The organism is Corynebacterium sp. UD i78 (assembly GCF_056280545.1).
Map to the genome: position 1 here is coordinate 2,000,739 of NZ_JBWCED010000001.1, position 56,699 is coordinate 2,057,437.

General features: G+C 67.1%; 56 protein-coding genes, 4 tRNA genes and 1 pseudogene (2 of these 61 cut by a window edge). 20 read left to right on the forward strand and 41 right to left on the reverse strand.

Annotation, left to right across the window (positions count from 1 at the left end):
* Both ACZ9GM_RS09405 and ACZ9GM_RS09410 read left to right on the forward strand, forming a co-directional pair.
* On the forward strand, positions 1–1,334 hold the final stretch of the coding sequence (locus tag ACZ9GM_RS09405) for a condensation domain-containing protein (protein ID WP_476037710.1). The gene continues 5,377 nt to the left of window position 1, outside the view; the window shows 1,334 of its 6,711 coding nt (coding positions 5,378–6,711); its start codon lies off the left edge, out of view; its stop codon occupies positions 1,332–1,334.
* On the forward strand, positions 1,331–2,968 hold the full coding sequence (locus ACZ9GM_RS09410) for a (2,3-dihydroxybenzoyl)adenylate synthase (protein ID WP_291474148.1): 1,638 nt from the start codon (positions 1,331–1,333) through the stop codon (positions 2,966–2,968). Before ACZ9GM_RS09405 ends, ACZ9GM_RS09410 begins: the two co-directional genes overlap by 4 nt.
* A 231-nt stretch (positions 2,969–3,199) precedes the next feature.
* Here the strand turns inward: ACZ9GM_RS09410 and rpsQ are convergent, their stop codons facing one another.
* From rpsQ to rpsJ, 11 genes and pseudogenes are all read right to left on the reverse strand, one after another.
* Positions 3,200–3,481, reverse strand: coding sequence for a 30S ribosomal protein S17 (rpsQ, locus tag ACZ9GM_RS09415; RefSeq protein WP_291474149.1), 282 nt, complete (start codon positions 3,479–3,481; stop codon positions 3,200–3,202).
* Positions 3,478–3,711 (reverse strand): 50S ribosomal protein L29, encoded by a 234-nt coding sequence (gene rpmC / locus ACZ9GM_RS09420; protein WP_291474150.1) that lies wholly within the window; start codon positions 3,709–3,711, stop codon positions 3,478–3,480. The genes rpsQ and rpmC overlap by 4 nt, the downstream gene beginning before the upstream one ends.
* Positions 3,711–4,127 carry a 50S ribosomal protein L16 gene (rplP, locus tag ACZ9GM_RS09425; protein WP_014010887.1) on the reverse strand — a complete coding sequence of 139 codons (417 nt, stop codon included), beginning with the start codon at positions 4,125–4,127 and terminating at the stop codon, positions 3,711–3,713. Before rplP ends, rpmC begins: the two co-directional genes overlap by 1 nt.
* 3 nt (positions 4,128–4,130) lie before the next feature.
* A complete protein-coding gene (gene rpsC / locus ACZ9GM_RS09430) occupies positions 4,131–4,880 on the reverse strand; it encodes a 30S ribosomal protein S3 (RefSeq protein WP_476037711.1) in 750 nt (249 codons plus the stop codon).
* Entirely contained in the window at positions 4,880–5,242 is a 363-nt protein-coding gene (gene rplV / locus ACZ9GM_RS09435) for a 50S ribosomal protein L22 (protein ID WP_291473526.1), read from the reverse strand. The genes rpsC and rplV overlap by 1 nt, the downstream gene beginning before the upstream one ends.
* Positions 5,243–5,244: 2 nt before the next feature.
* Positions 5,245–5,523: a 30S ribosomal protein S19 gene (gene rpsS, locus ACZ9GM_RS09440; protein ID WP_066584351.1), complete on the reverse strand. Its 279-nt coding sequence runs from the start codon at positions 5,521–5,523 to the stop codon at positions 5,245–5,247.
* Positions 5,524–5,538: 15 nt separating this feature from the next.
* On the reverse strand, positions 5,539–6,381 hold the full coding sequence (gene rplB, locus ACZ9GM_RS09445; protein WP_291473525.1) for a 50S ribosomal protein L2: 843 nt from the start codon (positions 6,379–6,381) through the stop codon (positions 5,539–5,541).
* Between the two features lie 36 nt (positions 6,382–6,417).
* Positions 6,418–6,720: a 50S ribosomal protein L23 gene (rplW, locus tag ACZ9GM_RS09450; RefSeq protein WP_014010892.1), complete on the reverse strand. Its 303-nt coding sequence runs from the start codon at positions 6,718–6,720 to the stop codon at positions 6,418–6,420.
* Positions 6,717–7,367, reverse strand: a complete 651-nt coding sequence (gene rplD / locus ACZ9GM_RS09455) for a 50S ribosomal protein L4 (protein ID WP_291473524.1) — start codon at positions 7,365–7,367, stop codon at positions 6,717–6,719. The genes rplW and rplD overlap by 4 nt, the downstream gene beginning before the upstream one ends.
* Complete coding sequence (gene rplC, locus ACZ9GM_RS09460) at positions 7,364–8,020, reverse strand: 50S ribosomal protein L3 (protein ID WP_291473523.1); 657 nt, start codon at positions 8,018–8,020, stop codon at positions 7,364–7,366. Before rplC ends, rplD begins: the two co-directional genes overlap by 4 nt.
* Positions 8,021–8,060: 40 nt before the next feature.
* Positions 8,061–8,367: pseudogene (gene rpsJ, locus ACZ9GM_RS09465) on the reverse strand (30S ribosomal protein S10).
* A 668-nt stretch (positions 8,368–9,035) separates the two neighbouring features.
* Here rpsJ and ACZ9GM_RS09470 point away from each other — a divergent pair.
* The 6 genes from ACZ9GM_RS09470 to ACZ9GM_RS09495 are packed head-to-tail and all read left to right on the forward strand — an operon-like array spanning position 9,036 to position 12,315.
* Positions 9,036–9,545 (forward strand): Asp23/Gls24 family envelope stress response protein, encoded by a 510-nt coding sequence (locus tag ACZ9GM_RS09470; protein ID WP_291473522.1) that lies wholly within the window; start codon positions 9,036–9,038, stop codon positions 9,543–9,545.
* Between the two features lie 17 nt (positions 9,546–9,562).
* Complete coding sequence (locus ACZ9GM_RS09475; RefSeq protein WP_291473521.1) at positions 9,563–10,039, forward strand: hypothetical protein; 477 nt, start codon at positions 9,563–9,565, stop codon at positions 10,037–10,039.
* Positions 10,036–10,224 (forward strand): hypothetical protein, encoded by a 189-nt coding sequence (locus ACZ9GM_RS09480; protein WP_291473520.1) that lies wholly within the window; start codon positions 10,036–10,038, stop codon positions 10,222–10,224. The genes ACZ9GM_RS09475 and ACZ9GM_RS09480 overlap by 4 nt, the downstream gene beginning before the upstream one ends.
* 6 nt (positions 10,225–10,230) lie before the next feature.
* The gene (locus tag ACZ9GM_RS09485; protein WP_291473519.1) at positions 10,231–11,181 is read left to right on the forward strand and encodes an Asp23/Gls24 family envelope stress response protein; all 951 of its coding nucleotides are present in this window, start codon (positions 10,231–10,233) and stop codon (positions 11,179–11,181) included.
* Between the two features lie 4 nt (positions 11,182–11,185).
* Positions 11,186–11,755, forward strand: coding sequence for a hypothetical protein (locus tag ACZ9GM_RS09490; protein WP_476037712.1), 570 nt, complete (start codon positions 11,186–11,188; stop codon positions 11,753–11,755).
* Positions 11,752–12,315 carry an Asp23/Gls24 family envelope stress response protein gene (locus ACZ9GM_RS09495; RefSeq protein WP_291473517.1) on the forward strand — a complete coding sequence of 188 codons (564 nt, stop codon included), beginning with the start codon at positions 11,752–11,754 and terminating at the stop codon, positions 12,313–12,315. Before ACZ9GM_RS09490 ends, ACZ9GM_RS09495 begins: the two co-directional genes overlap by 4 nt.
* Before the next feature lie 278 nt (positions 12,316–12,593).
* Here ACZ9GM_RS09495 and tuf read toward each other — a convergent pair whose 3' ends face one another.
* The 9 genes from tuf to rplJ all read right to left on the reverse strand — a co-directional run bounded on the left by tuf (position 12,594) and on the right by rplJ (position 27,842).
* Positions 12,594–13,784 (reverse strand): elongation factor Tu, encoded by a 1,191-nt coding sequence (tuf, locus tag ACZ9GM_RS09500; protein WP_288630564.1) that lies wholly within the window; start codon positions 13,782–13,784, stop codon positions 12,594–12,596.
* Positions 13,785–14,149: 365 nt separating this feature from the next.
* Positions 14,150–16,276, reverse strand: a complete 2,127-nt coding sequence (gene fusA / locus ACZ9GM_RS09505) for an elongation factor G (RefSeq protein ID WP_291473516.1) — start codon at positions 16,274–16,276, stop codon at positions 14,150–14,152.
* Positions 16,277–16,300: 24 nt separating this feature from the next.
* Positions 16,301–16,771 (reverse strand): 30S ribosomal protein S7, encoded by a 471-nt coding sequence (gene rpsG, locus ACZ9GM_RS09510; protein ID WP_014010903.1) that lies wholly within the window; start codon positions 16,769–16,771, stop codon positions 16,301–16,303.
* A 3-nt stretch (positions 16,772–16,774) separates the two neighbouring features.
* The gene (rpsL, locus tag ACZ9GM_RS09515) at positions 16,775–17,146 is read right to left on the reverse strand and encodes a 30S ribosomal protein S12 (RefSeq protein WP_014010904.1); all 372 of its coding nucleotides are present in this window, start codon (positions 17,144–17,146) and stop codon (positions 16,775–16,777) included.
* Between the two features lie 713 nt (positions 17,147–17,859).
* Positions 17,860–21,831 carry a DNA-directed RNA polymerase subunit beta' gene (locus ACZ9GM_RS09520; protein ID WP_476037713.1) on the reverse strand — a complete coding sequence of 1,324 codons (3,972 nt, stop codon included), beginning with the start codon at positions 21,829–21,831 and terminating at the stop codon, positions 17,860–17,862.
* Positions 21,832–21,899: 68 nt separating this feature from the next.
* Positions 21,900–25,409, reverse strand: a complete 3,510-nt coding sequence (gene rpoB / locus ACZ9GM_RS09525; protein ID WP_291473514.1) for a DNA-directed RNA polymerase subunit beta — start codon at positions 25,407–25,409, stop codon at positions 21,900–21,902.
* A 326-nt stretch (positions 25,410–25,735) separates the two neighbouring features.
* The gene (gene pgfA, locus ACZ9GM_RS09530; RefSeq protein WP_291473148.1) at positions 25,736–26,740 is read right to left on the reverse strand and encodes a cell envelope lipid trafficking protein PgfA; all 1,005 of its coding nucleotides are present in this window, start codon (positions 26,738–26,740) and stop codon (positions 25,736–25,738) included.
* Positions 26,741–26,858: 118 nt separating this feature from the next.
* Positions 26,859–27,242 carry a 50S ribosomal protein L7/L12 gene (rplL, locus tag ACZ9GM_RS09535; protein ID WP_014010909.1) on the reverse strand — a complete coding sequence of 128 codons (384 nt, stop codon included), beginning with the start codon at positions 27,240–27,242 and terminating at the stop codon, positions 26,859–26,861.
* 81 nt (positions 27,243–27,323) lie between these two features.
* Positions 27,324–27,842, reverse strand: a complete 519-nt coding sequence (gene rplJ / locus ACZ9GM_RS09540; protein ID WP_288630546.1) for a 50S ribosomal protein L10 — start codon at positions 27,840–27,842, stop codon at positions 27,324–27,326.
* Between the two features lie 365 nt (positions 27,843–28,207).
* On the opposite strand from rplJ, the gene ACZ9GM_RS09545 reads away from it, so the two are divergent.
* The gene (locus tag ACZ9GM_RS09545) at positions 28,208–29,155 is read left to right on the forward strand and encodes an esterase/lipase family protein (RefSeq protein WP_476037714.1); all 948 of its coding nucleotides are present in this window, start codon (positions 28,208–28,210) and stop codon (positions 29,153–29,155) included.
* A 123-nt stretch (positions 29,156–29,278) separates the two neighbouring features.
* Here the strand turns inward: ACZ9GM_RS09545 and rplA are convergent, their stop codons facing one another.
* From rplA to ACZ9GM_RS09590, 9 genes are all read right to left on the reverse strand, one after another.
* Positions 29,279–29,983, reverse strand: coding sequence for a 50S ribosomal protein L1 (rplA, locus tag ACZ9GM_RS09550; protein ID WP_291473150.1), 705 nt, complete (start codon positions 29,981–29,983; stop codon positions 29,279–29,281).
* Positions 29,984–30,112: 129 nt separating this feature from the next.
* Positions 30,113–30,553, reverse strand: coding sequence for a 50S ribosomal protein L11 (gene rplK / locus ACZ9GM_RS09555; RefSeq protein ID WP_014010913.1), 441 nt, complete (start codon positions 30,551–30,553; stop codon positions 30,113–30,115).
* A gap of 164 nt (positions 30,554–30,717) precedes the next feature.
* Positions 30,718–31,548, reverse strand: coding sequence for a transcription termination/antitermination protein NusG (nusG, locus tag ACZ9GM_RS09560; protein WP_291473151.1), 831 nt, complete (start codon positions 31,546–31,548; stop codon positions 30,718–30,720).
* Between the two features lie 126 nt (positions 31,549–31,674).
* Positions 31,675–31,989 (reverse strand): preprotein translocase subunit SecE, encoded by a 315-nt coding sequence (secE, locus tag ACZ9GM_RS09565; RefSeq protein ID WP_291473152.1) that lies wholly within the window; start codon positions 31,987–31,989, stop codon positions 31,675–31,677.
* Between the two features lie 82 nt (positions 31,990–32,071).
* Positions 32,072–32,144 (reverse strand) — tRNA-Trp (locus tag ACZ9GM_RS09570).
* A gap of 161 nt (positions 32,145–32,305) precedes the next feature.
* A tRNA-Met gene (locus tag ACZ9GM_RS09575) sits at positions 32,306–32,382 on the reverse strand.
* A gap of 29 nt (positions 32,383–32,411) precedes the next feature.
* A tRNA-Thr gene (locus tag ACZ9GM_RS09580) sits at positions 32,412–32,487 on the reverse strand.
* A 371-nt stretch (positions 32,488–32,858) separates the two neighbouring features.
* Positions 32,859–32,940 (reverse strand) — tRNA-Tyr (locus tag ACZ9GM_RS09585).
* Positions 32,941–33,049: 109 nt separating this feature from the next.
* Positions 33,050–34,066 carry a polyprenyl synthetase family protein gene (locus tag ACZ9GM_RS09590; RefSeq protein ID WP_291473153.1) on the reverse strand — a complete coding sequence of 339 codons (1,017 nt, stop codon included), beginning with the start codon at positions 34,064–34,066 and terminating at the stop codon, positions 33,050–33,052.
* Positions 34,067–34,235: 169 nt separating this feature from the next.
* Between ACZ9GM_RS09590 and ACZ9GM_RS09595 the strand changes: the two genes are divergently transcribed.
* Positions 34,236–35,600 carry a geranylgeranyl reductase family protein gene (locus tag ACZ9GM_RS09595; protein ID WP_291473154.1) on the forward strand — a complete coding sequence of 455 codons (1,365 nt, stop codon included), beginning with the start codon at positions 34,236–34,238 and terminating at the stop codon, positions 35,598–35,600.
* Between the two features lie 15 nt (positions 35,601–35,615).
* On the opposite strand, the gene ACZ9GM_RS09600 is transcribed toward ACZ9GM_RS09595, so the two are convergent.
* From ACZ9GM_RS09600 to ACZ9GM_RS09625, 6 genes are all read right to left on the reverse strand, one after another.
* Complete coding sequence (locus ACZ9GM_RS09600; RefSeq protein WP_476037715.1) at positions 35,616–36,311, reverse strand: demethylmenaquinone methyltransferase; 696 nt, start codon at positions 36,309–36,311, stop codon at positions 35,616–35,618.
* 21 nt (positions 36,312–36,332) lie between these two features.
* Positions 36,333–37,496, reverse strand: coding sequence for a glycosyltransferase family 4 protein (locus ACZ9GM_RS09605; protein WP_476038338.1), 1,164 nt, complete (start codon positions 37,494–37,496; stop codon positions 36,333–36,335).
* A 14-nt stretch (positions 37,497–37,510) separates the two neighbouring features.
* A complete protein-coding gene (locus ACZ9GM_RS09610; protein ID WP_291473157.1) occupies positions 37,511–38,032 on the reverse strand; it encodes a DUF3592 domain-containing protein in 522 nt (173 codons plus the stop codon).
* Complete coding sequence (menD, locus tag ACZ9GM_RS09615) at positions 38,025–40,001, reverse strand: 2-succinyl-5-enolpyruvyl-6-hydroxy-3-cyclohexene-1-carboxylic-acid synthase (protein ID WP_367273296.1); 1,977 nt, start codon at positions 39,999–40,001, stop codon at positions 38,025–38,027. Before menD ends, ACZ9GM_RS09610 begins: the two co-directional genes overlap by 8 nt.
* Before the next feature lie 159 nt (positions 40,002–40,160).
* Positions 40,161–42,584, reverse strand: coding sequence for an ATP-binding cassette domain-containing protein (locus ACZ9GM_RS09620; RefSeq protein WP_476037716.1), 2,424 nt, complete (start codon positions 42,582–42,584; stop codon positions 40,161–40,163).
* Between the two features lie 250 nt (positions 42,585–42,834).
* Complete coding sequence (locus tag ACZ9GM_RS09625; RefSeq protein ID WP_291473159.1) at positions 42,835–43,920, reverse strand: o-succinylbenzoate synthase; 1,086 nt, start codon at positions 43,918–43,920, stop codon at positions 42,835–42,837.
* A gap of 22 nt (positions 43,921–43,942) precedes the next feature.
* Here ACZ9GM_RS09625 and ACZ9GM_RS09630 point away from each other — a divergent pair, with 22 nt between their 5' ends.
* The 7 genes from ACZ9GM_RS09630 (at position 43,943) to ACZ9GM_RS09660 (ending at position 49,954) form a co-directional block, all read left to right on the forward strand.
* Positions 43,943–44,893, forward strand: coding sequence for a 1,4-dihydroxy-2-naphthoyl-CoA synthase (locus ACZ9GM_RS09630; RefSeq protein WP_291473160.1), 951 nt, complete (start codon positions 43,943–43,945; stop codon positions 44,891–44,893).
* A gap of 452 nt (positions 44,894–45,345) precedes the next feature.
* On the forward strand, positions 45,346–46,659 hold the full coding sequence (locus ACZ9GM_RS09635) for an inorganic phosphate transporter (protein WP_476037717.1): 1,314 nt from the start codon (positions 45,346–45,348) through the stop codon (positions 46,657–46,659).
* Positions 46,660–46,662: 3 nt separating this feature from the next.
* Positions 46,663–46,947, forward strand: a complete 285-nt coding sequence (locus tag ACZ9GM_RS09640; protein WP_476037718.1) for a hypothetical protein — start codon at positions 46,663–46,665, stop codon at positions 46,945–46,947.
* Between the two features lie 241 nt (positions 46,948–47,188).
* Positions 47,189–47,455 (forward strand): hypothetical protein, encoded by a 267-nt coding sequence (locus tag ACZ9GM_RS09645; RefSeq protein WP_291473163.1) that lies wholly within the window; start codon positions 47,189–47,191, stop codon positions 47,453–47,455.
* Between the two features lie 13 nt (positions 47,456–47,468).
* Positions 47,469–48,722 carry an AMP-binding protein gene (locus ACZ9GM_RS09650; protein WP_476037719.1) on the forward strand — a complete coding sequence of 418 codons (1,254 nt, stop codon included), beginning with the start codon at positions 47,469–47,471 and terminating at the stop codon, positions 48,720–48,722.
* 14 nt (positions 48,723–48,736) lie between these two features.
* On the forward strand, positions 48,737–49,663 hold the full coding sequence (locus ACZ9GM_RS09655; protein WP_476037720.1) for a 1,4-dihydroxy-2-naphthoate polyprenyltransferase: 927 nt from the start codon (positions 48,737–48,739) through the stop codon (positions 49,661–49,663).
* A gap of 165 nt (positions 49,664–49,828) precedes the next feature.
* A complete protein-coding gene (locus ACZ9GM_RS09660) occupies positions 49,829–49,954 on the forward strand; it encodes a hypothetical protein (protein WP_476037721.1) in 126 nt (41 codons plus the stop codon).
* Between the two features lie 7 nt (positions 49,955–49,961).
* Here the strand turns inward: ACZ9GM_RS09660 and ACZ9GM_RS09665 are convergent, their stop codons facing one another.
* Complete coding sequence (locus ACZ9GM_RS09665; RefSeq protein WP_476038339.1) at positions 49,962–50,288, reverse strand: DUF4229 domain-containing protein; 327 nt, start codon at positions 50,286–50,288, stop codon at positions 49,962–49,964.
* Positions 50,289–50,462: 174 nt separating this feature from the next.
* Here ACZ9GM_RS09665 and ACZ9GM_RS09670 point away from each other — a divergent pair, with 174 nt between their 5' ends.
* Positions 50,463–50,948 (forward strand): hypothetical protein, encoded by a 486-nt coding sequence (locus tag ACZ9GM_RS09670; RefSeq protein WP_476037722.1) that lies wholly within the window; start codon positions 50,463–50,465, stop codon positions 50,946–50,948.
* Between the two features lie 85 nt (positions 50,949–51,033).
* Here ACZ9GM_RS09670 and rfbA read toward each other — a convergent pair whose 3' ends face one another.
* Positions 51,034–51,909 carry a glucose-1-phosphate thymidylyltransferase RfbA gene (rfbA, locus tag ACZ9GM_RS09675; protein ID WP_291473168.1) on the reverse strand — a complete coding sequence of 292 codons (876 nt, stop codon included), beginning with the start codon at positions 51,907–51,909 and terminating at the stop codon, positions 51,034–51,036.
* The gene (locus tag ACZ9GM_RS09680) at positions 51,909–52,595 is read right to left on the reverse strand and encodes a dTDP-4-dehydrorhamnose 3,5-epimerase family protein (RefSeq protein ID WP_476037723.1); all 687 of its coding nucleotides are present in this window, start codon (positions 52,593–52,595) and stop codon (positions 51,909–51,911) included. The genes rfbA and ACZ9GM_RS09680 overlap by 1 nt, the downstream gene beginning before the upstream one ends.
* Positions 52,596–52,732: 137 nt before the next feature.
* Between ACZ9GM_RS09680 and ACZ9GM_RS09685 the strand changes: the two genes are divergently transcribed.
* Both ACZ9GM_RS09685 and ACZ9GM_RS09690 read left to right on the forward strand, forming a co-directional pair.
* On the forward strand, positions 52,733–53,887 hold the full coding sequence (locus ACZ9GM_RS09685; protein ID WP_476037724.1) for a flavin reductase family protein: 1,155 nt from the start codon (positions 52,733–52,735) through the stop codon (positions 53,885–53,887).
* Positions 53,888–53,923: 36 nt separating this feature from the next.
* Positions 53,924–55,189, forward strand: a complete 1,266-nt coding sequence (locus tag ACZ9GM_RS09690; RefSeq protein WP_476037725.1) for a fatty acid desaturase family protein — start codon at positions 53,924–53,926, stop codon at positions 55,187–55,189.
* Positions 55,190–55,225: 36 nt separating this feature from the next.
* Here ACZ9GM_RS09690 and ACZ9GM_RS09695 read toward each other — a convergent pair whose 3' ends face one another.
* The 3 genes from ACZ9GM_RS09695 to rfbB all read right to left on the reverse strand — a co-directional run.
* Complete coding sequence (locus tag ACZ9GM_RS09695) at positions 55,226–55,657, reverse strand: hypothetical protein (RefSeq protein WP_291473172.1); 432 nt, start codon at positions 55,655–55,657, stop codon at positions 55,226–55,228.
* A gap of 11 nt (positions 55,658–55,668) precedes the next feature.
* Complete coding sequence (locus tag ACZ9GM_RS09700; protein ID WP_476037726.1) at positions 55,669–55,944, reverse strand: hypothetical protein; 276 nt, start codon at positions 55,942–55,944, stop codon at positions 55,669–55,671.
* Between the two features lie 328 nt (positions 55,945–56,272).
* Positions 56,273–56,699: the 3' end of a dTDP-glucose 4,6-dehydratase gene (gene rfbB / locus ACZ9GM_RS09705; protein ID WP_476037727.1), read on the reverse strand. It continues 659 nt past the right edge of the window; only the last 427 of its 1,086 coding nucleotides appear in the window; its start codon lies beyond the right edge, outside the window; its stop codon occupies positions 56,273–56,275.

Below are 56,699 nucleotides of genomic sequence, written 5' to 3' on the forward strand. Positions count from 1 at the left end.
CCCTCACCGGCGACCGGATCGGTGTAGCGGAGGTGCACGTCGACGGCATGACCAGCTTCCCACTGTCCTGTGTCGCACCGCCGACCGACCCGGGCGAGCCGATGCGCGTCGTCCTCGCGCACCGCCCCGACCTGGTGGACGCCGCCTTCGTCACCCTCGCGCGCGACACCCTCACCCGGGTCCTCGACGCCCTGGTCGGGGATCCGACCGTGGACGAGGTGCTGAGCGGACTGCCCCGTTGGGAGGGCACCTGCACCGGAAAAGGCGCCACGCCGGTCGCCCAGGCTGCTCAGCCCGCTCAGACCGCTGCACCGGCTGAACCCGCCCGGCCGACCCCGACCAATCCCGACCTGGGCCCCGCCGAGGTCACCGCGACCGTCGCCGGCGTCATGGCGTCCCTGCTGAAGACGGACCACGTGGGCGACCACGACAACTTCTTCGACATCGGCGGCCACTCCCTGCTCGCCATGCGACTGCTCGGCCGGCTGCGTCGCGAGGGGCTCGACGAGGTCACCATCCAGGACATCGTCGAGACCGGCTCCCCCGCCGCCCTGGCCGCACGGCTGACCGGTGGCGGATCGAGCCAGATCCTGCCGCTGGGCCCCGGCGCCCAGTCACCCGTCTTCGCCGTGCACCCCGGCGGTGGGTTCGCCCTGCCGTTCCGTGGCCTCGCCGACCGCCTCTCCGCGCACGACATCCCGGTCACCGGCCTGCAGCTCCCGGACCCGCACCCGGCGGTCACCGACCTGACGGAGCTCGCCGTCGGCTACGTCGACTCCGTCCAGCAGGTCCAGGCACACGGCCCCTACCGGCTTCTCGGATACTCCTTCGGCGGCGTCCTCGCGCAGGCCATGACCGCCGAACTGCTGCGCCGCGGTGAAGAGGTCTCCTGGCTCGGCATCATGGACGCCTACCCCGCAGGAGCCGGCCCCGTGCCTGAGTCACCTGCCGAGACCCCTGAGCTCACCGCCACGCAGATCGCCGCCGTCGCCGGAGTCCCTGACATCGACGACATGCCCGGTGGCGCCGAGGCCGCCGAGATGATGGCACGCACCCTGGGCACCAACCTCGCCTACTGCGACGGCCTGCTGCGCACCGCCGCCCCGGTGGACCTCACCGCCTTCGGTGGCGAGACCCAGCTCATCGTCGCGACAACGGCCGATGAGCGGGTCGCCGACCTGCAGGGGCACCGCGGGTGGGACCCCGCTTCCGCCTGGGCCGGCGTCCTCCCCCGCACGCCCCGCACCCTCACCCTCGACCTCACCCATGCCGGTCTCGCCACCGACGCCGGCTGGGACGCGATCACCCCTGCCATTCTGGAAGGACTGCAGTGAACCATCAGACTGTTCTCGACGCCGCGACCGATGCCGACGCCCCCGGCAACCCCGACGTTCTCGCCACCGGTGTCCCCCGTGAGGACGCCGAGCGCTACCGCAAGCTCGGTGCCTGGACCGGCGACACCCACTGGGCCCTGTTCCGCCGTGCCGTGGAATCCTGGCCCGCCGAAACCGCCGCCACCGACCGGCACCGCACCGTGACCTGGACAGGGCTGGACGAGGGCGTGTCCCGTGCCGCCGCCGTCCTGGCCGGTGCCGGGGTGGGTCGCGGTGACGGCGTCATCATCCAGCTGCCGAACTCCGTGGCCTACCTGGAGACCGTCTTCGCCGTCTGGCGGCTCGGCGCGATCCCGGTGTTCTCCCTTCCCGCCCACGGCTCCACCGAGATCCGCCACTTCGCCTCCCACGCCCCGGCCCGGTTCTACGTCTCCACCGCGACGCCGAACCGTCACCTCGCCCGGGTGCACCGGGACGTCGCCGAGGAGGTCACCATGATCCTCGTCGACGAGGCGTCCCCGTGGGACGGGGCGGACGCCCTGCCCGTGCCGGACGCCGCGTCCGTCGCCCCCGACGAGCTCGCCTTCCTGCAGCTCTCCGGCGGCACCACCGGTGTGCCCAAGCAGATACCGAAGACCCACGACGACTACCTCTACTCCGTGCGCGCGTCCGTCGATGTCTGCGATCTGCGGCACGGGGATGTGCTGCTGGTGGCGCTGCCCGCCTCCCACAACTTCACGATGAGCTCCCCTGGCATCCTCGGCGCGGTGCAGGTCGGTGCGTCCATCGTCTTCGCCGCCGACCCGATGCCGACTGAGGTGCTGCCGCTGATCGCCGAGCACGGTGTCACCCACCTGGCCCTGGTGCCGCCGGCGCTGATCAGTCTGCTGAACTTCCCGGAGCGCGACTCCTTCGACGTCTCCTCGGTCCGCACCGTGTGGGTCGGCGGGGCGAAACTGTCGGAAGCCGCCGCCCGTCGCGTCCACCCGGAACTCGGCTGGACGCTCCAGCAGGTCTTCGGCATGGCTGAAGGACTGGTCAACTACACTCCGCTGGACGCCTCGATCGAGGAGACCGTCGCCACCCAGGGACGCCCCATGAGCCCGTGGGACGAGATCCGCGTGGTCGACGACGAGGACGTCGACGTGCCGGAGGGTGAGCCGGGAAATCTGCTCACCCGCGGTCCGTACACGATCCGCCGCTACCACCGTGCCCCCGAGGTCAACGCCCGGTCCTTCACCGCCGACGGCTTCTACCGCACCGGCGACATCGTCGTCTTCCGCGGCGGGACGCTCACCGTCGTCGGCCGTGCCAAGGACCAGATCAACCGGGGTGGTGAGAAGATCGCGCCGGAGGCCGTGGAGAACATCCTGCTCACCCACGACGCTGTCCACGACGTCTCTGTCGTCGGCATGCCGGATGAGGTGCTCGGTGAGAAGATCCGCGCGTTCGTCATTCCCCGGCAGGACGCCGCCTCCGATCCCGCTGCGCACGGACTCACGCCTACCAAGCTTCGGAAGTTCGCCCGCGAGGCCGGGCTGTCGAGCTTCGCGGTGCCCGACCTCATCGACATCGTCGCCGAGTTCCCGCTGACCGGCGTCGGCAAGGTCTCCAAGAAGGCTCAGCAGGCCTAGGCGGGCGTCCGGAGCGGTCGGGAGTCCGGAGCATCCGTCGAAATCTGCGGGCACGAATGCACTGAACTGCCGGGTTCACGCCATCCGTGCTCGCAGATTACGTCTGTCGACGTCCTCCCCGAGGCACACTTCCTGACCCGGACGCGCGAAAGCCCCCGACCCGGACAGACCCGGGGCGGGGGCTTTCGGTGATCAGTGACGATCAGGCGTGAGCCCTGCGGAAAGCAGAGACTACTTGGCCTTCTCGATGATCTCGACGAGACGGAAGTGCTTGTCCTTGGACAGCGGGCGGGTCTCCTCGATGCGGACGAGGTCGCCGATACCGGCGGTGTTCTCCTCGTCGTGCGCCTTCACCTTGGTGTTGGTGCGCATGATCTTGCCGTAGAGCGCGTGGCGCTTACGGTCCTCGAGCTCGACAACGATGGTCTTGCTCATCTTGTCGGACACCACGTAGCCCTGACGGACCTTGCGGCTGCCCTTGGTGTTCTCGTTGGTCACGTTGGCCTCACTCATGCTGCGTCACCCTCCGGAGCGGTGGACAGGCCCAGGTCGCGCTCGCGGAGCACGGTGTAGATCCGGGCGATGTCGCGCTTGACGGTGCCGAGGCGACGGTTGTTGGTCAGCTGACCGGTGGCGTTCTGGAAGCGCAGGTTGAACAGCTCCTCCTTCGCCTCCTTCAGCTTGGTGGTCAGCTCGTCGTTGCTGAGGTCACGGAGCTCGTGAGCCGGGGTACCGGTAGCCATCAGAACTGATCCTCCTTCTTGACGATGCGCACCTTGCAGGGGAGCTTGTTACCGGCGCGACGGAGAGCCTCGAGGGCGATCTCCTCGTTAGGGTAGGACATCTCGAACAGGATGCGGCCGGGCTTGACGTTCGCGACCCACTTCTCGACCGGGCCCTTACCGGAACCCATACGCACGCCGAGCGGCTTCTGGGTCAGCGGACGGTCCGGGAAGATGTTGATCCACACCTTGCCACCACGCTTGACGTGGCGGTTGATGGCGATACGAGCAGCCTCGATCTGACGGTTGGTGATGTAGGTCGGCTCCAGGGCCTGCAGGCCGTAGTCGCCGAAGGTCACGCGGTTGCCGCCCTTGGACACACCGGAACGGTGCGGCCGGTGCTGACGGCGGAACTTGACGCGCTTGGGGATAAGCATGGGTTAACCCTCCTGCTTCTGGTCGGCACGCTGCCGGCGGGCCCCACCGCGACGCGGACGCTCACGACGGGCGCCACCGCGGGAGTTGCGCTCGTCACGGGCGTTCAGCAGAGACTCGCGGCGGCCGCCGACGACGTCACCCTTGTAGATCCAGACCTTCACGCCGATGCGGCCGAAGGTGGTGTGGGCCTCGTAGGTGCCGTAGTCGATCTCGGCGCGCAGGGTGTGCAGCGGAACGCGACCCTCGTGGTAACGCTCGGTGCGGCCCATCTCAGCGCCGCCCAGACGACCGGAGCAGACGACCTTGATGCCCTTCACCTGGGGCTGGCGCATCGCGGACTGGATGGCCTTGCGCATCGCGCGGCGGAAGGCCACGCGGTTGCTCAGCTGCTCAGCGATGGACTGGGCCACCAGCTGGGCGTTCGCGTCGATGTTCTTGACCTCGAGGATGTTCAGCTGGACCTGCTTACCGGTCAGCTTCTCCAGACGGCCACGGATCCGGTCGGCCTCGGCGCCGCGGCGACCGATGACGATACCCGGGCGGGCGGTGTGGATGTCCACGCGGACGCGGTCGCGGGTGCGCTCGATGACGACGTCGGCGATGCCGGCGCGGTCGAGGCCCTTCGACAGGAACTCGCGGATCTTGATGTCCTCGGCGAGGTAGTCAGCGTACTGCTTGTCGGCGTACCAGCGGGAGCGCCACTCGGAAGTGATACCCAGCCGGAGGCCGTGGGGGTGAATCTTCTGGCCCACTACTGAGCACTTCCCTTCTGGCTCTCGACAACCACGGTGATGTGGCTGGTGCGCTTGCGGATCTGGAAGGCCCGACCCTGGGCGCGGGGCTGGAACCGCTTGAGCGTCGGTCCCTCGTCGGCGAAAGCCGCGGAGATGACGAGCGAGTCGGGATCCAGGCCGAAGTTGTTCTCGGCATTCGCGGCGGCGGAGGCCACGACCTTCGCGACCGGCTCAGAAGCCGACTGCGGGGCGTAGCGCAGGATCGCCAGCGCGTCCTCCACGGACTTGCCGCGGATGGTGTCGATGACGCGACGGGCCTTCATCGGGGTGACCCGAACGAACTTGGCCGTGGCGCGTGCGGAGTTGATGGTGTCGGACATGACTATCGCCGACCCTTCTTGTCGTCCTTGATGTGACCCTTGAAGGTCTTGGTCGGGGCGAACTCGCCCAGCTTGTGACCGACCATCGAATCGTCGATGAACACCGGGACATGCTTCCGACCGTCATGGACGGCGAAAGTGTGACCGATGAAATCGGGGAGAATGGTCGAACGGCGCGACCAGGTCTTGATGACCTTCTTGGTGCCGGCGTCGTTCTGGGCGTCCACCTTCGCGAGGAGGTGTTCGTCCACGAACGGGCCCTTCTTGAGGCTGCGTGGCATTCTCAACTACCTCCTTTAGCGCTTCTTGTTCTTGTTGGCACGGCGACGGCGGACGATCAGCTTGTCGCTCGGACGGTTGGGCTTGCGGGTGCGGCCCTCAGGCTGACCCCACGGGGAGACCGGGTGGCGACCACCGGAGGTCTTACCCTCACCACCACCGTGCGGGTGGTCGACCGGGTTCATGACGACACCGCGGACGGTCGGGCGGACGCCCTTCCAGCGCATACGGCCGGCCTTGCCCCAGCGGATGTTGATCTGGTCCTGGTTTCCGACCTCACCCACGGTGGCGCGGCAACGGATGTCGACGCGACGGATCTCGGTGGACGGCATACGCAGGATCGCGTACTTGCCTTCCTTACCGAGCAGCTGGATGGAAGCACCGGCGGAACGGGCCAGCTTGGCGCCGCCGCCCGGCTTCAGCTCCACAGCGTGGATGGTGGTACCGGTCGGGATGTTGCGCAGCGGCAGGTTGTTACCCGCCTTGATGTCAGCCTGGGCACCGGTCTCGATGACCTGGCCCTGCTTGAGACCCTTCGGCGCGATGATGTACCGCTTCTCGCCGTCGGCGAAGTGAAGCAGCGCGATGTTCGCGGTGCGGTTCGGGTCATACTCGATGTGGGCGACCTTGGCGGGCACACCGTCCTTGTCGACACGACGGAAGTCGATGACGCGGTAACGGCGCTTGTGTCCACCACCCTTGTGACGGGTGGTGATGTGGCCGTGGACGTTGCGGCCACCGGTCTTGGACAGCGGGCGCAGCAGAGACTTCTCCGGGGTCGAACGAGTGATCTCGTCGAACTCGGACACGGAACTCTGGCGGCGACCCGGCGTAGTCGGCTTGTACTTGCGAATAGCCATACTTCTGCTCTCTCTTTACCTGTCGGTATCCGCGGCCTAGGCCGCGCCACCGAAGATGTCGATGGGCTCGCTGCCGGCGACCAGGGTGACCATGGCGCGCTTGGTGGCCTTGCGCTGACCGTAACCGGTGCGGGAGCGCTTACGCTTGCCTGCACGGTTGAGGGTGTTCACGCTGGCGACCTTCACACCGAAGATCTCCTCGACGGCAATCTTGATCTGGGTCTTGTTGGAGTCCGGGCTCACCAGGAACGTGTAGACGTTCTGCTCCATGAGACCGTAGGACTTCTCGGAGACGACGGGGGCGATGATGACGTCCCGGGGGTCAGCGATGGTGGTCACTTGGCCTCCTCCTTCTTGCTGGACTGCTCGATGAAGCCGTTGAGCGCCTCGACGGAGAAGACCACGTCGTCCGCGTTGAGGACGTCGTAGGTGTTCAGCTGGTCGAAGGACAGCGCGTGGACAGCCGGGAGGTTGTTCACGGACTTCCAGGCGGTGACGTCTTCGCGACCGAGGACAACCAGGACCGTCTTGCGGTCGGTGAGGCGCTCCAGGAAGGAACGCGCCGACTTGGTCGACGGGGTCTGGCCGGCGACGAGCTCCTCCACCAGGTGGATGCGCTCGTTGCGGACGCGGTCGGTCAGAGCACCGCGCAGGGCGGCGGCCTTCATCTTCTTCGGGGTGCGCTGGTCGTAGTCACGCGGCTGCGGACCGTGGACCGTGCCACCACCGGTCATGTGGGGCGCACGGGTGGAACCCTGACGGGCGCGACCGGTGCCCTTCTGGCGGAACGGCTTCTTACCACCGCCGCGGACATCGCCGCGGGTCTTGGTGGCGTGGGTGCCCTGGCGCTTCGCGGCCAGCTGCGCCACGACGACCTGGTGCATCAGCGGCACAGAGGGCTCGACGTCGAAGATCGACGCCGGAAGCTCAACGGTGCCGTTGGTGGATCCGTCAGCGGTGTGGACGTTGAGGGTCAGATTACTCATGCGTGTGCACCGCCCTTCACTGCGGTCTTGACGGTGACGATGCCACCGTTGATTCCGGGGATGGCACCCTTGATCAGCACCAGGTTGGACTCGGCGTCCACCCGGGCGATCCTGAGGTTCTGCAGGGTGACGCGCTCGTTACCCATGCGACCTGCCATGCGGGTGCCCTTGAAGACACGACCCGGGGTGGCGCAGGCGCCGATGCCGCCGACGCGGCGGTGGGCAGCCTGGTTACCGTGGGAGGCGCCCTGGCCGGCGAAGCCGTGGCGCTTCATGGCGCCGGCGTAGCCCTTACCCTTGGAGGTGCCGGTGACGTCAACGTAGGTGACGTCGGCGAAGAGCTCGGCGGTGATGTCCTGACCGACCTCGTAGGCGGAGGCGTCCTCGACGCGGATCTCCGTCACGTGGCGGCGGGGGGTCACGCCGGCCTTCTTGAAGTGACCGGCCTGCGGCTTCTTGACCTTACGCGGGTCAATGTCGCCGAAGGCGATCTGGACGGCATCGTAGCCGTCGGTTTCCTTGGTGCGCACCTGGGTGACGACACAGGGCCCAGCCTCGACGACGGTGACCGGGACGACCCGGTTCTCCTCGTCGAAGATCTGGGTCATGCCGAGCTTCTTGCCCAGGATGCCCTTGATCTCGTTTTCGCTCATAATTCTGCTCCGCTGCTCAGTTCCGACTCAAAGACCAGGATTACTGGATGTTCACGTCGACGCTGGCCGGAAGATCGATGCGCATGAGAGCGTCAACGGTCTTCGGCGTCGGGTCGAGAATGTCGATGAGCCGCTTGTGGGTGCGCATCTCGAAGTGCTCGCGAGAATCCTTGTACTTGTGCGGCGAACGGATGACGCAGTACACGTTCTTCTCGGTGGGCAGAGGCACAGGGCCGACCACCGCGGGCACCGGTACGGGTGACCGTCTCGACGATCTTCTTGGCAGAAGCGTCGATTGCCTCGTGGTCATAGGCCTTGAGCCTGATGCGGATCTTCTGTCCCGCCACGCTAGTCCTCTTCCTCGTTCCCCGTTCCAATGACGGGTGGGTGTCTTCCCTGCCCGATGGCGTGGGAACTTCTTGTTTCTTGGTTAACGCTGTCCGGCTTATGAAGCTGGCACAGACGCCAGTGTCTTCATGACCGTGCGGGTTCCTGCGTCGAATCCGGGACGGGGAGGGGAGGCAATCACCGCTGCGCCGTCACTGACCGGAAACGACCGGGGAACCCCAGCCATCCGAGGAAGAGCCCCCCATGATGCGTGGGACCTTCGCTTAACTGCCGCTGTTTATTTGCCATGCCCCACTCCGGCTCCCGCAGGACGGACAAGTCCGTGACCCTGCGCTGGAACCCTTGGCCGCCCCGGAGGGCCTCCGTGTGGTTCATGCTCACTTCACCATCGTCACCGTCTTGCGTCCGGAGGTGTTCCGGGCGCGCAGGAGACGTGTCAAAGCAACGAGAGGTATTAAAGCACGTCCGACCGGCGACAATCAAGTCCGGGGAACCGTCCACCGCGTAGCATGGTGAACATCACACCGTCATGGCGGTCGGGATGTGGATCACGTGGTCCCGAACTGCAGGACATTCAGCTTTCACAGGTGTCTACCATGGACACAGAAGAGCTTCTGCACCGCGCAGGACACACACCGACCAGCTACCCAACGAAGGATGCCCCCACATGAGCAACTCCACGCCCGCGGACGAGAACACCGGTAACACAACCCCCTCGTCCTCCGCCTCCTCCACCACCCCGGCCGTCCGCGACGACGGTTCCAACCTGGTCACCGACCACGGTCGCACCTCCGTCGCCGACGTCGTCGTCTCGAAGATCGCCGGCATGGCCGCCCGCGAGGTCACCGGAGTCCACGGCCTCGGCGGATCCACCGCCCGTGCTCTCGGCGCGCTGCGCGAGCGCATCCCGGGTGGACGCGTCAACGTCCAGCAGGGCATCTCCGTAGAGGTCGGCGAGCGCCAGGCGGCCGTCGACATCTCCATCGTCGCCGAGTACGGCGTCGCCATCCACGAGCTCGCCGAAGCCATCCGCCGCAACATCATCATTTCCGTCGAGGAGATGACCGGTCTGGAGGTCACCGAGGTCAACGTCACCGTCCACGACGTCCACCTCCCGGGTGACGACGACCGTGAGAGTGAGGACGTCGAGCCAGAGAAGGCTCCCCGCGTCCAGTAACCGGGACTGCAGAGACCATGGCTGACCCCACCTCCCGTGCCTCCTTCCGGGACGACCCGGAGTACGTCAAGCGGCGCCGCCAGGTGATCCGTGAGAATCATCCGGATCACGGCGGCTCCGACGAGGCGCTTATCGAGGCACTCGACCGACTCGACGCCGAGTGGCAACGACGCACCCGGCCCCGCCCGGAATTCAACGACATCCACCTGCCCGGGTTCATCCCGGACGATGTCGCGCGCCAGGCCACCGATCTCGCCGAGCAGTACACCGACGAGGTCTACCGCCGGGCCGAGGAGATCCGTGACCGGGCACGCCGGGTCGTCGACACCCAGACGCCGAAGCTGCGCAAGGTCCGTAAGACCGCGGGCAAGGCGGCGTCCTCCATGGTCCGCTCCGTCCAGGGGCATCTCCCCCGCAAGTTCCCGGGTGCCCGCCGGTACACGGACACGGGCACCACCAGAGACTCCAGCAACTCCAGATCGGAGAAACAATGAGGTACGCAACCCTCTTCGGCGTACTCGTCGGCTTCCTGCTCGCCGTCGGCGCCCTGTGGGCCGGGATCACCGGTTTCCTCGTCGTCGCCGTGCTGTGCGGTGTCGGCGGCATCGTCGGCGCCCACCTCGAGGGACTGATCGACCTTCGGGCCGTCTTCAGCTCGGGGCACCGCGGACGGGGCTGATCCACCGTGGAGCCCACTTCCCCGAACACCTCCCCGAGCACTTCCCCGAGCACTTCCCCGAGCACTTCCCGGAGCACCACAACGATTGACGACCGGATCCCCCGGCAGTTCGCCGTCCGCGGCGCACTGTCGGTACCCGGCGTCCTCAGTCATTCCTCGGGCATCAACCGCTTCACCGGTCGCAGTCTGCCGCGCGCCGAACTGCGGTGGGACGCCGGACACCGCTCGGTCAGCGTCGACATCCAGATCGCCGTCGCCTGGCCCAGTCCGGCGGTGGACGTCGCCAAGACCGTCCGTGAGACGGTCGCGCAGTGGATCACCGACGGAACCGGGATCGCCGTCTCCACGGTCAACGTGGGTGTCGGTGCCGTCGTTCCGGCCGAACGCGTTACCGCCACCGATCTGGCAGACGCCCCGCGCTCCCCCGAGCTCGAACCGGTCGTCGCCACCCCGCTCACCGTCACATCCCCCACGGTTGAGCGCACGGTGCCCGAAGCCGGTCACCCGGTCACCCGCGAACATACTCCGCTGACACCGGTGCGCGCCGGACGCCCGCAGCGTCCTGACCATGTCACCACTCCCCCGGCACCGGAACTCGACGAGGTGCAGACCGCGCCGCGCGCGCCCCTCACTCCGGTGGACGTCACGCACTCCCCGGCGATCGAGCCTGAGACACCGACGCCACGTCCGGTCATACACGACATCCCGACGCCGCCCGGTCCCCGCCTGGAGAACATCCCCACCCCGCAGGGACTGCCGGTGAAGGCCGTGCCCACCCCGCAGGGGCTTTGCGTGACGACGTACCCGCAGATCAGCCGTCACAAGGTGATACCGGTGACGGTTAACCGCCATCCCCGCATCACCCCGACCGTCGTGCGGCACAGCGGTACCGGGGATGCCGGTGGCGCTGCTGACGCCACTGACGCCGGCGGCCGACCGTTCGAAGGAAAGGAATGAGCACATGAGTGAACAGTCCACGGCGCCGGCACCGGTACCCGCGGCGTCCCCCCGGGCGCGGTGGTGGACGATCCTCCTCGGCCTGGTTCTGCTGGCCGCCGGCGGTGTTGCCCTCCACGATCTTCTGGTCGTGCAGGAGTCGATCAGTACCGACCAGCTGCTGGCCCCGGTCTATGACTGGATCGGCGAGGTCAGGTATGCCGGCTGGGTCCTTCCCTCAGCGATCGGCTGCGCTCTGGTGGCCCTGGTCCTGCTCGTGGCGACGCTGCGTCCGCGTGCTCGGACGCACCTCTCCTTCGGGGAGGACGCCGCCCTCTACGCCCGGCCGGTCGATGTCGCCCGCATGAGTACCGCGGCCGCCCGACAGGCAGGTGGCGTGCTCCGTGCGTCCACCGTCGCGACCCGCAAGCGCATCACCGTGACTGTCACCACCGCCGCAGGTGACCAGGACGAACGCGACGCCGTCTCAGCGGGTGTCTCGGACCAGGTCGGACATCTCGCTGCGATGCTCGATCCCGAGCCGGCCGTCGTCGTGAAGGTCGTCGCCTCGACACCGGGAGGTGAGGATCGGTGAACCGTGGAAAGGCGGGCTTCAACCGCTTCATCACCTTCCTGCTCTTCCTGGTCTTCGCAGGCCTGGCCACCTGGGGCATCGGCCTGGCGATCGACTGGGAGTTCGCCCACCGCATCGGCGAGTACGCCGACCGGGACTTCTGGACCGGGCTGCCGGACAGGGAGAACTACGATGACATCCTGCGCATCGCCGCTCTCGTGCTCTTCATCCTGGGTCTGGTGCTGCTGGCGGTGAACATCGAGCGCAAAAGGCTGGGCCGGAAGACCTCGCCGGCCTCCGGTACCGCCGGGGTGATCAGTATCCATCCGGCTGATCTTGCGTCCGCCGTCGCGCAGAGCTTCGAGACCCGTGACGACATCCGTTCTGCGACGTTCCGGGCGGTGCAGGACCGTTCGACCGATGTCCTCGAGATCCGGCTGCGTGCCACGGCGGAGGCCGATGTCGCAGACCTGCGTCAGGCCTGTACCCGGGCCTCTGCTGACATCAGGGCCGCAGTGCCCGGACAGGACATCCGGCCCCGGTTCCTGCTCCAGATAGAGCAGGTCAAGCAGAACAACTGATCTGCCGTACGGCCTGACAGGGTGCGTTGACGTGGCGCGCTGAAGTCAGGGACCACGGGGCGGCGGACCATCTGGTCCGCCGCCCCTGTCGTGGCCCGGCAGTGCACTCCCCCTCACCGACGGCCATCCCGTAGTGGACCGTCACCGGATCCCGAACCGGACATGACGAAGCCCCCGCCACCGATCCCTGGGGATCAGTGGTGGGGGCTTCGTGGTGCCTGTGTCAGGCGGTGTGTACCTGCATCCGGGCCGGGGCCCGGACACCCAGGTCAACGAGACTAGTCGTTGATCTTGGTGACACGACCGGCGCCGACGGTGCGGCCACCCTCGCGGATAGCGAAGCGCAGGCCCTCGTCCATGGCGACCGGCTGGATGAGCTCGACGGACATGTCGACGTTGTCGCCGGGCATGACCATGTCGGTGCCCTCCGGCAGCTTCACGACGCCGGTGACGTCGGTGGTCCGGAAGTAGAACTGCGGACGGTAGTTGTCGAAGAACGGGGTGTGGCGGCCGCCCTCGTCCTTGGACAGGACGTAAACAGAGCCCTCGAAGCTCTTGTGCGGGGTGTAGGCGCCCGGCTTGGCGATGACCTGGCCGCGCTCGACATCCTCGCGCTTGAGACCGCGGAGCAGCAGGGCGGCGTTGTCGCCGGCCTCAGCGGTGTCGAGCAGCTTGTTGAACATCTCGATGGAGGTGACGGTGGTCTTCTGGGACTTCTCGCGGATACCGAGAATCTCGACCTCGTCGTTCAGGTTCAGGACGCCCCGCTCCACACGACCGGTGACCACGGTGCCGCGGCCGGTGATGGTGAAGATGTCCTCGACCGGCATCAGGAACGGCTTGTCGGTCTCGCGCTCCGGGTCCGGGATGGCGTCATCGCAGGCCTGCATGAGCTCGACGATCTTGGCGGTCCACTCCGGGTCTCCCTCGAGAGCCTTCAGAGCGGAGATGCGGACGATCGGGGCGTCCTCATCGTAGTCCTGCTCGGCGAGAAGCTCGCGGACCTCCATCTCGACGAGCTCGATGAGCTCCTCGTCGTCAACCATGTCGCACTTGTTCAGGGCGACGAGGATGTAGGGGACGCCGACCTGGCGGGCCAGGAGGACGTGCTCACGGGTCTGCGGCATCGGGCCGTCGGTGGCGGCGACTACGAGGATCGCGCCGTCCATCTGAGCAGCACCGGTGATCATGTTCTTGATGTAGTCGGCGTGACCCGGGGCATCCACGTGGGCGTAGTGGCGCTTCTCGGTCTGGTACTCCACGTGGGAGATGTTGATCGTGATGCCGCGCTCACGCTCTTCCGGCGCCTTGTCGATGGCGTCGAAGGCGAAGGCCTGGTTCAGGTCCGGGTAGGTGTCAGCCAGAACCTTGGTGATGGCAGCGGTCGTCGTGGTCTTGCCGTGGTCGACGTGACCGATGGTGCCGATGTTAACGTGGGGCTTCGTGCGCTCGAACTTAGCCTTCGCCACTTTTGTCCTCCTGGACTTCTCGGTGGCCACGACTCTCGCGACCACTTGTTGTGTATCTCCCGTGACAGGGAGTCACCGCCGGATGCGGTGGCCTGTCCCGGGCCTTACTTACGCCGGTAACAGCATCAGACAGTGTGATTGCCGGGCGGGGTTCACCCACTCCATCCGGACGGACCGAGGTCGGTCGGCCGGACACACTGCGGCTGGGTAACGGCCAGCACCCAGCATCCTAACGCACAAACCCTGTCCGTGAAAACCGGGCCTGACGTGAGGGATACGGAGTGCTGACCCCTACCCCCGTGGCGTCCCTCCGATGAACATCTGTTCACCGGGGGAACCCCACGGATGGTGAGGTACCGGGGACGCTAGGCGTTGCCGTTGCGCTCGGCGATGATCTCCTGGGCCACGGAGGAGGGGACCTCACCGTAGGAGTCGAAGATCATGGTGTAGTTCGCACGGCCCTGGGTCTTCGAACGCAGGTCACCGACGTAGCCGAACATCTCGGACAGCGGGACCTTGCCCTTGACGACCTTCGCACCGGAGCGGTCCTCCATGGAACCGATCTGGCCACGACGGGAGTTGATGTCGCCGATGACCTCACCCATGAACTCCTCAGGGGTGGTGACCTCGACAGCCATCAGCGGCTCGAGGAGGACCGGCTTCGCCTTGGCGACAGCCTCCTTGAGAGCCTGGGAACCGGCGATCTTGAAGGCCATCTCGGAGGAGTCGACCTCGTGGTAGGCACCGTCGATGAGGGTGGCCTCGATGTCGACCAGCGGGAAGCCGGCGAGATAGCCGTACTGCATGGCGTCCTGGATACCGGCGTCCACCGACGGGATGTACTCGCGGGGGATGCGACCACCGGTGACGGCGTTGGTGAACTTGTAGTTCGGGTCCTCGCCTTCCTCCAGGGTCTCCGGGTCCGGGTTGTACGGGGCGATGCCGATGATCACCTTTGCGAACTGACCGGAACCACCGGTCTGCTTCTTGTGGGTGAACTCGACCTTCTCGACCGTCTTGCGGATGGTCTCGCGGTAGGCGACCTGCGGGGCACCCACGTTGGCCTCGACCTTGAACTCGCGCTTCATGCGGTCGACGAAGACGTCGAGGTGAAGCTCGCCCATGCCACCGATGATGGTCTGGCCGGTCTCCTCGTCGAGCTCGACGGTGAAGGTCGGGTCCTCTTCGGTCAGACGCTGGATGGCGACACCCAGCTTCTCCTGGTCGGACTTGGTCTTCGGCTCGATGGAGACCTTGATCACGGGATCCGGGAAGTCCATGGACTCCAGCTGGATCGGATCGGTCAGCGAGCAGAGGGTGTCACCGGTGGTGGTCTCCTTGAGACCGATGAAGGCGTAGATGTTACCTGCGTGCGCCTTCTCGACCGGGTTCTCCTTGTTGGCGTGCATCTGGAAGAGCTTGCCGATGCGCTCCTTCTTGCCGGTGACGGCATTCAGGACCTGCTCGCCGGGCTCGACGGAGCCGGAGTACACGCGGACGAAGGTCAGCTTGCCGAAGAACGGGTGCGCTGCGATCTTGAAGGCGAGCGCGGAGAACGGCTCGTCGTCGGACGGCTTGCGGGTGAGAGCCTCGTCCTCGTGGCCCGGCTTGTGGCCCTCGATGGCCTCGACGTCCAGCGGGGACGGGAGGAAATCAATGACAGCGTCCAGCATCGGCTGGATACCCTTGTTGTGGTACGCGGTACCACAGAGGACCGGGTAGATCTCGGAGGCGATCGTCATCTTGCGGATGGCGCCCTTGATCTCGTCGATCGTCAGCTCCTCGCCGGCGAAGTACTTCTCCATGAGAGCTTCGTCGGACTCGGCGACGGTCTCGAGCAGCTTCTCGCGGTACTCGGCGGCCTTGTCGGCCAGGTCCGCGGGGATCTCCTCGATGGTCGGCTCGGCGCCGACCTCGACCTTGCCGCGCCAGGTGATGGCGTTCATGTTGAGGAGATCGACGACACCGTCGAACTCGTCCTCGGCACCGATCGGCAGCTGCATGACCAGCGGCTTGGCGCCGAGGCGGTCGATGATGGTCTGGACGGTGAAGTAGAAGTCAGCGCCCAGCTTGTCCATCTTGTTGACGAAGCAGATGCGCGGGACGTCGTACTTGTCGGCCTGACGCCAGACCTGCTCGGACTGGGGCTCGACGCCCTCCTTACCGTCGAAGACGGCGACAGCACCGTCGAGGACGCGCAGCGAGCGTTCAACCTCGACGGTGAAGTCGACGTGACCGGGGGTGTCGATGATGTTGACCTGGTTCTCGTCCCAGAAACAGGTGACGGCGGCGGAGGTGATGGTGATACCACGCTCCTTCTCCTGCTCCATCCAGTCGGTGGTGGAGGCGCCGTCGTGGGTCTCGCCGACCTTCCGGTTGATACCCGTGTAGAAGAGGATACGCTCGGTGGTCGTGGTCTTACCGGCATCGATGTGAGCCATGATGCCGATGTTGCGGACCTTCTTGAGGTCCTTCTGGACTTCCTGTGCCACTGTGATTCCTTAAACTCTCGTGGGTTACCAGCGGTAGTGGGCGAAGGCGCGGTTCGCCTCAGCCATCTTGTGGGTGTCCTCACGACGCTTCACGGAGGCACCGAGACCGTTGGAGGCATCCAGGATCTCGTTGGCGAGACGCTCGGTCATGGTGTTCTCGCGGCGCTGGCGGGTGAAGGTCACGAGCCAACGGAGGGCGAGGGTGGTGGCGCGGCCCGGGCGGACCTCGACCGGCACCTGGTAGGTGGCGCCACCGACACGACGGGAGCGGACCTCGAGGGCCGGCTTCACGTTGTCGAGGGCCTTCTTGAGGGTGAGGACCGGGTCGGTGCCGGTCTTCTCACGGCAGGTCTCCAGGGCGCTGTAGACGATGCGCTCAGCGGTGGACTTCTTGCCGTCCAGCAGGATCTTGTTGACCAGCTGGGAGACGATGACGTCGTCGTAGACCGGATCCTTGACGATCGGGCGTGCGGGGGCGGGACCCTTGCGAGGCATGTTTTACTTCTCCTTCTTCGCGCCGTAGCGGGAACGGGCCTGCTTGCGGTCCTTGACACCCTGGGTATCGAGGGAACCACGGACGATCTTGTAACGGACACCCGGAAGGTCCTTCACACGACCACCACGGACGAGCACCATGGAGTGCTCCTGGAGGTTGTGGCCCTCACCGGGGATGTAGGCGGAAACCTCGATGCCGGAGGTGAGGCGAACACGGGCGACCTTACGGAGCGCGGAGTTCGGCTTCTTCGGGGTGGTGGTGTACACGCGGGTGCACACGCCGCGACGCTGCGGGGAACCCTTGAGGGCGGCGGTCGCAACCTTCGCCGTCTTGTCGTGGCGGCCCTTACGGACCAGCTGCTGGATAGTAGGCATGAACCGACTTTCTTGTTTCAGTACTTCGGTCGACGGTGCCGTCGACACTGCCGGCCAACGAGACCTCTCCCCGGACACTCGGCGCACTTTGTTTTAAACGTGCCGAAACCCCTCAGCCGCTCTCGCTGGCCTACGGGGTGAGTTTCATCCTGCTGATTCATCATCGGTGACCCAGGGGCCACACCGTCTCTCGACGGCCGGATGAGTCCTGATACGGGGACTGGGGTTGGACACTACCGTATGCGGAGCGTACAGCCAAATCCCTTCAGGACGCAGCGCTGGTGCGACTGTGCCGCCGGCGTGACCCCTCGCTCCACTTTCCGCGTCCCGTTTCCGCTCCACTCTCAGCGTCCTCTCCCCGGGCCCTCTCCCCGGGCCCTCTCCCCGGGCCCTCTCGCCGGGTCCTCTCCCTGCATCCTCTCCCTGCGTACCTGCCTCCGGCCGCGCAGGTGGGGCCGCACAGCACGGATCCCGCATCCCAGGTCGTGTTTCTGGGCGGTACCCTCGTGCCCGCGCACACAATCATGACGGAACAGGCTTCTCCGTTGTTCGCGAGCGCGGAAAACGTGACGGTTGTGTACGAGTGCACGGCTACCACCGGCCCACCGACAACTACGCCGCCGGCCGACATGTCCCCCACCGACGACAGAGCCCGGACCCCGCAGTGCAGGATCCGGGCTCACATGTCCGGTTGGGCCGGAACTACTTCATGACTAGTTCATGTCGATGTCGTCCAGTGGGACGGCAGCACCGGTGAAGTCACCGAAGCCGTCGTCACCGTAGAATCCGGAGCCGTAGGAGTCCGGCATCTGGTACGCGGCGGCACGGGCCTCCGCGGTCGGCTCGACAGAGATGTTGCGGTACCGGGAGATACCGGTACCGGCCGGGATCAGCTTACCGATGATCACGTTCTCCTTGAGGCCGATGAGCTTGTCGGACCGCTTGTTGATCGCGGCGTCCGTCAGCACACGGGTCGTCTCCTGGAAGGAGGCGGCCGACAGCCAGGAGTCGGTGGCCAGCGACGCCTTGGTGATACCCATGATCTCGGCACGGACCTCGACCGGGCGTCCACCGGTACGCACGGCCTCCTTGGAGGCGGCGACGGCGTCGGCGTGGTCGACGAGGGAACCCGGGAGGTACTCGGTCGAACCGGAGTCGATGACCGTCACGCGGCGCAGCATCTGACGCACGATGATCTCGATGTGCTTGTCGTGGATGGCCACACCCTGGTCGCGGTAAACCTTCTGCACCTCGTTGATGAGGTGCTGCTGGACACCACGGCGACCGAGGACGCGGAGAACCTCGTGCGGATCGGCGGCACCCTTGAGGAGCTGCTGACCGACGGTCACGTGGTCGCCCTGCTTGATCTGACGCTCGAAGTCGCCGACCTTGAGGACAGCCAGGCCCTGACGCTTCGAGAGCTTCTCGTACACGACCTCGTCGGAACCGTCGTCCGGGACGATGGTGAGGGTGTAGAAGTTCTCGTCGTCCTCGATGCGCACGGTGCCGTCGACGGAGGCGATGGGCGCCTTCGCCTTCGGGACACGGGCCTCGAAGAGCTCCTGGACACGCGGCAGACCACCGGTGATGTCGCCACCGACACCACCCTGGTGGAAGGTACGCATGGTCAGCTGGGTACCGGGCTCACCGATAGACTGCGCGGCCACGATGCCGACAGCCTCTCCGATGTCGACCTTCTTGCCGGACGCCATGGACCGGCCGTAGCAGGTCGCACAGACACCGGTGGAGGTCTCACAGGTCATGACGGAGCGCAGCTTGACCTCGCGCACACCGGCCTCGACCAGCTTGTCGATCTCCGGGTCGCCCAGGTCGACACCCGCGGGGATGATGACCTGGCCGTTGTCGTCGGTGGCGTCCGCGGTCAGGAAACGACCCTGGACAGCGGTCTCGACGAACTCGGCGCGACGGAAGGAACCGGTCTCGGCACCCTGGGCGTCCAGCACCGGGTCAGCGAGCGGCATGGTGACGCCGCGCCTGGTACCGCAGTCGTCCTCGCGGACGATGACGTCCTGGGCCACGTCGACGAGTCGACGGGTCAGGTAGCCGGAGTCGGCGGTACGCAGAGCGGTGTCGGCCAGGCCCTTACGGGAACCGTGGGAGTTGTTGAAGTACTCCAGGACGGACAGGCCCTCACGGAAGGAGGTCTTGATCGGGCGGGTGATGTAGTCACCACGCGAATTCGTGACCATGCCCTTCATGCCGGCCAGGGTCCAGATCTGACGCATGTTGCCGGCCGCGCCGGACTTCACGATCATCGGGATCGGGTTGTCGTCCGGGTACAGCTTCTCCACGGACTCACCGACGAAGTCGGTGGCTTCCTTCCAGAGGTCGACCAGGGAGTTGTAGCGCTCGGTGCCGTTGATGGCACCGCGGCCGAACTTCTTCTCGATGACCTGGGCGCGCTGCTCGTAGCGGTCCAGGATCTCCTTCTTGTTCGGCAGGACCAGCACGTCGTGCATGGTGATGGTCACGCCGGAACGGGTCGCCCAGTAGAAACCGGCGTCCTTCAGCTTGTCCACGGTCTGCGCGACGGTGATCATCGGGTAGCGTGCGGCGAGATCGTTGATGATCGCGGCCTGCGGCTTCTTGGCCATGACGCCGTCGACGAACGGGTAGTTCCACGGCAGCAGCTCGTTGAAGAGCACGCGGCCCAGGGTGGTGGACGCCAGCCAGGTGTCGCCCTTGTTCCAGCCGTCGGGGAACTGCTCGGCCTCGACCTCGGCGGTCGGACGCAGGTGGCTGATCCGGACCTTGATCGGAGCCTGGAGACCCAGGACGCCGCGGTCGCGGGCCATGATCGCCTCGGCGAGAGAGGAGTACACGCCCTTCTCCGGGCCGTTCTCGTCGGCCGGGGTGTAGCGCCCCTGGCCACCGATCTCGTCCGCGGCCTTCGGCATGGTCAGGAAGTACAGACCAGTCACCATGTCGAGACGCGGCATAGCCAGCGGCTTACCGGACGCCGGCGACAGGATGTTGTTGGACGCCAGCATGAGGATGCGTGCCTCGGCCTGCGCCTCATCGGACAGTGGCAGGTGGACAGCCATCTGGTCACCGTCGAAGTCGGCGTTGAAGGCCTCACAGGCCAGCGGGTGCAGCTGGATGGCCTTACCCTCGACCAGGACGGGCTCGAAGGCCTGGATACCCAGGCGGTGCAGGGTAGGCGCACGGTTCAGCATCACCGGGTGCTCGGAGATGGCGTCCTCCAGGACGTCCCACACCTCGGGGCGCTGACGCTCCACCATCCGCTTGGCGGACTTGATGTTCTGGGCGTACTGCTTCTCGACCAGGCGCTTCATCACGAAGGGCTTGAAGAGCTCCAGGGCCATCTGCTTCGGCAGACCACACTGGTGCAGCTTCAGCTGCGGGCCGACGATGATCACGGAACGACCGGAGTAGTCCACGCGCTTACCGAGCAGGTTCTGACGGAAGCGACCCTGCTTACCCTTGAGGAGGTCAGAGAGGGACTTCAGCGGGCGGTTGCCCGGTCCGGTGACCGGACGACCACGACGACCGTTGTCGAACAGGGCGTCGACGGACTCCTGCAGCATGCGCTTCTCGTTGTTCACGATGATCTCGGGGGCACCGAGGTCGAGCATGCGCTTGAGGCGGTTGTTGCGGTTGATCACACGACGGTAGAGGTCGTTGAGGTCGGAGGTCGCGAAGCGGCCACCGTCGAGCTGGACCATCGGGCGCAGCTCCGGCGGGATCACCGGGACAGCGTCGAGGACCATGCCGGCCGGGTCGTTGCCGGAACGCAGGAACGCGGCGACGACCTTGAGGCGCTTGAGGGCGCGGAGCTTCTTCTGGCCCTTGCCGGAGCGGATGGTCTCGCGGAGGGTCTCGGCCTCGGCTTCGAGGTCGAAGGACCGGATGAGGGTCTGGATCGCCTCGGCACCCATGCCGCCGGTGAAGTAGTCCTCGTAGCGGTCGAAGAGCTCGTTGTAGATGCCCTCGTCGACGATCATCTGCTTCGGGGCGAGCTTGACGAAGGTGGTCCAGATCTCGTCGAGACGTGCGACCTCGCGCTCGGCGCGCTCACGGATGTGGCGCATCTCGCGCTCGGCGGCGGTCTGGATCTTGCGCTTGGCGTCGGCCTTGGCGCCGGCGGCCTCGAGCTCGGCCAGGTCTGCCTCGAGCTTCTCGGAACGCTCCGCCAGCTCGGCGTCGCGGTCGTTCTCGACCTCCTTCTTCTCCAGGAGCATCTCGGCCTCGAGGGTGGACTGGTCGTTGTGACGACCCTCGTCATCCACGGAGGTGATGATGTTCGCGGCGAAGTAGATGATCTTCTCGAGATCCTTCGGAGCGAGGTCGAGCAGGTAGCCCAGACGGGACGGCACACCCTTGAAGTACCAGATGTGGGTCACCGGCGCGGCGAGCTCGATGTGGCCCATACGCTCACGACGGACCTTGGACTTGGTCACCTCGACGCCGCAGCGCTCACAGATGATGCCCTTGTAACGGACTCGCTTGTACTTGCCGCAGGCACACTCCCAGTCCCGGGTCGGGCCGAAGATGCGCTCGCAGAAGAGGCCGTCCTTCTCGGGCTTCAGGGTGCGGTAGTTGATGGTCTCAGGCTTCTTGACCTCGCCGTGGGACCAACGACGGATGTCGTCGGCGGTGGCGAGACCGATACGGAGCTCGTCAAAGAAATTGACGTCCAGCACGGGGACTCCCTTTCCCCTCCGTGGTTCCGGAGGGCGGTAGTGCGGTGAAAAGTGGGAAGGTGTCTGGGTTAGACGACGTCGGTCTCGGCGTCCGGACGCTCATCGCGGGACAGGTTGATGCCCAGCGCAGCGTTGGCGTGGTCGAGTTCGTCGTCATCCGTCGAGCTGAGCTCCATCGGAGTACCGTCCGCGGCGAGCACCTCGACGTTGAGGCACAGGGACTGCAGCTCCTTGAGGAGGACCTTGAAGGACTCGGGGATGCCCGGATCCGGGATGTTCTCGCCCTTGACGATGGCCTCGTAGACCTTCACACGGCCGACAACGTCATCGGACTTGATGGTGAGCAGCTCCTGCAGGGTGTAGGCCGCGCCATACGCCTGCATGGCCCACACCTCCATCTCACCGAAGCGCTGTCCACCGAACTGGGCCTTACCACCGAGCGGCTGCTGGGTGATCATGGAGTACGGACCGGTGGAACGGGCGTGGATCTTCTCGTCGACCAGGTGGTGCAGCTTCAGCATGTACTTGTAGCCGACCGAGACGGGGTACGGGAAGGGTTCACCGGAGCGACCGTCGATGAGCACGGCCTTGCCGAACTCATCGGTCAGCCGGGTGCCGTCGGAGTTCGGGTTGATCGAGCGGAGCAGACCGGAGATCTCCTCGTTCTCGGCACCGTCGAACACCGGGGTGGCGACCAGCGACTCCGGCGGAACCTCGTAGAGGTCCTCCGGCAGCGTGTCCAGCATGGCCTGGACCTTCGGGTCCTCGGACTGGGTGTCCACGGTCCAGCCGTACTTGGCGAGCCAGCCGAGGTGGGTCTCGAGGACCTGACCGATGTTCATACGACGCGGAACACCGTGGGTGTTCAGGATGAAGTCGATCGGCGTGCCGTCCGGCAGGAAGGGCATGTCCTCCTGCGGCAGGATCTTGCCGACGACACCCTTGTTGCCGTGGCGGCCGGCCATCTTGTCGCCGTCCTGGATCTTGCGCTTCTGGGCGACGTAGACGCGGACCATCTGGTTGACACCGGGGGCCAGGTCGTCGTCGTCCTCGCGGGAGAACACGCGGACGCCGATGACCTTGCCGGTCTCACCGTGGGGCACCTTCATGGAGGTGTCGCGGACCTCGCGGGCCTTCTCGCCGAAGATGGCGCGCAGCAGGCGCTCCTCCGGGGTCAGCTCGGTCTCACCCTTCGGGGTGACCTTACCGACGAGGATGTCGCCGTCACGGACGTCGGCACCGATGCGGACGATACCGCGGTCGTCGAGGTCTGCGAGGACGTCCTCGCCGACGTTCGGGATGTCGCGGGTGATCTCCTCCGGGCCCAGCTTGGTGTCCCGGGCGTCGATCTCGTGCTCCTCGATGTGGATCGAGGTGAGGAGGTCCTCCTCCACGACGCGCTGGTTGAGGATGATGGCGTCCTCGTAGTTGTGGCCTTCCCACGGCATGAACGCCACGAGGAGGTTACGGCCCAGCGACATCTCGCCGTTGCGGGTGCCGGGGCCGTCAGCGATGGCCTGGCCGGCCTCGACGCGCTGACCCTGGTCGACCAGCGGGACCTGGTTGTAGCAGGTGCCCTGGTTGGTGCGCTCGAACTTGCGCAGCATGTAGGTGTCGCGCACGCCGTCATCGTCCATGATGGTGATGTAGTCGGCGGAGACGTACTCCACGGCACCGGCCTTCGGTGTGACGATGACGTCACCGGCGTCGTAGGCGGCACGGAGCTCCATGCCGGTACCGACGTACGGGGCCTCGCCACGCAGCAGCGGCACAGCCTGCTTCTGCATGTTCGCACCCATGAGGGCACGGTTGGCGTCGTCGTGCTCGAGGAACGGGATCATCGCGGTACCCACGGAGACCATCTGCCGCGGGGAGACGTCCATGTAGTCGACCTCGGTGGCCGGAACGACCTCGACGTCGCCGGCACGGAGACGAACCTCGATCTGCTCGTCGACGAAGCGACCGTCGGCGTCGACCGGGGTCTTCGCCTGGGCGATGACGTGGCGGTCCTCTTCATCGGCGGTCAGGTAGTCCACCTGATCGGTGATGACACCGTTGTCGACACGACGGTACGGGGTCTCGATGAAACCGAAGGGGTTGACGCGGGCGTAGGTCGCGAGGTTACCGATCAGACCGATGTTCGGACCCTCAGGGGTCTCGATCGGGCACATGCGACCGTAGTGGGATGCGTGGACGTCGCGGACCTCGAGGCCGGCGCGCTCACGGGACAGACCACCGGGGCCCAGGGCGGACAGACGACGCTTGTGGGTCAGACCCGACAGCGAGTTGTTCTGGTCCATGAACTGGGACAGCTGGGAGGTTCCGAAGAACTCGCGGATGGCCGCGGAGACCGGGCGCACGTTGATCAGCGAGGTCGGGGTGATGGACTCAGCGTCCTGCGTGGTCATACGCTCTCGCACGACACGCTCCATGCGGGACAGGCCCACGCGGATCTGATTCTGGATCAGCTCACCGACGGTACGCAGGCGACGGTTGCCGAAATGGTCGATGTCGTCGGTGCCCAGCGGGATCTCGGTGCCGTCCGGGGAAGTCATGGACTTCTCACCGGCGTGCAGACGCACGAGGTACTCGATGGTGGTCAGGATGTCCTGCTCGGTGAGGGTCATCTCACCGGTGTCGCCGTCGAGGCCGAGCTTGCGGTTGACCTTGTAGCGGCCGACCTTGGCCAGGTCGTAGCGCTTCGCCTTGAAGAAGCTGTTCTCCAGCAGTGCCTGGGCGGAGTCACGGGTCGGCGACTCACCGGGACGCTGCTTGCGGTAGATCTCGAGGAGGGCCTCGTCGGTGTTGGCGACGCCGTCCTTCTCGAGGGTGGTCATCATGATCTCGGAGAAACCGAAACGCTCGGTGATCTCCTCGGTGGTCAGACCCAGGGCCTTCAGCAGGACGGTGACAGGCTGGCGGCGCTTGCGGTCGATGCGGACACCGACGGTGTCGCGCTTGTCGACGTCGAACTCCAGCCACGCACCGCGGGAAGGGATCACCTTCACGGCGTGCAGCGGACGCTCGGTGGACGCGTCGATGGACTCGTCGAAGTAGACGCCCGGGGAGCGGACGAGCTGGGACACGACGACACGCTCGGTGCCGTTGATGATGAACGTGCCCTTGTCCGTCATCATCGGGAAATCACCGATGAAGACGGTCTGGCTCTTGATCTCGCCGGAGAGGGCGTTGGTGAACTCCGCAGTCACGTACAGCGGCGCGGAGTAGTTGATGTCCTTGTCCTTGCACTCGTCGATCGTGTTCTTCACGTCGTCGAAGCGCGGCTCGGACAGGGTCAGGGACATGTTCTCGGAGTAGTCCTCGACAGGGGAGAGCTCTTCGAGGATGTCCTCGAGACCGCTGGTGACGCGGGTCCCTTCCTCTGCCTGGGCCTGCCGACGGGCACGCCACTCCGGCGTGCCGACGAGCCAGGCGAAGGACTCTCTCTGAACGTCGAGAAGACCGGGCACCTCGATCGGGGCATCGATCTTCGCGAAGGAGTATCGATGCGAAGCCCCGGGGATTCCGGCCGTGGAACTGGTCTGGCGGGAGACTGCCAAGATGGGTCCTTCCAGCACCTCACGTGTCTGCCGGGGTCTTGAATCTCGGCGAACACGGTTGCTTGAGCGTACGGTCTGTGATGGTCTGTGAGGGACTGACGTCCCGGTGGTTCGTCCCCGGAAGATCATTCCGGGCGTAGAAACACTTAATGGACCTTGTCAAGTGGTGTTTTCAATCCATCACCCGTCAAGGTCGTCGGTGTTCTCCGCAGAACCGCCGGAGATCAGTCCAGCGCAAACGTCAACCTTATATCACGCACGGACATAAGTCCACCCGCGCCCCCTGGTCTTCTCCCCCCCCCTGCGCTTCTCCCCGGTCCCTGTCCGTCTCCCGTGCGGCCCGGTCAGCCCTTGCGGCCCTTCCTCTGCGGTCGGAGGGCAACAACTCCTGCGGCGACAGTCACGATAGCACCGATCACCACACAGACAAGAGACCAGGTGCGTACAGGCCTGTCCTCCCCGACCTCGACGGCCTGGGACAGCAGGGCACCGCGCTCCTCTTCCGGGGTCTCCCCGTGCAGGTCAAGCAGCAGTCCGGTCTCCGTACCGTCATCGGCCGCGTAGTAGTCGTGAAGATCCTCGCGAACCGAGACGATCATGCCGCTCGAGGGTTCCACGGCGATCTCCCGGGTGCCACTGCGGTGCAGGGTCGAGACCGTGGACGTCCCCGGCTCCCCGTCCTCTCCCGCGGTCGTGACATTCTGCGTCAGCCTTATGTGGTTCGGGTTGCCCTCCATCACCGGTTCGGCGTCCATCTCCTGGCGGAAGACGTAGACCTCGTGACCGTCGATTTCCTCTGCCCGGTCGAAGGACGCCGGCAGGGCGCGGCGCAGCAGCGTATCGAAGAACGGGTACTCGGACTGTTCCGTGTGGTGCGGGAACTTCAGCCACTGGCCGTCAACCGTGGCTTCCCCGGCCGGCGTCCCCAGCGTGTCGGCGACCTTGACGTCACCGGTGGCCGCACCGGAGAAGCGGTCCACACGCATCGTCCACACCTCGGCGTCCAGCAGGCCGACCTGGTCGCCGAGGGACTCCGCCATGTCGTCGCGCATCGTCGTGACACCCACGGTCGCCGCCGCCTCGTTGTCGTCGGCAGGATCCCCCAGGGTGACCGCGACGTTCCGCGACACCGGCCCGGTGATGACATCCGGGTCGTTCTCCCCCGCGGTCGCCAGGTAGGCCTTGCCGATCGTCGCCTCGGGATCGGACACGGTCAACTGCGTGTCCCCCAGGTCCAGCGGCACCGGACGGTCGGCGTCCACCAGGCGGGGCAGGATGAGCCCGACCCCCAGGAGGATGCACCCGAGACCCAGGGCGAGGACGGAGAGGATGCGAGACTTCGGAAGCATGCGGACCATCGTATAGGTGGTGCCTGTACGGACGACCCCCGCCCTGCACACGTGGTGCAGACCGGGGGTCGCGGTGCTCCCTGACGGGAGCGGGCTCTGTAGGGAGCGCAGATTCCTCTTACTTGAGGGAGATCTTGGCGCCGGCCTCTTCGAGCTTGGCCTTGGCAGCCTCGGCGTCGTCCTTGGAAGCACCCTCGAGGATGGCCTTCGGAGCGGCCTCGACCAGCTCCTTGGCCTCCTTCAGGCCCAGACCGGAGACGATCTCGCGGACGACCTTGATGACGCCGATCTTCTTGGCGCCGGCGTCCTCGAGCACGACGTCGAACTCGTCCTTCTCTTCCTCAGCGGCACCGGCGGCCGGGGCACCGGCAGCGGCGACGGCGACCGGAGCGGCAGCGGTGACGTCGAAGGTGTCCTCGAAGAGCTTGACGAACTCAGAGAGCTCGATGAGGGTCATTTCCTTGAAAGCTTCGAGGAGCTCGTCGTTGGTGAACTTAGCCATGGTGGCTTCCTTTCGTTCATGCGCCCCACCGTAGGGTGGGACAGGGGTATACAGAGTGTGTGTTCCGCAGAGGGAGACCGCTTACGCGGCGTCCTTCTTGTCCTGGAGCGCAACGGCGAGCCGTGCGACCTGGGAAGCCGGGGCGTTGAACAGACCGGCGGCCTTGGTCGGCAGCCCCTTGAGGGCGCCGGCCAGCTTGGCCAGGGTGGTCTCGCGGTTGTCCAGCTCGGCGATTGCCTGAACCTGTGCGGCGTCGAGGATGTTGCCATCCATGTTGCCGCCCTTGATCACGAGGAGCTTGTGCTCGCCGGAGAAGGTCTTGAGGGCCTTCGCCGCGTCGACAGCCTCGCCGCGAACGAACGCGACAGCGGTCGGACCGGTCAGCTGAGCATCATCGAGCTCCACACCGGCCTGCTTGGCGGCCAGCTTGATCATGGTGTTCTTGGCGACGGAGTAGGTCACGTCGGCACCGAGGGCCTTGCGCAGCTCAGTGGTCTCGGCGACGGTCAGGCCGCGGTACTCGGTGAGGATCGCGGCGGACGCGTCCTCGAAACGGGCGGTGAGCTCCGCGACGGATGCGGTGTTCTTCGGGTTTGCCATACTCTCGCCTCCTTCCTGATGTCTGTCAGTGTCATGACCGCCGGGCCACCGGACGACGACACGCCCCGTGCCGCAGGGGCACGGGGCGTGTCGGAGCTTTGCCATCCCGGAGGGTGGGAGCTGCATGTCCTCGCGTTTCTCCTGCGCGGGCCGCCATCGTCTTCGATGGTCCTTCGCCACATCCTGTCCGGGAATCCCTGGGGACTCAGGAAAGATGCAGTGACCGACGGTCTTCGGTGAAACTTGAACGTCCGCGGGTGACCCGCGGTCAAACTTCGTGGATGAACTCTAGACGACCGGCGGCCGCACCACCAAATCGTCGGATTCAGGGACGTTCGCGCCGCCGGACAGATATCGTCTGAGAAATGGACACTCGGCTCGTCACAGACCACACGCCACGTGCCTTCACCCCGGCGTTCCTCTACTCCCAGCGCCATCCCCGCCGAATGCCCGACGGGGTCAATGACTGGGGCACTCCCCTGGCGGAGTCCGGTCCCGGATCCGTCCCCGTGGTCCTCATCCATGGCACATGGATGAACAGCTACTGCACCTGGTCGCTCATCGCCCCCACCCTGGTGGACGCCGGCTACCGGGTCTTCGCGGTCAACTACGGACAGGATCCGTCGTGCTTCCTCGGTCGCCGCCGTGCCTGTTTCGGCAACGCCGGACTGCTGGACGCCCAGCCCGAGGTCGCGGCCTTCATCGACAAGGTCCTGGAGCACACCGGAGCCGCCGCTGTGGATCTCATCGGACACTCCCAGGGTGTCGCCCAGGCCCGGCTGTATCTCAGTGACTCGGGCGGAGCAGGTGACCCGGCCGCCGGCATCGCCCCGAAGGTTCGCAGGGTGATCGGTTTCGCCGGTTCGAACCACGGGACCACGATGAGCGGGCTGGGGTCCCTGGGCCGTTGGAGCAAGAACCGCGGTCTCTACGGTCCGCTGCGCTCCCTCCTCGGGCGGTGCGCGGAGGACCAGATGCCGGGGTCAGCGGCCATGGCCCACATCAACCTGCACGGGGACACCGTGCCGGGCGTCGACTACACCATGCTGTGCAGCCGATACGACGAGATCGTCACCCCCTGGCGGACCCAGTTCCTGGAGGAGGGTGAGGGCGCGACGGTGCGCAATCTGCAGGTGCAGGACCACGGCAACGGCAGGGACATCAGTGACCACCTCTCGCTGCTCTACTCTCCTCGCGCGATCGACCTCATGCTCGAGGCTCTCGACCACGGTCCGGACGGTGACTACCGGGCGAACCACCCGCACGTGACCGGCCGGGTCCTCCCCTTCTGGGGGAAGATCGGCAAGAAGTAGGCCGCACTGTGTCCCGGGTCGGCTACAGCAGAACCCCCGCCGCCGTGGATGCACGGTGACGGGGGTTCAGCTGTATCCGGCGCAATCCGCCTGACGGGGAAAGACGCGGGGACGCCGCGGAAACTACGCGGTGTAGTCCTTGACCACGGACGGGTCGACCGGGATGCCCGGGCCCGAGGTGGTGGAGATGGTGACCTTCTTGAGGTAGATGCCCTTGGCCGCGGACGGCTTCTGGCGCTGCAGCTCGTCGATCAGGGCGCCGTAGTTCTCGGCGAGAGCCTGCTCGGTGAAGGAGGCCTTACCGATGACGGCGTGCAGGTTGGAGGCCTTGTCGACGCGGAAGGAGATCTTACCGCCCTTGATCTCCTGGACAGCCTTGGCGACGTCGGTGGTGACGGTGCCGGTCTTCGGGTTCGGCATCAGACCACGCGGGCCGAGGACGCGGGCGACGCGGCCGACCTTGGCCATCTGGTCCGGGGTGGCGATCGCGGCATCGAAATCGGTCCAGCCGCCCTGGATCTTCTCGATCAGCTCGGCGGTGCCGACAGCCTCAGCGCCGGCCTCTTCGGCGGCGGTGGCGTTCGGGCCCTCGGCGAAGACGATGACGCGGACGTTCTTACCGGTGCCGTTGGGCAGGGAGACGGTGCCGCGGACCAGCTGGTCAGCCTTGCGGGGGTCGACGCCCAGGCGGACGGCGACGTCGACGGTGGCGTCGAAGTTCTTGGAGGAGGTCTCCTTGGCCAGCTTGGTGGCCTCGAGCGGACGGTAGATACGACCGGCGTCGATCTTCTCTGCGGCGGCCTTGAAAGCCTTGGACTTGGTGCTCATTGGGGTTCCAATCAGTGGAATCGGACTGTGGTGCGGGCCGAAGCGGGCCCTGCCACGGTATGTAGGGGTGGTGCACGGCCGGAATGACCCGGCCGGTCTAGCTCAGTGACCTGTGCTCAGGCCGGGCCGTTACGCCGGGGCGCCGGTGACGACGATGCCCATGGAACGGGCGGTGCCGGCGATGATGCGGGCGCCGTTCTCCAGGTCGTTGGCGTTGATGTCCTCGAACTTGGTCTCGGCGATCTCCCGGCACTGGGCCCAGGTGACCTCACCGACCTTGTCGGTGTGGGGGACGCCGGAGCCCTTCTGGATACCGGCGGCCTTCAGCAGCAGCTTGGCTGCCGGCGGGGTCTTCAGCTTGAAGTCGAAGCTACGGTCCTCGTAGACGGTGATCTCGACCGGGATGACGTTGCCGCGCTGGGACTCGGTCGCCGCGTTGTAGGCCTTGCAGAACTCCATGATGTTGACGCCGTGCGCACCCAGCGCCGGGCCGACCGGCGGGGCCGGGTTAGCGGCGCCAGCCTGGATCTGGAGCTTGATGAGGCCGGTGACCTTCTTCTTCTTCGCCATGTTGCACCTCTTCACGTGGTATCAGGCACCCTCGGCTCCCCCGTGGCGACAGGGGAACGGCCTGACCGGATGCCGGACTGGTTACCGGCCACCGGGTGGAATGTATGTACTGCTGCCCGACGGAGAATCCTGGTGGACGAATCCTACGGGCAACCGGAGAGAGCTTAGTTGAGCTTCTCGACCTGGTCAAACTCCAGCTCGACCGGGGTCTCGCGGCCGAAGATGGAGACCAGGGCCTTGAGCTTGCTGTTCGCGGCGTCGATCTCTGAGATGGTCGCGGAGACCGAGGCGAACGGACCGGAGAGGACGGTGACGGACTCGCCGACCTCGTAGTCGACCTCGACCTGGTTGGCGGTCGGGGTCGGTGCCATGGCCACACCGGTGGCGGAGACGTCGACACCGGACGCGGAATCGGCACCCTCGGCGTCCTCCGGGACGGTGGCGGTCTCCGGCGGAAGCAGGAACTTGGCGACCTCGCGGATCTTCACCGGGGTCGGCTCGCCGGCGTTGCCGACGAAGGAGGTGACGCCCGGGGTGTCACGGATGACGGACCAGGACGGGTCGTCCAGCTCGACGCGGACCAGGACGTAGCCCGGCAGCAGCTTCTGCTTGACGATCTTCTTCTTGCCGTCCTTGACCTGGGTGACCTCTTCGATCGGGACGACGACCTCATGGATCTGCTGGTCCACACCGAGGGTCTGGGCGCGCATCTCCAGGTTGGTCTTCACCTTGTTCTCGTAGCCCGAGTAGCACTGGATGATGTACCAGCTGCCCGGCAGCTTCTTCAGGGCACGCATGAACTCGCGCAGGCGGGTCTTGTAGGCCTCGAGGGCCGCGTCCTCGGCGGAGACCGGGGCCTCCTCGCCGTCGGACTCGCCGGCCTGGCCGGCCTGAGCCTGAAGGTCGGAGACCGACTGCTGGACGTCCTCCTGGGCGGCGGCGGCCAGACCCTCGGCACTGAGCTTGTCGGCCTGGGCCTCGTTCTGCTCACTCATCGGTGGATCCTTTCCAAGTCTGTGGCGGTGACGGGATGACACCCGGGCCGTTGTCGGCCCCCGCATGAAAAATCCGCCTCGCCGGTAGGGCGGAGGCGGTCATGATCTGCTGCAATCTTACCACGGTCAGAAGCCGAAGATGAACTCCACGCCTTCGTGCGTGAGGAAGTCCACGGAGGCACAGAGAGCGACCATGATCACCAGGAAGATGATGGTGATGATGGTGGAGGAGACCATTTCGCGACCGGTCGGCCAGATGACCTTCTTCATCTCACGGCCGACGGAACCGGCGTAGGCGACGGGACCACGGGCCGGCTTGCGTCCGCCGTCATCGGTGACGCGGGTGGCCGCGACCTTGGCGGTGGCGCCCTTCTCAGCGTTCTCGATCTGACGCTTGCCGGACGGCCGGAGTCGGTCGTTCGTGGTGTTCTCGTCGCTCACGCGTGAAGCTCCTTCAACGTAGTAGTCCCCGGCCCAGGGTAACCGAATTCTGTTTTCGGTGCCCCCGGACCGGGGATCAGTGCAGGGGCGACAGGACTTGAACCTGCAACCTGCGGTTTTGGAGACCGCTGCTCTGCCAATTGAGCCACGCCCCTAAAAGGTGCGACCCACCGTCGCTGCGGTGAGCACTCGGGAAGTGTAGCAGTTCTGTCTGAGCGGCCACAAATGAGGTGGATGGCCACGCGACCCCTCCCTCCGGGCAGTGGGCGGGACAGTGGAAGGGCCCGGCACCATGATGGTGCCGGGCCCTTCCCGGTGGTAGCGATGCGGAGGATCGAACTCCGGACCTCACGATTATGAGTCGTGCGCTCTAACCATCTGAGCTACACCGCCACTGTCACTCGCGGTCATCGCAAAATGACTGGAGCCCCCTGACAGAATCGAACTGTCGACCTTTTCCTTACCATGGAAACGCTCTGCCGACTGAGCTAAGGGGGCACGCTCTGCAACTCCCGGCGCCTGCGCCGTTCGTCTGAAGCCTGGGATAGCATAACCAGTGACCCCACACCGGAACAAATCATCAGGTCACGGCGCGAATCGAGGAGTTGCTGCGCGTACGGTCAGCCCCATTCACCGCGTCCGATGCGGCACCCCGGAACGCACCGCGCACATTGTGGGGGAGCCAGGCGATGTCGGCATCACGCAGCCGGAGGTGGCTCCGCCCCTCTCCCCACCGACCTCAGACTGCGCGATGCGGACCTAGACCTGATGCGGGACGTAGACCTGACGCACCCCCACAGACCCCGCACACAGAGAAACCGCCTCCCGGACTCAGTCCGGAAGGCGGTTCATCCTGGTGTCTCAACCAGTGCCAGGTAAAGGATTCGAACCTTTGAAGGCAATGCCGGCGGATTTACAGTCCGCTCCCTTTGGCCGCTCGGGCAACCTGGCAAGCACTTGTCGGTGCGCCGGATACGTTACTACGAACCCTGTAGTCCAGCGCAACTCTGCAGGTCAGACACAGTAAATTGACGGATCTACCAGCCCGGTCCCGCGGCGGTCAGCCCAGTCGAGCGAGCGAGTAGTTCATCAGCCGGCGCAGCGCGGTCGTCACCGGGTTCTCCGGCAGCAGAGCCAACTCCGCCTCGCCGAGATCCCGGTACCGCTCGACGTCCGCCAGGGACCGCTCACGGCCGTCGGACGCGCGGATGAGGGTCAGCGCCTCGTCGACGAGTGCATCGTCGGTCACCGGCCCGGTGAGGATCTCCCGGAGCCGCTCCCCACCCGGGGTCTGCTCGCGCATCGCGTAGAGCACCGGCAGGGTGAACACGCCCTCGCGTAGGTCGGTCCCCGGTGTCTTGCCGGACGCCTCCGGATCGGACCACACGTCGATGATGTCGTCGACGATCTGGAAGACCTGGCCGAGGTGGCGCCCGAAGCGGAACAGGGCGTCCCGCTCCTCGGCCGGGGCGCCGCCGTGCGTGGAGCCGAGGAAGCCGGCGGAGGCGATGAGCACACCGGTCTTCTCCTGGATGACGGTCATGTAGTGCTCCACCGGGTCCTCGCCCTCGGGGCAGCCGACGGTCTCACGCATCTGGCCGGTGACCAGCTCACCGAAGGTCTCGGCGAAGTGACGCACGGTGTCCGGGCCCAGGTCGGCCATGATGGACGAGGCGACGGCGAAGATGAAGTCCCCGGCGAGGATGGCGACGGAGTTGTCCCACCGGGCATTCGCACTCTCGGAGCCGCGACGGCGGTCGGCCTCGTCCATGACGTCGTCGTGGTAGAGCGTAGCCAGATGGGTCAGCTCGACGACGACCGCGGCGTTCACCACGGTCTGCGAGGCAGTCTCCGGGGTCGAACCGTAGCGCGACGCCAGCAGGGCGAACATCGGCCGGAAGCGCTTCCCGCCGGCCAGTGCCAGGTGCTGCACCTTGTCCGTGAGGAAACTCTCCCCGGTCGACAGGGAATCCTGCAGGGTCGACTCCACCCGGGTCATTCCCTCGGCGATGAAGTCGTTGAGGGCGGCGTCCCCCAGGTCCAACCCCATCTGTTCACCGGAGTTAGTGCGTGCCATGAATTTCGTAGCCTCTGTCCGTCGTCCGTCAGTCACCGTGTCGCCTGTGCAAGGTCATCGCGTATTTCACGCATGGTCCGGCTCAGTCGCACACTGAGGACCAACCATATCCCAGCAACCGCCGTGGTTCCTATACCGCCGTCCCGGTCCCGTGCCACAATGTCCCCTTGTGAACACCTCTGCGCTGCCGTCCGAGCTCCCGACAGACTGCCCCCTCCTCGTCATCGGAGGTGGCCCCGCCGGAGCCGCGACCGCCGCCACGGCCGCACTGGCGGGGATGGACGTCACCGTCGTCGACATGCAGGATTTCCCGCGCGACAAGACCTGCGGCGACGGCCTCACCCCACGGGCCGTCCATGCCCTGACCCGGCTCTGGGGCGGCGACCCGGCGGCAGCGTCTCCCCGTACCGGGACCACCGGCGTCCTGGAAGGACGCCCCGCGATCCGTGGTCTCGCCCTCCACGGCTTCGGCGGCTCGGTGAAGACCCCGTGGCCTGACCTGCCCGCCTTCCCGCCGCAGGGGTCGGCGGTACCCCGCACACAGTTGGACTCCGCCCTGCTCGACTTCGCGGCGGATGCCGGCGCCAGTGTCGTCACCGGATGGAAGGCCGTCGATGTGACGATGACCGGCGCGTCCACCGCCGGTGTCGTGGAGTCCGTCACCTTCCGACGGGGACGCGAGGAGCGCACGGTGCGCTGCGCCACACTCGTGCTGGCTGAGGGGGTGCGCAGTGGAATCGCCAGGAAGCTCGGAGTGCAGTGGCTGCGCGGCATGGTGCACGGCATCGCCGCCCGTTCCTACTGCCCCACCCCGCGCGGCGACGATCCGTGGATCCATTCGCACCTGGAGCTGCGGGACGCCGACGGCACCGCGCAGCCGGGCTACGGGTGGATCTTCCCGCTCGGTGGTGGTGCCGACGGTGGACCCGGCGGCGTCAACCTCGGCTGCGGCGCACTGTCGACCTCGACGCGTCCCGCAAAGGTCAACGTGAAGAAGCTGCTCTTCCACTACGCCGACCGGGTCCGCGACGAGTGGGAACTCGGCGAGCCGGAGGACATCGCCTCGGCCCTGCTGCCGATGGGTGGTGCGGTGACCCGCGTCGCCGGTGTGAACTGGGCGTCCGTCGGTGACACCGCCGCGCTGGTCAACCCGCTCAACGGCGAGGGCATCGACTACGCCCTCGAGTCCGCCCAGGATCTCGTGGAGTTTCTGCCGGACGCCGCCCGATCCTCCCGTGGTCTCGCCGACGTCTGGCCCGCCCACCTGCGTCGGAGCTACGGGGACGCCTTCTCGCTCGCCCGGCGCGCCGCGACCCTGTTGACGATGCCGGGCCTGTTGTCCGCGGTCGGCCCGCTGGGTTTCCGCGGCCCCCTGGCCCCGCGGCTGATGGGTGCGGCCACCCGGCTGATGGGAAATCTCATCACGCCGGAGGACCGGGATCTCACGGCACGGGCATGGCTGACCGCCGGGAAACTCTCGGTCGGTCACGACCGGTTCCGGCACCCGGAGTCCCGCCCCCTGTTCGGTGCCTGATCCCCTGCCGCAGCGTCAGGGGTCCAGCGGCTTCGTCGCGCTGTGCAGCGCGGTGATGCCGAAGGTGAGATTCTGCCAGCCGCAGCCCTCCCAGCCGTTGTCGTTGACGATCCCCGCCAGCTCCTCCTGCTCGGGCCAGGCGCGGATCGATTCGGCGAGGTAGACGTACGCCTCCGCATTGGAGGACACCGCCTTCGCCACCGCCGGGAGCGCCCGCATGAGGTACTCCTTGTAGACCTTGGAGAACACCGGGACGACCGGGGTGGAGAACTCGCAGACGGTGAGCTTTCCCCCGGGCTTCGTCACCCGGGCCATTTCGCGCAGGCCGGCGGCGGGGTCGACGATATTGCGCAGGCCGAAACTGATGGTCACGGCGTCGAAGGTGCTGTCGGCGAAGGGCAGGTTCATGCCGTCGCCGCAGACCTTCGGCACGTCCCTCTCGTGGCCGGCGGCGAGCATGCCCTGGGAGAAGTCACAGGCCACGCACCAGGCGCCGGACCCGGTGAGCTCCACCGTGGAGACCGCGGTGCCGGCGGCGAGGTCGAGGACCTTGTCACCGGGGCCGAGGCCGAGGCGCCGACGGGTGCGCTTCCGCCACAACCGGTCCTGCCCGAAGGACAGGACGGTGTTGGTGAGGTCGTAGTTCTTACCGACGGCGTCGAACATCGTGGCGACGTCGTGCGGATCCTTCTCCAGGCTGGCTCGCGACATGTCAGACCACTCTAGTGGCAGTCACCGCGAAGCCCCGCCCCGGGCGTCCTCCCCGGCCACCTCCCGGTACACCTCCACCAGCTCACCGCACAGTGCCGGCCAGGTCCGGTGGAGGACACCGGCCCGCGCGGCGTCCGCCATCCGGTCATGGTCGGGCCCGGCGAGGCGGGCCACGGCATCCGGCAGATCCGCTTCGAAGGACGCCACCTCGAGCAGTTCACCGTTCACCCCCGGCTCCACGAGGTCGAGGGGGCCGCCGGCCGCAGGGGCGACGGTGGGGACCCCCGACGCGAGGGCCTCCTGGATGCCCTGGCAGAAAGTCTCGAACTCGCCGGGGTGCACGAACACGTCGAGACTGGCGTACGCCTCGGCCAGATCCGTGCCGCGCAGTTCACCGGTGAACACGGCCTCCGGAAGGAGGGACTGCAGTGCCTGTCGTTCAGGGCCCTCCCCCACCACCACGAGCTGGATGCCGGGGTCGGCGGCCAGGGCGCGCAGCCGTTGGACGTTCTTCTCACTGGCGAGACGCCCCACATAGCCGACGAGTGTCCGGGTGCCGGAAGGATCCCAGCGTCCCCGCAGGTCGTTGCTGCACCGGGAAGGGTTGAAGAGGTCGGCGTCCACCCCGCGGGCCCAGCGGCGGACGCAGCGGACGCCGTGGTCGGTGAGCATCCCGGCCGTCGCCGAGGACGGGGCGAGCGTGACCGCAGCGTGGTTGTGGATCTGGCGGACGACCCCCCATGCGCCGACGCGCAGAGCAGGGCGGATGAAGCCCAGGTCGTACTGGTCGACATAGCCCGGGACGTCAGTCTGGTAAACCGCCACGGTCGGGATGCGCAGAGCCCACGCCGCGACGGCACCCCCTGCGCCGAGCACGAACGGACTGGCCAGGTGGATGACATCCGGGCGGAACCTACGCAGCGTCTTCACCAGGGCCGGGGCCGGGACGCCGATCGGCAGCGAGGGAATGCGCGGCAGATACAGCGCCGGAACACGGACCACGGGGAAACCCTCGTAGTGCGTGACGGCGTCGAGCCCGTCGCGTCGTTCGCCCCGGGTGAGACCAGGGGCGATGACGACCGCCTCATGGCCGGTGCACCGCAGCTGCTCGAGGATCCGCAGGACTGAGTTGACGACCCCGTTGACCTGGGGGAGGAAACTCTCGGCGACGACAGCGACGCGCAGCGGACCGGGGTCGGTCATCGCCGGAACCACCAGCGCACCGTGCCGGCGAGCAGCGCGGCAATGACCGTGCAGACCGCCCAGGAAGAGACGGCGGGGAGGAAGGCGAGGGTCCAGGTGCGGCCCGCGACCTTCACATTGTCCGGGTCATCGCGCTGGTACTCGACCTTCACCCGGTCGCCGACGGAGAGCCCGCCGGGGTACTTCAGGCCGGTCCCCGGGGAATGGTAGCGGCCCTGGTCATCGGGGAAACGGACCAACGTCTTCGACCCGGTGGACAGGACCTCCGCGGTGGAGGTGCCGCGGTCGTGGCTGATGTGCCAGTCACCGATCGCCGCAGTGACGACGAGGGATCCGCAGATGATACAGGCGAGCAGGTAGACGGCGAGCAGTCCCTGGACGAGGCGGCGGTGCACCGTGGTGCGCGACGGACGCGGCAGATCCAGCATGCTGGCGACCGGGTGACGCCACCGGTTGCGCCGTCGCTCCTCAGCCAGTGCCTCAGCGGTGGGCACGCTCACCTGCACTCCGTCAGTCACGGCGTCCACCCGCGGTCAGCGTCGTCTGCTCCCGCAGTGTCGCGTGCAGGGCAGCCCGCGGCGCCCGCCGGACCACGGCCTCGATGACGAGCAGGCCGTCGGTGTAACCCTCGGCGTGCTCGTCGAGGGCGGCGATGAGCTCCTGCAGGTTCTCCACCCGCCGGTGGGCGACGCCGTGTCCCTCACAGAGCGCCCCCAGGTCGACACCGGTGGGTGTGCCGAAGACGCGGTCGAAGGCGTCCGCCCCGTCGTCGAAGGTGCGCAGGCCCCGGTTGCCGGCCTCGAGGGTCTCGAAGATCGCGCCGCCGTCGTCGTTGGAGACCACGACCACGAGATTGTCCGGGCGCGGCTCGCCGGGGCCGACAGTGAAACCGTTCATGTCGTGCAGCACGGTGAGGTCACCCATCAGAGCGACGGTGCGCGGGGCACGGACCAGTTCCCGGTGCTCACTGGCGTGGGCCAGGGCCACACCGACAGCGGTCGAGACGGTGCCGTCGATGCCTGCAGCGCCACGGTTGGACACCGCCCATACACCGTCGAAAGGCAGTCCGGCCAACGAGGCGTCCCGCACGGCGGAGGATGCGCCGAGGACCAGGGCGTCCCCGTCACGCAGGGCATCGGTGACCGCGGCGGCGACATGTAGGCCGGTGAAGTCCTCGCCGGCGAGCAGGTCCTGCATCACGTCGACGGCGACCCCGCTGGCGGCCTCGCAGACCTTGAGCCAGCCGGCGGGGTGCTCACCGGTGAGGGTGACGCCGCGTCCCCACTCGCGGACGGTGTGGGCGAGGTCGGGGATGACGTCCCGGTCGGTCAGCGCGACCACACGGACCGCCGGGTCGGCCAACAGGCGGGAGACGCTCCGGTGCAGGGTGGGGCGTCCGACGAGCACGATCTGTTCGGGACGCAGCTGGGCGGACTGCCCCGTTGCTGCCGTTGCTTCTGTTGCGCTGTCGTCGGAGACGGTGCCGCTGAACAGGCCGGCAGCCGCCGGGTGCACCGGAGTGCCCGGGGCGGGCGCGGTGGGCTCGGCGATGGTGGGGACGTCGGCGAGGGTATCGAGGACCCGTGTGGCCCAGGTGCGGTCGCGGACATCCCCGACGATGACGAGGGTGCGCTTCGACAGGTCGACGGTGACGCACGGGGACTCAGGGAGTGTGGCGCGGACCGGGGCGGCACTGCGGGGCAGGGCGATGGAGGGCCGGGCGGCGGCGCGCCAGGGGGTGTCGGTGCTGCCGGTGGTGGTGCTGTCGGCGTCACGCATCTCCTCGACAGCGATCCGTGCGGCCAGCGACACATCAGCGGTGGAGCCGGGCACCAGCGGCTCGACGAAGTGCACGTTGAGCTGCACTCCCCCCGCGCGCACACCGCCCCCGAACAGGTCGAGCGCCGAGGTGACGACACGGTCGACGATCGTGCGGACCTCCCGGTGGTCGGGCCGGTCGTGCAGTGCGGCGGCGAGGCTCACGGAGTTCACGGCGTGTGCCCCGAAGATCCCTGACTGCGCGATGGTCTGGTTCGCGCCGGTGCCCTGGTAGCTCACCGGACGGTCGGCGGAGAGGATCAGCAGCGGGACGCCGGACGCGGTGGCCTCCACCATCGCCGGCAGACAGTTCGCCACGGCGGTGCCAGAGGTCATGATGACCGGGACCGGACGTCCACTGCGTCGGGCCATGCCCAGTGCGAGGAAGGACGCCGAGCGTTCGTCGGTCCTGACGTGCAGTCGGAGCCGGTGGGTACGGTCGGCTTCAGCGAGAGCCAGGGCCAGGGCTGCGGAACGGGACCCCGGGCAGACGACAGCCTCACGGACCCCGGCGCGCACCAGTTCGTCGACGATCACGGCCGCGACCAGGGTTGCCGGAGTGATGGTGCGGTCTCCGGCGGTGGCGGTGGAGTCTACGCGGTCTGCGTCGTGCTCGGTGTCGTGCTCGGTGTCGTGCTCAGGATCGTGCTCAGGGCGTTCGTCAGTCACGCCCCTGACGCTACCCGTCGTCAGCCCCTGACCGGGCATTCAGCCGACCCTGACCCGGGTGGCATCCCCTTCGCCACAGCGGCATCCCGTTCTGTCGCGTCAACCGGCTGAGCCGACAGGAAGAGATGCCGCGCTGCAGGACCGGATGCCGGCGGGCGGTCAGTGCACGGCGGCAGCAAGGTAGCGGCCGGTCAGGGAGGCTGACTGCACGGCGGGCCCGGCGGATGCAACGGTCTCAACGTGCCCACCTGGCTCAGACGCAGCAGCGGACGCACAAGCCGCCACCAGCTCCGCCGGCGGACCCTGGAACACGACCTGTCCGCCGTCATGTCCCGCACCCGGCCCGATGTCGATGATGTGGTCGGCGGCGGCGATGACCGCGAGGTTGTGCTCGATGACGACGAGGGTGTGCCCGGCGTCCACCAGGTTCTGCATCATCTCCACCAGGGTCGCGGTATCCGCCAGGTGCAGGCCGGTCGTCGGTTCATCGAGGACGATCACCGGCGCGTCCCCGTCGATGCGGGACGCCAGCTTCAGCCGCTGCCGCTCCCCACCGGACAGTGTCGTCAGCGGCTGACCGAGTCGCAGGTAGTCGAGGCCGACCTGACGTAGCAGGGACAGTGCGGCGGCAACGGGTTTCGACGGGGCGTCCTGCGTGAAATAGGTGGAGGCTTCCGCGACCGTCATGTCGAGCACCTCAGAGATGTCCCGCCCGGCGACGCGGTACTCCAGCACCTCGGGCCGGAAACGGCGTCCGTCGCAGTCGTCGCAGGGCGCCGAGACCCCCGCCATCATCGCCAGATCGGTGTAGACCACACCCTGACCGTGGCAGGTGGGACAGGCCCCGTCGGAGTTCGGGCTGAACATCGAGGCAGTCGCCCCGGCGTCCCTGTTGCGACGGGCGAAGAGCTTGCGGATGTCGTCGAGCATCCCGGTGTACGTCGCCGGGGTGGAGCGCCGGGAGCCACGGATCGCGGACTGGTCGACGACGGCCACGCCCCCACGTCCGACCAGACCACCGGTGACCAGGGAGGACTTCCCCGACCCGGCCACGCCGGTGAGCACGGTGAGGGTGCCCAGCGGGATATCGACGGAAACGTCGACCAGGTTGTTCAGCGTCACCGGCCCCACCGGGAGGACGCCACTGCCCGGGCGCACCGTGTCCCGCAGCGACAGCCCCTGGTGCAGGGACTTCGCGGTGACGGTGGACGCCGCCTCCAGCTCCTCCGGCGTCCCGGTGAACACCACCTCGCCACCGTGGTCGCCGGAGCCCGGTCCCAGGTCGACGACCAGGTCGGCGGCACGGATCACCGAGGGCTTGTGCTCGACGACGAGTACTGTGTTGCCCTTGTCGCGGATGTCGGCGAGCAGGGTGTTCATCCGGGTGATGTCGTGCGGGTGCAGGCCGACGGTGGGCTCGTCGAAGACATAGGTGACGTCCGACAGTGCCGAGCCGAGGTGCCGGATCATCTTCACCCGCTGGGCCTCACCACCCGACAGTGTGCCCGCGGGGCGGTCGAGGCTGAGGTAGCCGAGCCCCACGGAGACCAGGGCGGAGAGCTGGGCGGCGAGGGTGGTCAGCGCCGGGCCTACCGACGCGGCCTCCTTCCCGGCGGAGAGAGAGCCGAGGAATTCCACCAGGTCCCCGACCTGCATGGACGAGCACTCAGGCAGCGTCCTGCCGGCGACGGTGGCGGTGCGGGCGGCCTCGGACAGGCGTGCGCCGTGACAGGCCGGGCAGTCGCCGGTGGTGCTGATCTTCTCGACGAACGCCACGATGTTCTTCTGCTTCGGCGGAGTCTCGCGGTCGATCCACAGGCGACGGATACGGGTCACCAGGCCGTCGTAGGTGAGTGTGGCGACGCCGTTGTTGTCGCCTTTCGCCACCTTGATCTTCTGCGTCGGCGCGTAGAGGAAGAACTCCCGGTCCTCGTCGCTGTAGTCCTTCACCGGCAGGTCGGGGTCGAGCCGTCCGTTGGAGGCGTAGGAGGACCAGTACCAGTCGCCGACACCGAACCCGGGCGCCTCGATCGCACCCTCGTTGAGGGACTTCGTCTCATCGAGGAAGGACGCCAGGTCCAGGTCCGCGACCGTTCCGGAGCCTTCACAGGTCGGGCACCAGCCGTCGGGGAGGTTGAAGGAGAACGCCTTCGACGTGCCGACGTAGGGCTCGGACAGTCGGGAGAACAGGAGGCGGAGGGTCGATGAGGCATCTGTGGCCGTCCCGACGGTGGAGCGGGAGTTCGCACCCATACGTTCCTGGTCGATGATGACGGCGGCGGTGAGGTTGGTCAGTTCATCGACATCGGGGCGGGGCAGGGAGGGCATGAATCCCTGGATGAAGGCACTGTAGGTCTCGTCGATGAGGCGGCGGGATTCGGCGGCGACGGTACCGAAGACGAGGGAGGACTTGCCGGATCCGGACAGGCCGGTGACGACGGTCAGTCTGCGCTTCGGCAGGTCGACGTCGATGTCCTTCAGGTTGTTGACGCGGGCGCCGCGGACACGGATCGTGTCGTGGGGGTCGGGCAGGGACTCGGACGGGGACTCGGACGGGGACTCAGTACTGGTCTCGGCGTTCACCCGGCCGATTATGCCGGAAAGTGTGGGCACCCCGGCCCGGGCACCCGGAGACACCACCGGTGGGAGCCGGTACTGCGCGGGGGCGCGTTCCGGGTGGCATCCCCTTCGTCACAGCGGCATCCTGTTCTGTCGGCTGGCGCGGTTGAAGTGACAGGAAGAGATGCCGCCCTGCCGGAAGGGATGCCAGAGAAGGACCGGAAGGAAGCTCCCCACGCGGTCAATTCACCAGCGGTCTCCGTGTCCGGCAGGTTTACCGGGCCCCGGACAGCACCTCGTAGGACGCCGCCAGCCGGTCGAACCACCAGTCCCGCCGTACTGCCGAAGACGCCAGTGCATCGAGCCGGGCGTCCTCGGGCACACACTGCTCGACCGCGAGCCGTCCGTCGACGATCTGACGCGGCGCGCACACCTCCTCGGCATACAGCGACCCGGTCGCCAGGCCCGCAGCCTGCGGGTGGACCACCATCTCGTCGTCGTCCTCGTAGCCCGGCAGTGTCGCCACGGCCAGCAGCCCGGCGTACATCCCCACCGCCGACTCCAGCGCGGAGGACACGGTCACGGCGACCCCGTAGGCCGCCACCTCCTCGGCGATCGCGCGCACCTGGTCGACCCCACCCAACGGCGCAGCCTTGAGCACCGCCACATCGCACGCCCCGGCCTGCACCACGGCCAGCGGATCGGAGGCCTTGCGGATCAGCTCGTCGGCGGCGATGCGCACCATCATCCCGCGCGAGCCAAGTCGACGCCTGAGTTCCGCCAGTTCCTCCACCGTCGCGCAGGGCTGTTCCATGTAGTCCAACGGCCCACCGCCCTGGGACGGATCGGTCAGCGCCACGGCGGCGGCGAAGGCCTCGTCGACACTCCAGCCCGTGTTGGCGTCCACCCGGACGGCGATCCCGGGCCGGGCCTCGCGCACGGCACGCACCCGCGCCACATCGTCGGCGAGTGTCTGCCCCTTCTGGGCGACCTTCACCTTCACCGTGCGGCACCCCGGGTACCGGTCCAGCAGCTCGGGCACCAGATCCGGGTCAGCCGACACGTCGACCGACGGCACCGTCGCATTGACTTCCACGGACGGAAGGACAGGAGCACCGGCTGAGGTGGCGTCCCACCCCAGAAGCAGCGCCGACCGCAGCCAGCGGGACGCCTCCTCCGGTCCGTACTCCAGGAACGGCGACCACTCGACCCAACCGTCCGGCCCCTCGATGAGCATGATCTCGCGCTCGGTGACACCACGGAAGGGCACCCGCAGCGGGCAGGTCACCACCCGGGCGCGGTCGGAGATCTCGGACAGGGAGGGCAGGAAAGGACAGGAGGGAAGGGAGTGCAGCGACATGCCCACAGCCTACGATGGCCGCATGACAGAACAGAGCAACCCCTTCAACCCCGACCTGTGGCGCGACGTCCCCGGTTTCGACTTCGACGACATCACCTACCACCGCCACGTCGGTGAGGGTCGCGCCAACGGCATCGTCCGTATCGCCTTCGACCGCCCGGAGGTGCGCAACGCCTTCCGCCCGCACACCGTCGACGAGCTCTACCGCGCTCTCGACCACGCCCGTCGCTCCCCCGACGTCGGCACCATCCTGCTCACCGGCAACGGCCCCAGCCCGAAGGACGGCGGTTGGGCCTTCTGCTCCGGCGGCGACCAGCGCATCCGTGGCCGCTCGGGCTACCAGTACGCGTCCTCGCACGATTCCGACGTCGAGCACGCCGATGCGTCCTCGGTGGACGCCGCCCGGGTCAAGGCCGAGGGAGGACGCCTCCACATCCTCGAGGTGCAACGGCTCATCCGCACCATGCCGAAGGTCGTCATCTGCCTGGTCAACGGCTGGGCAGCCGGTGGCGGACATTCCCTGCATGTCGTCTGCGATCTGACCCTGGCGTCCCGCGAGCACGGGAAGTTCAAGCAGACCGACGCCGACGTGGGATCCTTCGACGCCGGCTACGGCTCCGCCTACCTCGCCAAGCAGGTCGGACAGAAGAACGCCCGCGAGATCTTCTTCCTCGGCCGCACCTACGACGCCGAGCGGATGATGCAGATGGGCGCGGTCAACGAGGTCGTCGACCACGCCGAACTGGAGAACACCGCCATCGAGTGGGCGCGGGCGATCAACACCAAGTCCCCGACGGCACAGCGGATGCTGAAGTTCGCCTTCAACCTCACCGACGACGGCCTGATGGGCCAGCAGGTCTTCGCCGGCGAGGCCACCCGCCTGGCGTACATGACCGACGAGGCGGTCGAGGGCAAGAACGCCTTCCTGGAGAAGCGGGACCCGAACTGGGACGAGTTCCCGTACTACTACTGACGCCCCACTACTGCCGCCCTACTACTGAGGCGACCTCCGTCCACCCCGACCCGCCGCACCGGGGTGGGAAGGCCGACTCCCACAATGTGAAATTTGTCACACTGTGCCTCGGAGGTCGCCGTGACGCAGATCATCTCACCCGGCGCGCTCACAGCCCGTCGGCGGGTCCCGCCACCCGCCCGACATGAACGTGAAGTGAACCGTCGATTGCGGTGGATCAAAATTATCGGCCGTGCGGTGAATTGCTGACCTGCACATATTCCGTAGGAGTTTCCCACTATTCCCCGCGCCCATCGCGGGTCGCGATCACAAACATACCGTGACCTGCACAGATAGGGCCCGATCCTCGGCATGTCGCTGCGCGTTTCCCCGTGGTTCACCTGTCACCTCCGACAGCACCCCCGGCCCGTCAGGGGATGGAAATTCCGGCCGATAAGAGGGATTCTTCTCGGGTGACTACCGAATTACTGATCCTCATCCTCGTGATCGGGACGGCCCTGGCGTTCGACTTCACCAACGGCTTCCACGACACGGCGAATGCGATGGCCACCTCCATCGCCACCGGCGCGCTCAAGCCCAAGGTCGCTGTCGCTCTGGCCGGCGGCCTCAATCTCGTCGGAGCCTTCCTCTCCGTCGAGGTGGCCAAGACCGTGGCGAAAGGCATCGTCGACCTCGACGCCTTCGACCTCTCCCTGGTGGCGGACGCAGACAAACTCCTGCTGGTCGTCTTCTCAGGCCTGATCGGCGGCATCGTCTGGAACCTGCTCACCTGGCTCCTCGGACTGCCGTCCAGCTCCTCCCACGCCCTGTTCGGTGGACTCATCGGTGCCGCGATCGGTGCCCTCGGGTTCTCCGGTGTCGAGTGGAGCGGCGTCCTCAACAAGATCCTGGTCCCGGCCCTCGCCGCCCCGGTGATCGCCGGGCTCGTCGCAGCCGTCGGCACCTACGGCATCTACCGCACCACGAAGAAGACCCGCGAGACTGAGCGGGACAACCTCTTCCGCGTCGGCCAGATCGGCTCCGCCTCCCTGGTCGCGCTCGCACACGGCACATCCGACGCACAGAAGACCATGGGTGTCATCTTCCTGGCACTCGTCGCCTCCGGCCACCTGGACGAGGCCGCGAACATGCCCTTCTGGGTCACCGCAAGCTGTGCCATCGCCATCGCGGCCGGCACCTACTCCGGTGGCTGGCGTGTCATCCGCACCCTCGGCAAGGGCCTCGTCGAGATCTCCTCCCCGCAGGGCATGGCCGCCGAGGCGTCCTCCGCGGCGATCATCCTCACCTCCGCCCACTTCGGCATGGCGCTGTCCACCACCCACGTCGCCACCGGCTCCATCCTCGGTACCGGCGTCGGCCGCCCGGGTGCCGACGTGCGCTGGGGCGTCGCAGGCCGCATGGCGATCGCCTGGGTCACCACCCTTCCGATCGCCGCACTTGTCTCCTACTGCATCTGGCACGTCGCCAACGGCACCTCGAATCTCACGAACCTCGCCGGCGGAGCCATCGCAGCCTTCCTGGTCCTGGTCCTCGTCGTCGGACTCATCATCCTGCAGGCACGCAAGAAGCCGGTCCACGCGGACAACGTCAACGCCGACTGGGACGAGCACGGTCTCACCCCGGACGCCGACCACTCCGACGCCGCTGTCGAGACCGCAGCCGACACCGCCGGCCGCACCCTCGCCGGCGCAGCCGCCGGGGTCCACGACCCCGCCCACTTCGTCGACACCTCTGCCGCTGCCGACACCCACCGGAAGGACTCCTAGATCATGGAACTCATCGGCGATCTCTTCCAGGTCACCCTCGCCGGCCTCCTCCTCGGCGCCGGTCTCCCCCTCATCTACGCCCTGGCCATCCGCCTGAGCGTCCCGAAGCACGGCGTGGAGGACAACGCCAGCGACCACGTCTCCGGCCTGCAGCGCGGCGTGGCCGGCGCCCTCTACCTGGTCATTGTCGCGGCCGTGGTCATCGGCCTGCTGTGGATCACCCAGGGACGTCTGTACGATGCCTTCGGCTGGGACATCTTCGGCACCGGCGGAAGCTCCGGACACTAGACCTCACCCACCTGATGTCCGTGTACATGTAGTCACCGACACGGATGACGCGCTCAAGCCCGCCCCGGATTCCGGGGCGGGCTTCCTGCCTTTATTCATCAGCGGAACTGTTCAGCGAATCGCTACGCACCAGCATGTTTGCTGAAAATACTTGACGTTTCCCACAATAGGGTCTACCTTCGATAACCGTCAGATCACGACCACGACCCCACCACGTTTCCCGTGGAAGGAGTGAAAGCCCATGACCAACCCGCTGATCCGCATCCTCGACTGGTACCGAAACCCCGTCCAGGACCCGTCCGGAACATCCCACACCGCACTGGGCGTCCTCCCCTCGCGTGAGGCGACCACCGACATCGTGGCACACCTCATCGAGCGCGGCTACACCCCGGCAACCGAAGCCGATGTCCGGGACGCCTTCTCCCACCTCTTCGACCGCGACGCGACCCCGTTCGAGGAACTCGTCGCCCTCGACTACGTCGACAGCTTCGGACTGCTCGCACGGTAGTAGCGTCGGAGCAGTGAACACCACGCTCCACGCACTCCCGGTCACGCTGGACGCCACGAGCGTCCGCGCGGCTCTGCCCGCCTACCGGGACTTCCTGGCAGGACGCCACGCCCTGCTCCCCGTCTCCCCCGATGCCGCCGGCGCATCTCTCACCGAGATCATGGGCGCCGACGACGCCACCGACGGGGGACGCCACCTCGGGCCCGGCACCCTCATCGCCAGCACCTCCGGTTCCACCGGCACCCCGAAGGGCGCCCTGCTGCGCACCGACGGGGTGCGTGCCGCAATCAGGGCCTCCGCCACCTTCATCTCCGACCACCTCGGCACCGGCCCCGGCCCGTGGCTGCTCGCCCTGCCGCCGCACCACATCGCCGGGACGATGGTCATCCTGCGCAGCCTCGACGCCGGGTCCGAGCCCGCGGTCCTCGACGGCCCCTTCCGGGTGGACACCTTCTGCAGTGCCACCGACGCACTCGCGGCCACCCACCCCGACCTGCCGCTGTACACGTCGCTGGTGCCCACCCAGCTGGTGCGGGTACTGGACTCCACCGCCGGCTGCTCCGCTCTGGGCCGCTATGCCGCCGTCCTGGTGGGCGGTGGCCCCACTCCCCCGGCCGTGGTGGCGCAGTGTGAGGAGCTGGGGGTGGGCGTCCTGCTGACCTACGGCTCCTCCGAGACCTCCGGCGGGGTGCTGTACAACGGCAAGCCGCTGCCCGGGTACAGCGTCGAGATCGTGGATCCCGACGATGCCGGGGTGGGGCGTGTGGTGCTGCACGGCCCCTCGGTCGCCGACGGTTACCGGGTCACCGGATCACTCGACCCTGCGGTGGCGTCGGACGCTTTCCCCTCCCCCGGCGTGTTCCGCACCTCCGATGTGGGGCGGGTCGATGATGGCGTCCTCACCGTCCTGGGACGCGCCGACGGCGCGGTGAACTCCGGCGGTCTGAAGATCCTGCCCGAACAGGTGGAAGCGGCCGCGGCGTCGGTCGGCATGACCTGCTGTGCCGTGGGTGTGCCCGACGACGAGTGGGGGGAGATCGTCGCCGTGCTCGTCGAGACGGGCGGGTCGGCGACGGTGCCGGCAGAGCACACTGACTGCACGGCGTCCCTCCGGGCGCGGATGAAGGACGCGGGGACCACACCTCACCTGGTGCCGAGGCGCGCCTTCACCGTCGGTACGCTACCGCTCACCGGCCCGGGGAAGGTAGACCGTCAGGCGGTCCGTGGCACCCTGCAGGAGCTTGTGCGGGGCACGTCCGCCGACTGACTACAGTGAGAGTCATGTCTGACCCCTCTGCCGCTGCGTCCGCCGCAGCATCTGCAGCCTCCACAGCCTCCGGCGCCACCCCACGGGACTGGCTCACCGGCGCACGCCCACACACCTGGGCAAACGCCATCGCCCCCGTCCTCGCCGGCACGGGCGCGGCGATCTGGGACGACGGGGCGTCCTGGTGGCGGGCGATCCTCGCCGTCATCGTCGCGATGGCCCTGATCATCGGCGTGAACTACGCCAACGACTACTCCGACGGCATCCGCGGCACCGACGACGACCGCACCGGCCCGCTGCGTCTCACCGGCTCCGGCCTGGTCCCGCCGAAGCGCGTCAAGTACGCCGCGTTCCTCTGCTTCGGCGTGGCCGGTGTCGCGGGGATCGTGCTGTCGCTGGCGTCCTCGTGGTGGCTGATCATCGCCGGTGCGGTGTGCATCCTCGCCGCGTGGTTCTACACCGGTGGCAGGAACCCCTACGGCTACCGCGGGCTCGGCGAGGTCGCCGTGTTCATCTTCTTCGGCCTGGTCGCCGTGCTCGGCACCGAGTACACCCAGGCAGGGAAGGTCTCGTGGGTCGGCCTGGCACTGGCGGTGGGCATCGGCTCGCTGTCCGCGTCGGTGAACCTGACCAACAATCTGCGCGACATCCCGACGGACTCCGTCGCCGGCAAGACCACCCTCGCGGTCATCCTCGGCGACCGGGGAACGCGGATCCTCTACGTGTCGCTGCTGGTCGTGTCCGTGGTGATGACGCTGGTGCTGGCCGGTGCGGGGATCGCCGCACTCATCGGGCTGATCGCCGTGCCGCTGCTCATCGTCGCCGCGCTGCCGGTGGCACAGGGGGCGACCGGCAAGGAGCTGATCCCGGTGCTGGGGACCACCGGGCGGGCGATGCTGGTGTGGGCTGTCGCGATGTTCATCGCGATGCTGCTGGTGTAGACGGGGCTGCTCCATGACCGGGCCGACCACCCGACTGGCATCCTATGCGGTCTGCGCCGGTGACGGCATGCTCCTGATGGTCGCCGTCGCTGCCCCTTCCGACGGAGCCGTGACCTGGATATTGCCGGGCGGCGGCGTCGAACCACTGAACCACTGGAGGACCCGATGGACACTGTCGTCCGCGAGGTGGCGGAAGAGACCGGGCGCATCGCCACGGTTACCCGGCTTCTCGGGGTAGATTCCAGAATCATCCCCGCGCAGGACGCCGTGGGTGGTCTGATCAGACACTAGAGACGTGTCAGTCCAGCCGCTCCTCGAGCTGGGCGCGCATCTGGTCCTTGTGCGCACGACGTCCGGCATCCCGGACCGCGAGGTGCTCGTTGACCCGCAGGCGCAGGCCCTTGAAGACGAACATCGACAGCGGGAAGGCGATGATCAGCGCCAGCAGGGCACTGATCGCCAGGGGGAAGGACTGCCCCATGCCCAGCAGCACGGCGATGAGCTGGATGACGACAGTCAGCACGATGAACAGCACCAGGCGTGCCAGTCCGTAGAGGAAGATGTCACGCCAGCCCCTGCCGCCGAGCTTGCCGGGAGCCAGGTCTGCGGTATCGTTCTCGTCCACGGTCTCGTCCACGGTCTCGTTCACGCTGTCGCTCGCACTGTCGTTCACACTATCGTTCACGACTGCCACTGTACGTTCGTCGCTGCGTCCCCTCCCAATCCCGTAGCATGGAAGGTCACACCGCACCTGTACTTCCAGACCTGTACGCGACCAGTACGCAAGGAGGGTCCCGCCGTGGGCCGGCTCATCATCCTCATCCTCGTGATCGTCACCGTGATCGTCCTGTGGCGTGCCTTCGGGCCCGGGTCGGGCGACCGCATCAACGGCGGTCAGCGTTCTGCGGGAAAGACCCCGAAGAAGCAGGTCAAGGGGCCGGATGATGACCCTGACTTCATGTGGGAGATCCGCAAGGAGCGCTTCAAGCAGCAGCGCGAGAAGGACCGGCTCGCGGAGGAGAACCTGCGCAGTGCGGAGGCCCGGGCCAAGGACGCCGAACGGCGTGCCGCCGAGGCGGAGAAACGTGCGCAGGACGCCGAGGACGCAGGCCCGGGCCGAGCGACCGGACACCTCCCGTCAGGACCGCCAGGAGCGCCAGGATCCCGAGGAGCCGGGTGCGGCAGGGTCAGCAGGTTCGGCCGGCGCCTGATCCCGGAGCCTGCTCACGGGGGCCTGGCCTCTCACACCGTTACTCACCACCACAACCCGGCACAGATCCCGTGAACTGACGAGTTCGCGGAATCTGTGCCGGGCTGTGGTCGGTTGTGGTCAGTCGAGAAGATCCGAACACTTCAGTCGAACAGGACCTCTACCGGTCCTTGCCACGCTCCAGGAGCTCACAGAGGTAGGACGCGTAGGCCGACTTGCCTTGCGCGACAGCTGCAGCGGCAAGGCCGGCGTCCTCGATGAAGCCCATCCGCCAGGCGACCTCTTCCGGACACCCGATCTTCAGGCCCTGGCGCTGCTCGATGGTGCGGACGAAGTCGCCGGCGGCCATGAGGTTGTCGACGGTACCGGTGTCCAGCCAGGCGGTGCCGCGCGGGAGGATCTCCACCTGCAGGTCACCGCGCTCCAGGTAGGCGCGGTTGATGTCGGTGATCTCCAGTTCGCCGCGCTCAGAGGGTTCCAGCGACCGGGCGATGTCGACCACATCCGGGGCGTAGAAGTACAGCCCGGGCACCGCGTAGTTCGACTGCGGCTTCTCCGGCTTCTCTTCCAGCGAGGTCGCCGTGCCGTCCGCAGAGAAGGTCACCACGCCGTAGGCCGAGGGGTCGCGCACCCAGTAAGCGAAGATGGCGCCGCCGTCGACCTCATGGAAGCGGCGCAGCCGGGTACCCAGGCCCGCACCGTAGAAGATGTTGTCGCCGAGCACCAGCGCCACCGGCTCCGAGCCGATGAAGTCCGCCCCGAGGATGAAGGCCTCGGCCAGCCCGTTCGGCTTCTCCTGCACCGCGTACTCGATGGACACCCCGAACTGGGAGCCGTCGCCGAGGAGCCGCCGGAACTGGTCATTGTCCTCCGGCGTGGTGATGACGAGGATCTCGCGGATCCCGGCGAGCATCAGGGTGGTCAGCGGGTAGTAGACCATCGGCTTGTCGTAGACCGGCACGAGCTGCTTCGACACGCCGAGAGTGATCGGGCGCAGCCGTGAGCCGGTTCCACCGGCGAGGATGATGCCGCGCATCACTCCCCCTCCCAGCCCTCGGCTTCCGCCGTGGCGGCCTCCCAGTCGTGGCGGAGCTCCTGCTCCCAGCCGCGGCACTCGGAGTAGGACGGGAGGGACGCCTCGACCTCACGGTAGCCCGGCGCGTCCCGGTCCTTGTCGGACAGGACCAGATCAGACTCAGCCAGTCCGGCGAACGACCAGTCGATGCCGAGTTTCGGATCCAGCGGGCTCACCCCGTGCTCCGCCTCCGGGTTGTACCCCTCGGAGACCAGGTAGCTGACCGTCGCAGTGCCGGCCCCCGCCGGGACGACGAACCCGTGTCCCATGCCCACGGGCAGGTACAGACCACGACGGTTCTCGGCGGAGAGTTCCACGACGATGTGGCGTCCGAAGGTGGTGGAACCGCGGCGCAGATCGACGATGACGTCGAGGATGCGTCCGGCCACGCAGGTGACGTACTTTGCCTGTCCGGGCGGGACGTCGGCGTAGTGGATGCCACGGACGACCCCTTCTGTCGACGTCGACAGGTTCGCCTGTGGGATGTCGAGGGGGTAGCCGAGCTTCTCGGCGACGGCGTCCGCCTGGAACCATTCGTGGAAGGTGCCACGGTCGTCCGGGAAGATCCGGGGGGTATTCACCCAGACACCGGGCAGGGGAAGATCGACGATGCCGGAGTCGTCAGGAATGCGGATCAACTCACTCATGCCCACAGAGCTTAGCCGCTCCCTCGGACACGCCCCCGGACACGCCGGTCTTCTACTGTTTCAGAGACATATTGGAATAGATATTTTCCATGGCATACAATGCCAATCTCCGAGACGATCACCGACGGAGGACCCCTGTGAGAATCAACAACCGACTGGCCGCCCGCCTGGGTCGCCTCGCTGAGCTCACCGAGCCGTTCACCACCCCACTGCTGCCCACCGACTACGCCGGGCTGTTCAACCCGCTGTTCGGCCGGGAGATCCGGGGACGCGTCACCACCGTGGACCGCCATGACGACTTCACCACCGTGACCATCGAACCCGGCCCCGGTGCAGGACGTTCCTTCACCCGTTTCCAGGCCGGCCAGTTCATCGGCCTCGGCCTGCAGATCGACGGCCGGTGGACCTGGCGCTGCTATTCACTGACCAACGCCCCGGAGCTCTCCGGTGACCGCCTGCACCGCAGCGAACGACGTCTCAGCATCTCCGTGAAGCCGGTGCCCGACGGCACCGTGTCGACCCGCATCGCCGACCGGCTGCGCCCGGGACGCATCATCCGGCTCTCCGCCCCCGGCGGCGACTTCCACCTGCCCGACCCCGTACCGGAGAAGATCCTCTTCGTCACGGCCGGCGCAGGCGTCACCCCGGTGATGTCGATCCTGCGCTGGCTCGGCCAGGAAGCCGGAGCTGAGGTCGGAACCGGTGGCACGGCAGGTGGCACGGCAGGCGCCACCTTCCCGGACGTCGTGCACGTCCACTCCGAGCGCGCCGCCGCGCCCGCCGCCCCCTTCGGCGACGAGTTGACCGCCCTCGAGGAATCCCAGGCGGGTTACACGCTGATCCACCGCGACTCCGCCTCCCGCGGACGTCTGACAGCCGAAGACCTCCCCGGTCTGGTCCCTGATCTCGCCGAGCGCGTCACCCTGGCCTGCGGACCGACGCCGCTGCTCGATGACCTCCGTACCGTCATCCCCGACATCCGCACCGAGAGCTTCCACGCCACCGACCTGCCCGGCTCCGTCGATCCCGCCGACCTCGGCGGGGAGATCATCCTCGGCAGTACAGGAGTCACGGCATCCTCCACCGGGACAACGACCATCCTCGACGCCGCGGAAGCCGCCGGCGTCCCGCTGGTCCACGGCTGCCGGATGGGTATCTGCCGCACCTGCGTCGTCCCCGTCACCGACGGCACCGCCGTCGACCTGCGCGACGGGGCGGTCTACGGCCCCGGCGAGCAGATCCGAACCTGCTGTTCCGTCCCCTCCGGCACCCTCGCCGTCGCCGTCAACTGAGCCCGATCTCAACCAAGTCCGCCCAAGGAGAAAAACATGGCTGTCCAGGACATCACCGCCTACGCCCACCTCACCGACGAGGACGTGAAGGAGATCGGGCGTCGCCTCACCGCACTCGAGAAGAAGCACCGAGACTCACTCGGCGCGAAGGACGCCGGCTACATCAAGGGTCTCATCCGCACCCAGCGTGGTCTCGACCTCGCCGCCCGGGCCGGCACCGTCGCGTCCCCCGCGATCGCGATGCCCGCCGCCGCGGTGCTCGGTGTGGCCAAGATCCTCGAAAACCTCGAGATCGGCCACAACGTCATGCACGGCCAGTGGGACTGGATGAACGACCCTGAAATCCATTCCTCGACATGGGAGTGGGACAACACCGGCCCCTCGTCCGGCTGGAAGCACTCCCACAACGTGGTGCACCACACGTACACGAACATCGTAGGTATGGACAACGACATCGGCTACGGCATCCTGCGTGTCACCCGTGACCGCAAATGGAAGCCGTCCACGCTGGCGCAGCCGTTGACGAATGTCATCCTGGCGTCCCTCTTCGAGGTTGCCGTGGGATTCTACGATGTCGAGCTCGGCCGCTACTTCGCCAAGAAGCAGACCTGGGAGGAGACGAAGCCGCGGCTCATCGAGACCGTCCTCAAGGTTGGCAAGCAGTGGGGCAAGGACTACGTCGCCTTCCCCGCCGTCTCCGCCGGCGTCGGCGTCCTTCTCGGCAAGAAGGGAGGACGCCGCGCCTCGGCGAGAAAGCGCGCCAAGGCCGCCGGAAAGGCTGCCCTCGTGGCCAACCTCATGCGCAATGTGTGGGCCTACGCGGTGATCTTCTGCGGCCACTTCCCCGATGACGTGGAGACCTTCACCAAGCGGACGCTGGAGGAGGAGTCCCGCGGCGACTGGTACCTGCGGCAGATGCTCGGCTCGGCGAACTTCCACGGTGGCAAGGTGCTGACGATCATGTCCGGCAACCTCAACTACCAGATCGAGCACCACCTCTTCCCCGACATGCCGTCGAACCACCTGGAGGAGATCGCCGAGGAGGTGCAGGCTATCGCCGAGGAGTACGGGCTGCCGTACAACACCGACAGCTTCCCGAAGCAGTTCCTGCAGGTGCAGAAGACACTGCTCAAGCTGTCACTGCCGAACTCGATGCTGCAGGCGGACGCCTCGAACGCACCGGAGGTCCGGTCGGACGCGGCGTTCACCGGGAACCCGGAGATCGCAGCGCAGACCGGTCACCGGCAGCTGCGCAAGGGGCTCGCGCTGCTGAAGAAGGCGCGGCCGAAGATCCTGGCGTAGTCGGGAGGTCCTTCCGGAAGGACGCTGAGGGCGTCCTCAGCGGATCTCGGTCTGGTTGAAGACCATCCCTCCGGGGCCCGTCTGCCAGCTCACGTCCACTCCGGCGTCGATACCGGCAGCCTGGCGGACCGGGCCGTCGATCACATGCTGGACGGTACTCAGGACCGCCACCGTCGTAGACGGTCCGGACGTAGTGACCAGTGCGTCTCCTGCAGAACCGGCGGTCGCACCGACCGGGACAGCGGACAGCGCCTGTGCCATAGTCGGGTCGACGTACACGTGACCCGACTGCGGGTAGAGAAACTGATCGGGGGTCGACGCAGGGGCGGCGGACGACAACGGTGCTGCCGGGGCCACAGAGGCCGCAGAGGCCGCCGGTGCGGCGAGAGATGCGACAGCCACCCCGGCGAGTGCCAGGGTGGACGCGGTGAGGGCAGTTCGGGTGAGGGTCCGGTTCAGTCTCATCATGGACCCCGACCCTACGCGACCGAACCGTTGCTGTCGGTCAGTTCCAGAGGATGTCGTCGACATCCTCGAGCCCGGCCGACGCGGCGTCGAAGGTGAAACTCAGACCGGTCGGCGTGATTCCCCTCGCTCTTCGACTGCCGGCTGAGCACCGCACCACGGTAGACCTTGCCGGTCTCCAGCTCACCGGCGTCTGACGGCAGGAGGTCAGCCTCAGGGATGTCACAGTCCTCACTGCCACCCATGAGGATGTAGTCGGCGCCGTTGCCGTCGTCGTCCACGGCTCCCATGCCGGCCCGTGACGAACTGGTAGCTCTCCGGGGTGTCGGCGAGCTCGCCGTCTCCGGAACCGGACCCCTCGGACGACGAGTCATCCGACGAGGCGTCGTCACCGGCAGCGGAGGAGTTCGTGGAGTCAGTGGAGTCAGAGGAGTCAGAGGAACAGGACGCCAGAGCGACCGTGGGTACGGCGATCCCCGCCATCAGGAGTATCCGCCTCTCAGCCACCAGGGTCACTTCCCTGTCCCCACCGCGTCTGTCGGCGCGCGGTACCCGTACTCGTAGCGACAGACTGGTAGCGACAGGTGAGGGCCCGGGGCAGCTCCCCCTCACCCGTCGTCAGGAGTCGAGGATGTCCTCGTTGGCACGGTAGACGAGCTCGGCGTCCTTCCGGGACGTCTCCCACCAGTCGCGGTGGTCGCGGTACCACGCCACCGTGTCCGCCAGGCCGGCGGCGAAGTCGGTGAAACGCGGCTCCCAGCCCAGCGAATGCATCGCGGACGGATCGATGGCGTAGCGCAGATCGTGTCCCGGTCGGTCGGTGACGTGGACGAAGTCATCCTCGTCCCGTCCGAAGAGTCCGTTGAGCGCCCGGACACACTCCAGGTTGGACCGCTCGCCGTCCGCGCCGATGAGGTAGGTCTCCCCCGCCGCACCACGGTCGAGGATCGCCCAGACGGCGTCATTGTGGTCGTCGACGTGGATCCAGTCACGGACGTTCTCACCGGTGCCGTAGAGCCGCGGCGTCTCCCCGTCGAGCAGACCG

Bases quoted from the DNA above. Each gene is read 5' to 3' on its own strand.
- rpsQ (WP_291474149.1), bottom strand. From the start codon at position 3,481: ATGAGTGAGGCCAACGTGACCAACGAGAACACCAAGGGCAGCCGCAAG.
- rpmC (WP_291474150.1), bottom strand. From the start codon at position 3,711: ATGGCTACCGGTACCCCGGCTCACGAGCTCCGTGACCTCAGCAACGAC.
- rplP (WP_014010887.1), bottom strand. From the start codon at position 4,127: ATGCTTATCCCCAAGCGCGTCAAGTTCCGCCGTCAGCACCGGCCGCAC.
- rplV (WP_291473526.1), bottom strand. From the start codon at position 5,242: ATGTCCGACACCATCAACTCCGCACGCGCCACGGCCAAGTTCGTTCGG.
- rpsS (WP_066584351.1), bottom strand. From the start codon at position 5,523: ATGCCACGCAGCCTCAAGAAGGGCCCGTTCGTGGACGAACACCTCCTC.
- rplB (WP_291473525.1), bottom strand. From the start codon at position 6,381: ATGGCTATTCGCAAGTACAAGCCGACTACGCCGGGTCGCCGCCAGAGT.
- rplD (WP_291473524.1), bottom strand. From the start codon at position 7,367: ATGAGTAATCTGACCCTCAACGTCCACACCGCTGACGGATCCACCAAC.
- rplC (WP_291473523.1), bottom strand. From the start codon at position 8,020: ATGAGCGAAAACGAGATCAAGGGCATCCTGGGCAAGAAGCTCGGCATG.
- ACZ9GM_RS09470 (WP_291473522.1), top strand. From the start codon at position 9,036: ATGAGCAACTCCACGCCCGCGGACGAGAACACCGGTAACACAACCCCC.
- ACZ9GM_RS09475 (WP_291473521.1), top strand. From the start codon at position 9,563: ATGGCTGACCCCACCTCCCGTGCCTCCTTCCGGGACGACCCGGAGTAC.
- ACZ9GM_RS09480 (WP_291473520.1), top strand. From the start codon at position 10,036: ATGAGGTACGCAACCCTCTTCGGCGTACTCGTCGGCTTCCTGCTCGCC.
- ACZ9GM_RS09490 (WP_476037712.1), top strand. From the start codon at position 11,186: ATGAGTGAACAGTCCACGGCGCCGGCACCGGTACCCGCGGCGTCCCCC.
- rpsG (WP_014010903.1), bottom strand. From the start codon at position 16,771: ATGCCTCGCAAGGGTCCCGCCCCCGCACGCCCGATCGTCAAGGATCCG.
- rpsL (WP_014010904.1), bottom strand. From the start codon at position 17,146: ATGCCTACTATCCAGCAGCTGGTCCGTAAGGGCCGCCACGACAAGACG.
- pgfA (WP_291473148.1), bottom strand. From the start codon at position 26,740: ATGCTTCCGAAGTCTCGCATCCTCTCCGTCCTCGCCCTGGGTCTCGGG.
- rplL (WP_014010909.1), bottom strand. From the start codon at position 27,242: ATGGCTAAGTTCACCAACGACGAGCTCCTCGAAGCTTTCAAGGAAATG.
- rplJ (WP_288630546.1), bottom strand. From the start codon at position 27,842: ATGGCAAACCCGAAGAACACCGCATCCGTCGCGGAGCTCACCGCCCGT.
- ACZ9GM_RS09545 (WP_476037714.1), top strand. From the start codon at position 28,208: ATGGACACTCGGCTCGTCACAGACCACACGCCACGTGCCTTCACCCCG.
- rplA (WP_291473150.1), bottom strand. From the start codon at position 29,983: ATGAGCACCAAGTCCAAGGCTTTCAAGGCCGCCGCAGAGAAGATCGAC.
- rplK (WP_014010913.1), bottom strand. From the start codon at position 30,553: ATGGCGAAGAAGAAGAAGGTCACCGGCCTCATCAAGCTCCAGATCCAG.
- nusG (WP_291473151.1), bottom strand. From the start codon at position 31,548: ATGAGTGAGCAGAACGAGGCCCAGGCCGACAAGCTCAGTGCCGAGGGT.
- ACZ9GM_RS09590 (WP_291473153.1), bottom strand. From the start codon at position 34,066: ATGGCACGCACTAACTCCGGTGAACAGATGGGGTTGGACCTGGGGGAC.
- ACZ9GM_RS09600 (WP_476037715.1), bottom strand. From the start codon at position 36,311: ATGTCGCGAGCCAGCCTGGAGAAGGATCCGCACGACGTCGCCACGATG.
- ACZ9GM_RS09625 (WP_291473159.1), bottom strand. From the start codon at position 43,920: ATGTCGCTGCACTCCCTTCCCTCCTGTCCTTTCCTGCCCTCCCTGTCC.
- ACZ9GM_RS09630 (WP_291473160.1), top strand. From the start codon at position 43,943: ATGACAGAACAGAGCAACCCCTTCAACCCCGACCTGTGGCGCGACGTC.
- ACZ9GM_RS09640 (WP_476037718.1), top strand. From the start codon at position 46,663: ATGGAACTCATCGGCGATCTCTTCCAGGTCACCCTCGCCGGCCTCCTC.
- ACZ9GM_RS09645 (WP_291473163.1), top strand. From the start codon at position 47,189: ATGACCAACCCGCTGATCCGCATCCTCGACTGGTACCGAAACCCCGTC.
- ACZ9GM_RS09655 (WP_476037720.1), top strand. From the start codon at position 48,737: ATGTCTGACCCCTCTGCCGCTGCGTCCGCCGCAGCATCTGCAGCCTCC.
- ACZ9GM_RS09660 (WP_476037721.1), top strand. From the start codon at position 49,829: ATGGACACTGTCGTCCGCGAGGTGGCGGAAGAGACCGGGCGCATCGCC.
- rfbA (WP_291473168.1), bottom strand. From the start codon at position 51,909: ATGCGCGGCATCATCCTCGCCGGTGGAACCGGCTCACGGCTGCGCCCG.
- ACZ9GM_RS09680 (WP_476037723.1), bottom strand. From the start codon at position 52,595: ATGAGTGAGTTGATCCGCATTCCTGACGACTCCGGCATCGTCGATCTT.
- ACZ9GM_RS09690 (WP_476037725.1), top strand. From the start codon at position 53,924: ATGGCTGTCCAGGACATCACCGCCTACGCCCACCTCACCGACGAGGAC.
- ACZ9GM_RS09695 (WP_291473172.1), bottom strand. From the start codon at position 55,657: ATGATGAGACTGAACCGGACCCTCACCCGAACTGCCCTCACCGCGTCC.
- ACZ9GM_RS09700 (WP_476037726.1), bottom strand. From the start codon at position 55,944: ATGGGAGCCGTGGACGACGACGGCAACGGCGCCGACTACATCCTCATG.